At 57.5% G+C, this 57,671-nt stretch carries 48 protein-coding genes and 1 pseudogene (2 of these 49 cut by a window edge); 17 read left to right on the top strand and 32 right to left on the bottom strand.

What is annotated here, in order from left to right:
• The 4 genes from narJ to NLU14_RS05875 form a co-directional block, all read right to left on the bottom strand.
• Positions 1–639, bottom strand: partial view of a nitrate reductase molybdenum cofactor assembly chaperone gene (narJ, locus tag NLU14_RS05890; protein WP_275705250.1) — the 5' portion only. The gene continues 102 nt to the left of window position 1, outside the view; the window shows 639 of its 741 coding nt (coding positions 1–639); it begins with the start codon at positions 637–639; the stop codon falls past the left edge of the window.
• A 10-nt stretch (positions 640–649) separates the two neighbouring features.
• Positions 650–2,224 carry a nitrate reductase subunit beta gene (narH, locus tag NLU14_RS05885; protein ID WP_275705249.1) on the bottom strand — a complete coding sequence of 525 codons (1,575 nt, stop codon included), beginning with the start codon at positions 2,222–2,224 and terminating at the stop codon, positions 650–652.
• The gene (locus NLU14_RS05880) at positions 2,221–5,964 is read right to left on the bottom strand and encodes a nitrate reductase subunit alpha (RefSeq protein WP_275705248.1); all 3,744 of its coding nucleotides are present in this window, start codon (positions 5,962–5,964) and stop codon (positions 2,221–2,223) included. Before NLU14_RS05880 ends, narH begins: the two co-directional genes overlap by 4 nt.
• A gap of 128 nt (positions 5,965–6,092) precedes the next feature.
• A complete protein-coding gene (locus tag NLU14_RS05875) occupies positions 6,093–7,370 on the bottom strand; it encodes an MFS transporter (protein ID WP_275705247.1) in 1,278 nt (425 codons plus the stop codon).
• A 180-nt stretch (positions 7,371–7,550) separates the two neighbouring features.
• Here NLU14_RS05875 and NLU14_RS05870 point away from each other — a divergent pair, with 180 nt between their 5' ends.
• The 3 genes from NLU14_RS05870 (at position 7,551) to ubiT (ending at position 10,684) form a co-directional block, all read left to right on the top strand.
• On the top strand, positions 7,551–9,410 hold the full coding sequence (locus NLU14_RS05870; protein ID WP_275705246.1) for a histidine kinase: 1,860 nt from the start codon (positions 7,551–7,553) through the stop codon (positions 9,408–9,410).
• 35 nt (positions 9,411–9,445) lie between these two features.
• Positions 9,446–10,105 carry a two-component system response regulator NarL gene (gene narL, locus NLU14_RS05865; RefSeq protein ID WP_275705245.1) on the top strand — a complete coding sequence of 220 codons (660 nt, stop codon included), beginning with the start codon at positions 9,446–9,448 and terminating at the stop codon, positions 10,103–10,105.
• 69 nt (positions 10,106–10,174) lie between these two features.
• A complete protein-coding gene (gene ubiT, locus NLU14_RS05860; protein WP_275705244.1) occupies positions 10,175–10,684 on the top strand; it encodes a ubiquinone anaerobic biosynthesis accessory factor UbiT in 510 nt (169 codons plus the stop codon).
• Positions 10,685–10,704: 20 nt separating this feature from the next.
• Here the strand turns inward: ubiT and NLU14_RS05855 are convergent, their stop codons facing one another.
• Positions 10,705–10,929: a hypothetical protein gene (locus NLU14_RS05855; protein WP_275705243.1), complete on the bottom strand. Its 225-nt coding sequence runs from the start codon at positions 10,927–10,929 to the stop codon at positions 10,705–10,707.
• Between the two features lie 190 nt (positions 10,930–11,119).
• Here NLU14_RS05855 and NLU14_RS05850 point away from each other — a divergent pair, with 190 nt between their 5' ends.
• Positions 11,120–12,298, top strand: coding sequence for a cytochrome P450 (locus tag NLU14_RS05850; RefSeq protein WP_275705242.1), 1,179 nt, complete (start codon positions 11,120–11,122; stop codon positions 12,296–12,298).
• Here the strand turns inward: NLU14_RS05850 and NLU14_RS05845 are convergent.
• The 3 genes from NLU14_RS05845 to ubiU form a co-directional block, all read right to left on the bottom strand.
• On the bottom strand, positions 12,276–13,289 hold the full coding sequence (locus tag NLU14_RS05845; protein ID WP_275705241.1) for a sodium:calcium antiporter: 1,014 nt from the start codon (positions 13,287–13,289) through the stop codon (positions 12,276–12,278). The two genes, NLU14_RS05850 and NLU14_RS05845, sit on opposite strands and share 23 nt — an antisense overlap.
• 103 nt (positions 13,290–13,392) lie before the next feature.
• Positions 13,393–14,295, bottom strand: coding sequence for a U32 family peptidase (locus NLU14_RS05840; protein WP_275705240.1), 903 nt, complete (start codon positions 14,293–14,295; stop codon positions 13,393–13,395).
• Between the two features lie 13 nt (positions 14,296–14,308).
• Positions 14,309–15,304: a ubiquinone anaerobic biosynthesis protein UbiU gene (gene ubiU / locus NLU14_RS05835; protein ID WP_275705239.1), complete on the bottom strand. Its 996-nt coding sequence runs from the start codon at positions 15,302–15,304 to the stop codon at positions 14,309–14,311.
• A gap of 434 nt (positions 15,305–15,738) precedes the next feature.
• Here ubiU and NLU14_RS05830 point away from each other — a divergent pair.
• Positions 15,739–15,930 (top strand): annotated as a pseudogene (locus NLU14_RS05830) (methyl-accepting chemotaxis protein); the annotation flags it as partial.
• A 125-nt stretch (positions 15,931–16,055) separates the two neighbouring features.
• Here NLU14_RS05830 and NLU14_RS05825 read toward each other — a convergent pair.
• From NLU14_RS05825 to hemN, 3 genes are all read right to left on the bottom strand, one after another.
• Positions 16,056–16,190 (bottom strand): putative transporter small subunit, encoded by a 135-nt coding sequence (locus NLU14_RS05825; protein ID WP_275705238.1) that lies wholly within the window; start codon positions 16,188–16,190, stop codon positions 16,056–16,058.
• Positions 16,187–17,863: a sodium:solute symporter family protein gene (locus NLU14_RS05820; protein WP_275705237.1), complete on the bottom strand. Its 1,677-nt coding sequence runs from the start codon at positions 17,861–17,863 to the stop codon at positions 16,187–16,189. Before NLU14_RS05820 ends, NLU14_RS05825 begins: the two co-directional genes overlap by 4 nt.
• Positions 17,864–18,214: 351 nt before the next feature.
• Positions 18,215–19,633, bottom strand: coding sequence for an oxygen-independent coproporphyrinogen III oxidase (gene hemN, locus NLU14_RS05815; protein WP_275705236.1), 1,419 nt, complete (start codon positions 19,631–19,633; stop codon positions 18,215–18,217).
• 351 nt (positions 19,634–19,984) lie between these two features.
• Between hemN and NLU14_RS05810 the strand changes: the two genes are divergently transcribed.
• Positions 19,985–21,517: a cryptochrome/photolyase family protein gene (locus NLU14_RS05810; protein WP_275705235.1), complete on the top strand. Its 1,533-nt coding sequence runs from the start codon at positions 19,985–19,987 to the stop codon at positions 21,515–21,517.
• Between the two features lie 24 nt (positions 21,518–21,541).
• Here the strand turns inward: NLU14_RS05810 and NLU14_RS05805 are convergent, their stop codons facing one another.
• From NLU14_RS05805 to NLU14_RS05775, 7 genes are all read right to left on the bottom strand, one after another.
• Positions 21,542–22,657 (bottom strand): ABC transporter ATP-binding protein, encoded by a 1,116-nt coding sequence (locus NLU14_RS05805; RefSeq protein WP_275705234.1) that lies wholly within the window; start codon positions 22,655–22,657, stop codon positions 21,542–21,544.
• A 7-nt stretch (positions 22,658–22,664) separates the two neighbouring features.
• A complete protein-coding gene (locus tag NLU14_RS05800; RefSeq protein WP_275705233.1) occupies positions 22,665–23,534 on the bottom strand; it encodes a carbohydrate ABC transporter permease in 870 nt (289 codons plus the stop codon).
• Positions 23,527–24,453, bottom strand: coding sequence for a carbohydrate ABC transporter permease (locus NLU14_RS05795; protein ID WP_275705232.1), 927 nt, complete (start codon positions 24,451–24,453; stop codon positions 23,527–23,529). Before NLU14_RS05795 ends, NLU14_RS05800 begins: the two co-directional genes overlap by 8 nt.
• Before the next feature lie 54 nt (positions 24,454–24,507).
• Positions 24,508–25,767, bottom strand: a complete 1,260-nt coding sequence (locus tag NLU14_RS05790) for an ABC transporter substrate-binding protein (protein ID WP_275705231.1) — start codon at positions 25,765–25,767, stop codon at positions 24,508–24,510.
• Between the two features lie 39 nt (positions 25,768–25,806).
• Positions 25,807–27,243 carry a carbohydrate porin gene (locus NLU14_RS05785; RefSeq protein WP_275705230.1) on the bottom strand — a complete coding sequence of 479 codons (1,437 nt, stop codon included), beginning with the start codon at positions 27,241–27,243 and terminating at the stop codon, positions 25,807–25,809.
• A 124-nt stretch (positions 27,244–27,367) separates the two neighbouring features.
• On the bottom strand, positions 27,368–28,837 hold the full coding sequence (locus tag NLU14_RS05780; RefSeq protein WP_275705229.1) for an ATP-binding protein: 1,470 nt from the start codon (positions 28,835–28,837) through the stop codon (positions 27,368–27,370).
• On the bottom strand, positions 28,824–29,540 hold the full coding sequence (locus NLU14_RS05775) for a response regulator (RefSeq protein ID WP_275705228.1): 717 nt from the start codon (positions 29,538–29,540) through the stop codon (positions 28,824–28,826). Before NLU14_RS05775 ends, NLU14_RS05780 begins: the two co-directional genes overlap by 14 nt.
• A gap of 130 nt (positions 29,541–29,670) precedes the next feature.
• Here NLU14_RS05775 and NLU14_RS05770 point away from each other — a divergent pair, with 130 nt between their 5' ends.
• On the top strand, positions 29,671–30,918 hold the full coding sequence (locus NLU14_RS05770; protein ID WP_275705227.1) for a type 2 periplasmic-binding domain-containing protein: 1,248 nt from the start codon (positions 29,671–29,673) through the stop codon (positions 30,916–30,918).
• Between the two features lie 2 nt (positions 30,919–30,920).
• Here NLU14_RS05770 and NLU14_RS05765 read toward each other — a convergent pair whose 3' ends face one another.
• Positions 30,921–32,609, bottom strand: a complete 1,689-nt coding sequence (locus NLU14_RS05765; RefSeq protein ID WP_275705226.1) for an HAD family hydrolase — start codon at positions 32,607–32,609, stop codon at positions 30,921–30,923.
• A gap of 124 nt (positions 32,610–32,733) precedes the next feature.
• Between NLU14_RS05765 and NLU14_RS05760 the strand changes: the two genes are divergently transcribed.
• Complete coding sequence (locus tag NLU14_RS05760) at positions 32,734–33,510, top strand: ferredoxin--NADP reductase (RefSeq protein WP_275705225.1); 777 nt, start codon at positions 32,734–32,736, stop codon at positions 33,508–33,510.
• Positions 33,511–33,628: 118 nt separating this feature from the next.
• Here NLU14_RS05760 and NLU14_RS05755 read toward each other — a convergent pair whose 3' ends face one another.
• The 5 genes from NLU14_RS05755 to NLU14_RS05735 form a co-directional block, all read right to left on the bottom strand.
• Positions 33,629–34,216, bottom strand: coding sequence for a DUF2845 domain-containing protein (locus tag NLU14_RS05755; RefSeq protein ID WP_275705224.1), 588 nt, complete (start codon positions 34,214–34,216; stop codon positions 33,629–33,631).
• A gap of 173 nt (positions 34,217–34,389) precedes the next feature.
• The gene (locus tag NLU14_RS05750; protein WP_275705223.1) at positions 34,390–34,950 is read right to left on the bottom strand and encodes a flavin reductase family protein; all 561 of its coding nucleotides are present in this window, start codon (positions 34,948–34,950) and stop codon (positions 34,390–34,392) included.
• Between the two features lie 36 nt (positions 34,951–34,986).
• On the bottom strand, positions 34,987–36,948 hold the full coding sequence (gene ftsH / locus NLU14_RS05745; protein ID WP_275705222.1) for an ATP-dependent zinc metalloprotease FtsH: 1,962 nt from the start codon (positions 36,946–36,948) through the stop codon (positions 34,987–34,989).
• The gene (locus NLU14_RS05740) at positions 36,941–39,061 is read right to left on the bottom strand and encodes a 3-hydroxyacyl-CoA dehydrogenase NAD-binding domain-containing protein (RefSeq protein WP_275705221.1); all 2,121 of its coding nucleotides are present in this window, start codon (positions 39,059–39,061) and stop codon (positions 36,941–36,943) included. Before NLU14_RS05740 ends, ftsH begins: the two co-directional genes overlap by 8 nt.
• 48 nt (positions 39,062–39,109) lie before the next feature.
• Positions 39,110–40,450: an acetyl-CoA C-acetyltransferase gene (locus NLU14_RS05735; protein WP_275705220.1), complete on the bottom strand. Its 1,341-nt coding sequence runs from the start codon at positions 40,448–40,450 to the stop codon at positions 39,110–39,112.
• A 243-nt stretch (positions 40,451–40,693) separates the two neighbouring features.
• On the opposite strand from NLU14_RS05735, the gene thpD reads away from it, so the two are divergent.
• Entirely contained in the window at positions 40,694–41,602 is a 909-nt protein-coding gene (thpD, locus tag NLU14_RS05730) for an ectoine hydroxylase (protein WP_275705219.1), read from the top strand.
• 287 nt (positions 41,603–41,889) lie between these two features.
• Here thpD and NLU14_RS05725 read toward each other — a convergent pair whose 3' ends face one another.
• Genes NLU14_RS05725 through dsbG form a run of 3 tightly spaced genes read right to left on the bottom strand, consistent with a single transcriptional unit; the run spans position 41,890 to position 44,475 of the window.
• Complete coding sequence (locus tag NLU14_RS05725; protein ID WP_275705218.1) at positions 41,890–42,483, bottom strand: protein-disulfide reductase DsbD domain-containing protein; 594 nt, start codon at positions 42,481–42,483, stop codon at positions 41,890–41,892.
• A gap of 16 nt (positions 42,484–42,499) precedes the next feature.
• Positions 42,500–43,690: a protein-disulfide reductase DsbD family protein gene (locus NLU14_RS05720; protein WP_275705217.1), complete on the bottom strand. Its 1,191-nt coding sequence runs from the start codon at positions 43,688–43,690 to the stop codon at positions 42,500–42,502.
• Entirely contained in the window at positions 43,690–44,475 is a 786-nt protein-coding gene (gene dsbG, locus NLU14_RS05715; protein ID WP_275705215.1) for a thiol:disulfide interchange protein DsbG, read from the bottom strand. Before dsbG ends, NLU14_RS05720 begins: the two co-directional genes overlap by 1 nt.
• Before the next feature lie 941 nt (positions 44,476–45,416).
• On the opposite strand from dsbG, the gene NLU14_RS05710 reads away from it, so the two are divergent.
• From NLU14_RS05710 to NLU14_RS05680, 7 genes are all read left to right on the top strand, one after another.
• Positions 45,417–45,638 carry a hypothetical protein gene (locus tag NLU14_RS05710; RefSeq protein WP_275705214.1) on the top strand — a complete coding sequence of 74 codons (222 nt, stop codon included), beginning with the start codon at positions 45,417–45,419 and terminating at the stop codon, positions 45,636–45,638.
• Positions 45,638–47,206, top strand: coding sequence for a multicopper oxidase family protein (locus NLU14_RS05705; RefSeq protein WP_275705213.1), 1,569 nt, complete (start codon positions 45,638–45,640; stop codon positions 47,204–47,206). The genes NLU14_RS05710 and NLU14_RS05705 overlap by 1 nt, the downstream gene beginning before the upstream one ends.
• 176 nt (positions 47,207–47,382) lie before the next feature.
• The gene (locus NLU14_RS05700; RefSeq protein ID WP_275705212.1) at positions 47,383–47,814 is read left to right on the top strand and encodes a hypothetical protein; all 432 of its coding nucleotides are present in this window, start codon (positions 47,383–47,385) and stop codon (positions 47,812–47,814) included.
• 123 nt (positions 47,815–47,937) lie between these two features.
• Positions 47,938–48,216, top strand: coding sequence for a hypothetical protein (locus NLU14_RS05695; RefSeq protein ID WP_275705211.1), 279 nt, complete (start codon positions 47,938–47,940; stop codon positions 48,214–48,216).
• A gap of 99 nt (positions 48,217–48,315) precedes the next feature.
• Positions 48,316–48,828 carry a DUF411 domain-containing protein gene (locus tag NLU14_RS05690; RefSeq protein WP_275705210.1) on the top strand — a complete coding sequence of 171 codons (513 nt, stop codon included), beginning with the start codon at positions 48,316–48,318 and terminating at the stop codon, positions 48,826–48,828.
• 10 nt (positions 48,829–48,838) lie between these two features.
• A complete protein-coding gene (locus tag NLU14_RS05685; protein WP_275705209.1) occupies positions 48,839–49,693 on the top strand; it encodes a WD40/YVTN/BNR-like repeat-containing protein in 855 nt (284 codons plus the stop codon).
• A complete protein-coding gene (locus NLU14_RS05680; RefSeq protein WP_275705208.1) occupies positions 49,686–50,114 on the top strand; it encodes a c-type cytochrome in 429 nt (142 codons plus the stop codon). The genes NLU14_RS05685 and NLU14_RS05680 overlap by 8 nt, the downstream gene beginning before the upstream one ends.
• Positions 50,115–50,167: 53 nt before the next feature.
• Here the strand turns inward: NLU14_RS05680 and NLU14_RS05675 are convergent, their stop codons facing one another.
• Genes NLU14_RS05675 through NLU14_RS05655 form a run of 5 tightly spaced genes read right to left on the bottom strand, consistent with a single transcriptional unit; the run spans position 50,168 to position 56,896 of the window.
• Entirely contained in the window at positions 50,168–52,528 is a 2,361-nt protein-coding gene (locus NLU14_RS05675; RefSeq protein WP_420845035.1) for a heavy metal translocating P-type ATPase, read from the bottom strand.
• Positions 52,521–53,849, bottom strand: coding sequence for an APC family permease (locus tag NLU14_RS05670; RefSeq protein ID WP_420845034.1), 1,329 nt, complete (start codon positions 53,847–53,849; stop codon positions 52,521–52,523). The genes NLU14_RS05675 and NLU14_RS05670 overlap by 8 nt, the downstream gene beginning before the upstream one ends.
• Positions 53,850–53,871: 22 nt before the next feature.
• Positions 53,872–54,615 carry a copper resistance protein B gene (locus NLU14_RS05665; protein WP_275705207.1) on the bottom strand — a complete coding sequence of 248 codons (744 nt, stop codon included), beginning with the start codon at positions 54,613–54,615 and terminating at the stop codon, positions 53,872–53,874.
• A complete protein-coding gene (locus NLU14_RS05660; protein WP_275705206.1) occupies positions 54,612–56,306 on the bottom strand; it encodes a copper resistance system multicopper oxidase in 1,695 nt (564 codons plus the stop codon). Before NLU14_RS05660 ends, NLU14_RS05665 begins: the two co-directional genes overlap by 4 nt.
• Positions 56,303–56,896 carry a cupredoxin domain-containing protein gene (locus tag NLU14_RS05655; RefSeq protein ID WP_275705205.1) on the bottom strand — a complete coding sequence of 198 codons (594 nt, stop codon included), beginning with the start codon at positions 56,894–56,896 and terminating at the stop codon, positions 56,303–56,305. Before NLU14_RS05655 ends, NLU14_RS05660 begins: the two co-directional genes overlap by 4 nt.
• 153 nt (positions 56,897–57,049) lie before the next feature.
• On the opposite strand from NLU14_RS05655, the gene NLU14_RS05650 reads away from it, so the two are divergent.
• A protein-coding gene (locus NLU14_RS05650) for a response regulator transcription factor (RefSeq protein WP_275705204.1) crosses the window boundary here: on the top strand, positions 57,050–57,671 show its 5' portion. 44 nt of this gene lie beyond the right edge of the window; the window shows 622 of its 666 coding nt (coding positions 1–622); it begins with the start codon at positions 57,050–57,052; its stop codon lies beyond the right edge, outside the window.

Below are 57,671 nucleotides of genomic sequence, written 5' to 3'. Positions count from 1 at the left end.
ACCGCCGGTGGCGCAGGAACTGCCCTGATCATCCACAAACTTCACCATTTCTTCCTCCCAGACCTTGTCCAGTGCTTCCGGGGTGTCGTCACGCTCTTCCGATGCCACAATCTGCGCCAGTTCCTGACGATTCGCTTGCCGGCCAGACAAAACCAGCAGCGAATCCATCAACACGTGGTAAAGGCTCTCCCGCTGATACAGCCTTTCACCCAGAAGGCCGAGGATGTGATGGATATCTTCCAGCCAGTTCCGAATTTCTTCCCATGGCCGGGTAGAGAGGTATTCAAGGAACAACGGCAGATAGTCCGGCAGTTCCCTGGCATCAATCTCCAGGCCATTGGTACGGTACTCCTCCATCAGGTCCACCATGGCCTGACCCCGGTCACGGGATTCGCCGTGTACGTGCTCGAACAACAGCAGGGATGTTGCCCTGCCCTTGTCGAAGGTGCCCACGTAGTTTTCCTGGATATCAAGAAGATCTCCGTCACATACCTGGTCAATACACCGCAGCAACTGCTCCTTGTTTTTCCGTGGCAGCCGGCCATCTTCAAGAACAACGGCTATCAACGCATCTTTCGAGGTCTGCAGTTCTTCGGTGGGGTACTCAAGAACCCTTGCGATTACTTTTAAAAGTTTCATCCTGATTTCCTCATTCCTGCAGCTGTTTCGGGTCAACCTGCTTCACGGTGGACAGTTTCTGCACCATGCTGGTGGTCTGCTTACGGCCACCGAACATGTTGAATTTACTGTCACCGTTACAGCCGTCGCCGAAGCTGAAACCGCAACCGCCGCGCTCGCCGTGGGCGGTAGCGTCAGGAAATGCTTCCTTTGCCAGTTCGCGATGGCTGGTGGGGATGACGAAGCGGTCCTCATAGTCCGCGATGGCCAGGTAGCGGTACATCTCATCCGCCTGGGCCTTGGTGAGTCCCGCTTCCTGTAACGCCCGCAGGTCTTCCCTGCCTTCCACGGTTTCGGCGCGCTTGTACAGGCGCATTGCCATGATGCGTTTGAGGGCCCGCACAATCGGCTTCTCATCCCCGGCGGTCAGCAGGTTGGCCAGGTATTTGACCGGAATCCGCAGGCTTTCGATCTTCGGCAGTACACCGTCAAACTCGACCTTGCCGGCTTCCGCCGCGGACTGGATCGGGCTCAGGGGTGGCACGTACCAGACCATGGGCAGGGTGCGGTATTCCGGGTGCAGCGGCAGGGCCAGTTTCCAGTCCACGGCCATTTTGTAGACCGGGCTGCGCTGGGCGGCCTCGATCACGTTCATCGGGATGCCGTCTTTCTTCGCCTGCTCGATAACCTTCGGGTCGTTCGGGTCCAGGAAGATTTCCAGCTGCTTTTCATAAAGCTCATGCTCGCCCGGCGTGCTGGCCACTTCCTCAATGCGGTCTGCGTCGTACAGCAGCACACCCAGGTAGCGGATACGACCGACGCAGGTCTCGGAACACACGGTGGGCATGCCGGCTTCGATCCGCGGGTAGCAGAAGATGCATTTCTCGGACTTGCCGGTCTTCCAGTTGAAGTAGATCTTCTTGTACGGGCAGCCGGAGACACACATCCGCCAGCCGCGGCATTTGTCCTGATCGATCAGCACGATGCCGTCTTCCTCACGCTTGTAGATGGCGCCGCTCGGGCAACTGGCGACACAGGCCGGGTTCAGGCAGTGCTCGCACAGGCGCGGCAGGTACATCATGAAGGTGTTTTCGAACTGGCCGTAGATGTCCGCCTGGACCTGATCGAAGTTCTTGTCCTTGCGTCGTTTGGCAAACTCGGTACCCAGGATTTCTTCCCAGTTGGGGCCCCATTCGATCTTCTGCATGCGCTGGCCGGAGATCAGCGAGCGCGGCCGGGCCACCGGCTGGTGCTTGCTGTCGCCGGCGGTATGCAGGTGCTGGTAATCGAAATCGAACGGCTCGTAGTAGTCGTCGATCTGCGGCAGGTCCGGGTTGGCGAAGATGTTCGCCAGCACCCGGAAACGGCCACCGATTTTCGGACGAATCTTGCCGGAGCTGTCGCGCATCCAGCCGCCCTTCCACTTGTCCTGATTCTCCCACTCTTTGGGGTAGCCGATACCGGGTTTGGTCTCGACGTTGTTGAACCAGGCGTATTCCATACCTTCACGGCTGGTCCATACGTTTTTGCAGGTCACTGAACAGGTGTGGCAACCGATGCACTTGTCCAGGTTCAGTACCATGCCGACTTGGGAACGGATCTTCATTTTACAGCCTCCTGAACAGTGTCATTGCCTTCGCCGTCGAGCCAGTCGACGTTGTGCATCTTGCGAACGACCACGAATTCATCGCGGTTGGAGCCCACGGTGCCGTAGTAGTTGAAACCGTAAGAATACTGCGCATAGCCACCGATCATGTGGGTCGGCTTCGGGCATACGCGGGTAACCGAGTTGTGGATACCGCCCCGGGTGCCGGTGATTTCCGAGCCCGGGATGTTCACAATCCGCTCCTGGGCGTGGTACATCATCACCATGCCGGGCATCACCCGCTGGCTCACCACCGCCCGGGCTGCAATGGCGCCATTGGCGTTGAACAGTTCAATCCAGTCGTTGTCCTCGATTTCCATCTCTTTGGCGTCGTCTTCGCTCAGCCAGACGATGGGGCCACCGCGGGACAGGGTCAGCATCAGCAGGTTGTCGCTGTAGGTGCTGTGGATGCCCCACTTCTGGTGCGGCGTGATCCAGTTCAGCGCTTTTTCGGGGTTGCCGTTACTGCGCTGGTTGATCATGTGGCTTACGGTTTTGGTGTTGATGGGCGGGCGATACACCAGCAGGCTCTCACCGAAGGCGCGCATCCACTCGTGATCCTGATAGAACTGCTGACGGCCCGTCAGGGTGCGCCAGGGGATCAGTTCATGCACGTTGGTATAACCGGCGTTGTAGGACACGTGCTCGTCTTCCAGGCCAGACCAAGTCGGGCTGGATATGATCTTGCGCGGTTGCGCAACGATGTCCCGGAAGCGGATTTTTTCCTCTTCCTTGTTCTTCGCCAAGTGGGTGTGATCAAGGCCGGTGAACTCGGACAGTGCCGCCCAGGCTTTTACCGCCACCTGGCCATTGGTTTCCGGTGCCAGGGAAAGGATGACCTCAGCGGCGTCGATGGCGCTTTCGATCTTCGGACGACCGGCGTTGGCACCCTCAAGATGCTTGTGGTTCAGGTCACCAAGGAACTTCACTTCCTTCTCAGTGTTCCAGTTGATGCCCTTGCCGCCGTTGCCCAGTTTGTCCATTAGCGGGCCCAGGGAGGTGAAGCGGGCGTAGGTGTTCGGGTAGTCCCGCTCCACGGTGATGAAGTTGGGCGCGGTTTTGCCTGGAATCAGGTCACATTCACCGCGCTTCCAGTCCTTCACATCGAACGGCTGGCCCAGCTCGGCTGGCGCGTCGTGCAACAGCGGCAGGGTGACCACATCTTTTTCGACACCCAGGTGGCCCTCGGTCGCCTTGGAGAACGCCTTGGCAATGCCCTTGTAGATCTCCCAGTCACTACGGGCTTCCCAGGCCGGATCGGTGGCCGCTGTCAACGGATGGATGAACGGGTGCATGTCGGAGGTGTTCAGGTCGTTCTTCTCGTACCAGGTCGCAGTCGGCAGAACGATGTCGGAATACAGACAGGTAGTGGACATACGGAAGTCCAGGGTTACCAGCAGATCGAGTTTGCCCTCCGGTGCCTCGTCATGCCACTTCACTTCTTTCGGCTTGGCGCCGCCCTCGTGGCCGAGATCCTTGCCCTGCAGGCCGCTTCTGGTACCGAGCAGGTACTTGAGCATGTACTCGTGGCCCTTACCGGAGGAACCCAGCAGGTTGGACCGCCATATGAACATATTGCGCGGGTGGTTCTGGGGCGCTTCCGGATCCTCACTGGCGAATGCCAGGGAGCCATCCTTCATGGACTGGGCCACATAGGCCGCCACTTCCATGCCGGCTTTTTCGGCCTCGGCCGCAATACCCAGCGGGTTACGGTTCAGTTGTGGCGCAGACGGCAGCCAGCCCATGCGCTCGGCGCGGACGTTGTAGTCGATCAGGCTGCCACTGAATCTGGACTTGTCCGCCAGCGGCGACAGGATCTCATCGACACCCAGTTTCTCGTAGCGCCACTGGCCGGAGTGAGCGTAGAAGAAGGACGTGGAATTCATGTGGCGCGGCGGACGCTGCCAGTCCAGGCCGAAGGCCAGGGGCTGCCAGCCAGTCTGCGGGCGCAGTTTTTCCTGGCCAACGTAGTGGGCCCAGCCGCCACCGCTCTGGCCGATACAGCCACATAGGATCAGCATGTTGATCAGGCCACGGTAGTTCATGTCCATGTGGTACCAGTGGTTCATACCGGCACCGACGATGACCATGGAACGGCCTTTGGTCTTGTCGGCGTTGTCGGCGAACTCACGGGCAATGCGGATCACTTTCTCGGCGGGAACGCCGGTGATCTTTTCCTGCCAGGCGGGAGTGTAGGGCTTCACTTCATCGTAAGACGTGGCGCCGTCATCGCCGCCCAGTCCACGGCTGATACCATAGTTGGCGACCATCAGGTCGAATACAGTAACAACGTGGCCCTCGCTGCCGTCAGCCAGTTGAACTGTGCGGCTGCCCAGTTTGTGGGTCAGGGTGTCGGAGATCTTCACGTGCTTGAAGTGGTCATGCTCGATACCGCCAAAGTACGGAAATGCAACATCCACCACTTCATCGTGCTTCTCGACCATCGACAACTGCAGCTCCACTTCGTTGCTGCTTGCAGTCTGCTTGAGGTTCCACTTGCCCTTTTCCCCCCAGCGGTAGCCGATGGAGCCATTGGGAGCAATCAACTGGTTGGTTTTCTCGTCGATGGCGATGGTTTTCCACTCGGGGTTGTTCTCTTCCCCAAGGCCGTCCACCAGATCACTGGCCCGCAGGAAGCGGCCGGGCACATAGCGGCCGTCCTCACGCTGCTCCAGCATGACCAGGTAGGGCATGTCGGTATAGCGGCGCACGTAGTCGGTGAAGTATTCGCTGGGCTTGTCGACGTGGAATTCTTTCAGGATCACATGGCCCATGGCCATACCCAGGGCAGCATCGGTACCTTGCTTGGGGTTCATCCACTCGTCAGACAGCTTGGAAACTTCGGCGTAATCCGGGGTAATGGCGACTGTTTTGGTGCCCTTGTAACGCACTTCGGTGAAGAAGTGGGCGTCCGGGGTACGGGTCTGGGGCACGTTGGAACCCCAGGCAATGATGTAGCCGGAGTTGTACCAGTCGGCGGATTCCGGCACGTCGGTCTGCTCACCCCAGGTTTGCGGGGAGGCCGGCGGCAGGTCGCAGTACCAGTCGTAGAAGCTCATGCACACGCCACCGATCATGGACAGGTAACGGCTGCCGGCTGCGTAGGACACCATGGACATGGCAGGAATCGGCGAGAAGCCGATGATGCGGTCAGGGCCGTACTGCTTCGCTGTGTAAACGTTCGAGGCGGCAATCAACTCGTTGACTTCGTCCCAGCTGGAACGCACAAAGCCGCCCATACCACGACGGGGCTTGTACTCGGCGGTCTTCTTGGGGTCTTCCACGATGGAAGCCCAGGCGTCCACCGGATCGTTGTGCTGCATCTTGGCGGAGCGCCAGAGCCTCATCAGATGCTTGCGCATCAGCGGGTACTTCAGGCGGTTGGCGCTGTACATGTACCAGGAGTAGCTGGCCCCACGGGGGCAGCCCCGGGGCTCATGGTTGGGCAGGTCCGGACGGGTGCGGGGGTAGTCAGTCTGCTGGGTTTCCCAGGTAACCAGACCGTTCTTGACGTAGATTTTCCAGCTGCAGGAACCGGTGCAGTTGACGCCGTGGGTGGAACGCACGATCTTGTCATGCTGCCAGCGCTGGCGGTAGCTGTCTTCCCATTCGCGACTTACATTGTGGGTTTCGCCGTGGCCGTTCGCAAACGGCTCGCGCTTCTTCCTGAAGTAATTCAGTTTGTCGATCAAATGACTCATGGTCTCTCTCCATCGGCCCGTGTGCCGGATCGTTCGTACGATTTGAGACCATTGTGTGGGAGAAAGACCCTGAAATCTGCGTGGTTACCCCGTCATAACCGGGCTCTACCACCCAGTGGGTAGAACGGTTATACACCCTTGTGTAACAGTGCCTGACGTTCCTGGCGACGATTGTCCAGAGCAAAAAGGAGCAAGCTGCCAGCCAACATCAGGAAAAGAATCATGAACATGGCGGTACCTACACCGACCCAATAGATCACTGCGCCGAAAAGCACCGGTAGCAGGAAGGCGACAAGGCAGGCACTGAACAACAACATACCTGCCGCCAAGCCCGCCGCCTCACGATTTTCCGCAATCACCATGCGTTGAAGGCTGCCCATGGCGCAACCCAGGGCCACGCCAAGCAATACGATGAAGAGCCTTTCCAGAAAAAGAGGCAGGTCAAGTTCCAGGGCGATGACCGACTCTATTCCACGAATCGATAACGTCATGGCGGGGTATGACAGTACAAACAAGGCCACAAGGCACGCAGCGAGCGACCTCGCTACCACACGGCCGGCACCATAGCGGTCCGACATCCCACCCCCTGCAATCTGGGCGAGGGCACCCGGAATCACGAACCACAACGCCAACCTGGCACCAGACCCCATGGTCAGCAAGAAACGGGACGACATGAAATCTGGCAGCCATAAAGCCAGAGAAAAAAAGCTTCCCGCCACCACACCAAAATACAGACACAGGCGCCATACCCGCATGTTTTCCAGGCGATGCAAAAGCTGCCTGGCCCCGGTTTCCACATCGGGATCACCAAGAGAATCGGAATCGTCGGTCAATAACATCAACAGGGTGACCACCAATAAAAGAACGACCAGATAGGCCAGCGGCACCCCCGTCCATGAGAATGCCTGCAGAATCAGGGGAACCAGGTAGTAGTTAAATCCGGCGCCCATTACTCCAGCACCAAATATCCCCAATACGAGCCCCATATGCCGGGGAGCAGCATGACGGGTTACAAACTGAAAGCCGGCACTGTAGAAGCCGCCCGCAAGGCCAAGGCCAACGGCAACCAGCAGGTACCCGGCCCAGGATTCCACAACCAACAATAACGCCATGCAGACGGCAAGCCCGAGCAGGCAGGCGATCATTACCCGTCTTGCCCCCAGCTTTTGTGCGGCGATTCCGGCTGGCACTGCCAGCAACGCCCCGGCCGCCATGGGCATTGCCAATAAAAGGCCAAGCTTCAGGCTGCCGAGCCCCAGGGCGTCCCTCAAATGCACGCCGGCCACGGCAAAGATGGTCCAGCAACCTGCAGCAACAACAAAGCCAGCTACCGCCGGCGGAAGCACTACTGCCAGCGAAGTCAATTTATCGTGATCGTCATCATCACGGGTGGAAAAAGGCTGCATGGCATTACCCTTCAAAAGCTGACTTTCAGTTTCATGTTTTGCCCTGCAAGGGGTCAAAGACTATGATGGGATATCGCCAATGGGGGTAATTAGGGGTAATTGACTATCCTCGAGGAGGTACACTCTGGATGGAAAACAGGCGAGAATTGCGCCGTTGCATGGCCCCAATGAAGAGACCAGATGACACGCAAAAGCCCTCTCGTTAAACGCATCGCCATAGTCGTCGGCGCCGTTGTACTGACAGCCATTGTCAGCATGGCGACGACCCTCGGGGTATCCCGCAGCATTGAGGGCAATGCCACGGCGATCAACCTTGCCGGTTCATTGCGCATGGGCGCCTATGAACTGCTGGCCCGTTCCGCGGCTGACCCGGCTGGCGACCAGTCCACTACGTTTACCAAAAGGCTGGATGCGTACGAAGCGCGCATGGACCACTCAGGATTCAGGCAGGCGATTCCCGATGCCAACGGCCACCCACTGGCAAAGCAGCACCAGGCAATGGAATTGCTATGGCAGGATGAACTCCGCCCGGCACTGATTGCCAATACCCCGAACAGCACCCGGGTGACAGCAGACCTGCTCACTATCACAGAGCGCTACGTGGCGGCAGTGGATGAACTGGTCAGTATGCTTGAGCATCGGACCGAAGCACGCATTGACTTGCTGCACCTGATCCAGGTCATCAGTCTGATCTTCTCCATACTGATTATTGTCGGGTTGTTTCTCGACCTGAAGAACCGTGTTCTGCATCCACTCCGCAAACTGGTGGATATCGCGGTTGCGGTAGGAGAACAGGATTTCTCACGCAAGGCCAACCTGAAAGGCTCGGATGAGCTGTCCAGGCTCGGCAGCGCTTTCGATCAGATGACCACCGAACTGGCCCAGAGCTACCGCGAACTGCGAGAAGAGGCCCGTGGTAAAACCCGCGAGTTGGAAAGAAGTCATGCCGCGCTGGAGTTGCTGCATTCCTCCAGTCGTTCCCTGTTCGCCAATCACGACCTTTGCAATGGCGCTATCCCCATGCTTCAGGACCTGGAGCAGTTGCTTGGCATCGGCCCCATCCGGCTGTTCCTCCATGACAAGAACTCCAGCGAGCCAGTGGAGGCCATTACCACCTCCACAAAGGAACGCCCGTTCTACTGCAAGGACCATCATTGCAATGCCTGCCTGGTAACACCGGAAGTGTTTGACGAACTGCCATCGGAAGACAACGACGGCCGAAGATTGCTGCTGCCAATTCGTACACCGGGGCAACTGCTGGGTACCCTGGAGGTATGGTATCCCGCCAGCAAGGGGCTGTCACAGACCGCGCGGCGCCTGCTGGAAACCCTGAGCGATCAGTTGGCGACCGCTATTTTCCTTGAACGCCAGATTACCGAGGAGCAGCAGCTTACCCTGGCGGAAGAACGCACCGTGATCGCCCGGGAACTCCACGACTCCCTGGCCCAGTCTCTGTCATACCTGAAGATGCAGGTAGCAAGACTGCGCCGTCTCCATATCACCGGGGAGCATGAAAAAATCCACGGTGAAATCCTTGAGGAACTCAGTACTGGGCTGAACAGTGCCTATCGTCAACTGCGGGAGCTGCTGACAACTTTCCGGTTGAAGCTGGATACCCCCGACCTGGCCACGGCCCTGCGCCAGACCGTGGAGGAATTCTCCGAACGGCTGGGCAGCGAGGTACAACTCGAATACCGCCTGCCGCCACAGACCCTTTCGCCCAACGAGGAAATCCATACCCTGCAGATCATCCGCGAAGGGCTGGCCAATGCGGTGAAACACTCCCAGGCGTCGGAAGTCCTGGTACGGGTGCTGTTTGAATCTCCCCGGGTAGTGGTCAAAATACTTGATAATGGTAAAGGATTGCCGGCCGGCGACCAGCCGGCACAGCACTATGGCCTCATCATCATGCAGGACAGGGCTCGCACCCTGGGTGGTAAGGCCAGCGTACACAACCGCGAGAGCGGCGGCGTGGAAGTGGCGCTGAGCTTTGTACCCAAGAGCCGGCACCTGATTACATCCGAAGCCGCCAGCGGCTAAGTATTGCAACACTACTTCATATAATGAGAGGAACCATGTCTGACTCACCAGCAAGCATTCTGTTGATTGACGACCACCCTTTGCTTCGTCAGGGCATAAAACAACTGATCGAGATGGAAGAGGACATGCTGGTGGCCGGCGAGGCCAGTAACGCGGCTGACGGCATCCGCCTGGCACAGGAACTGGAGCCAGACCTGATCCTGATGGACCTCAACATGCCGGAAATGAACGGCATTGAAGCCCTGAAAAAACTGCGCGAGGAGAGTGTGAGTTCCCGCATCGTCATGTTCACGGTTTCTGACCATGAAGACGACGTGGTAGCCGCCCTGAGAGCCGGTGCCGACGGTTACCTGCTCAAGGACATGGAACCCGAAGACATGATCCAGCAGTTACACCAGGCTGCCGTGGGCAAGATGGTCATTGGTGACCGGCTGACCACCCTGCTGGCCCAGGCACTTCGTTCCCAGAAACCGCAACAGGCTTCGCGCCCGGACTTCGACAGCCTGACCCCAAGGGAAAAGGATATCCTCCGCCTGATCGCCGAGGGCCTTTCCAACAAAATGATCGGCCGCAAACTCGATATCAGCGACGGTACGGTAAAAGTACACGTGAAGCACCTGCTGAAAAAGCTGAGTCTACGCTCACGGGTAGAGGTAGCCGTATGGGCGGTAGAGGAAGGCCTGCACAAGGGCTGAGTTATATCAAATTACTGACGCACGGTTTCCGTTACTCTGGACAGGTTTTCTGGCCGCCCGGAGTAACCCATGGTTTTATCAATTCCTGCTTTTTTACCTGCCAACAGCGCCCTGCTCGAACAATCGCTGGCGGTCCTGAAAGAATACCTGCCCTCACCCGTGCCAATGCTGGGTGTTATTGACCAGAACATTCCGATTCCCTTCAAGCAGATGGTCGCCGAAGCACCGCTTAATCACCTGTTTGCCGAAGCGATCGCTGAGGGTGAATTCGATGGTTTTGAGGGCCGCCGTATCCGATTCGAGATCAATGGTGGACAACCCGGCATCACTATCGGGTTCTGGGCTGACCGGCTGCGCGTTATTGATGGCCCGGGGGAGGCCATCATTCGTGGCTCGTTCGCAGCATTCAAAACTCTCGCGGAACGACGACAGGATCCGGATCAGCTTTTCTTCCAGCGGCGGCTGGTGATTGAGGGCAACACCGAACTCGGGCTGGGGCTGAAAAATCTACTAGACAGCCTCGAATGGAGCCTCATGCCTATTCCAAATTCCGGGATGTGTTATTTCCAAGGCACCTGACTATGGAGCCCCCAGATGTTTCAGGGGCTCTCTTTTTGCTCCAGATACTGCCGGTACACCCGGATGGAAGCCAACAGGCTTTCCCGATAGGCGGCACCATATCCATTACCTCCGGAATCAGCCTCACGAATGGCAGATTCATACTGACCGACGCCCTGCTCTGCAAAAGCACGGGCTGCCGGAATGCCGTCCCGGCTGACCACAAAGTCAATCCTGTCCCATTCTCGGCGTTCGGCGGAATTCATGCATTACCTCCTGAATTATCTCAACATTTTTTGCTTTGTTTCCCCGTACACAGCTCAGCGTCAGGAATGTCAGCGGGGAAACAGGCTTGCCGCCGCAATACCAGTTCGACCATCACTTGACTTATCTTCAAGAAGACAAATCAGCGCTCTGTTAACCTCAGGATACATGTTTTCTTCCCGAGGATTAGCAATGGCAGACGATCCCCGCAACCCTGACTGGGCCCCCCGGGCCGATGAGGTTCTGGGCGACCAGATATGGGCCTACGATACCATGCGCATTCAGTGTCCGGTTGCCTGGAGTGATTATCAGCACTGGACGCTATTCAGGCATGGCGATGTCATGCGGGTGCTGGAAGACCACCAGACATTCAGTAGTGCGGCATCCAGCCATCTGTCGGTCCCCAATGGCATGGATCCACCTGAACACACACCCTATCGAGAGGTAATCGAGCCCTATTTCTCGCATCAGTCAATGAGTGAATTCGAGCCAACCTGTCGGAGCATTGCCCGCAACCTCGTCAATAGCCTGCCCGCTGGTCAGCCGTTCGATATCATCGGAAAATTCAGCAGAGCCTTTGCCCTGCAGATACAGTGCGCTTTTATGGGGTGGCCCGACTCCCTTCACGAACCACTCCGTGAATGGGTACTGAAAAACCACCGTGCCACCCTCGCCCGTGACCGGCGAGCCATGGCAGAAGTTGCCCATGAGTTCGACGGCTATATTCACGACTTGCTGGAAGCCCGACGCCAGGCCGAAGCCAACGCCCCGAGAGACGTCACCACCTCGCTGATGGAAGAGACCGTCAATGGCCGCCCCATGACCGATGAAGAGCTCACAAGCCTTCTGCGGAACTGGACTGTCGGTGAGCTGGGCACGATCAGCGCCAGCGTATCGATTCTGCTGAGTTACCTGGCTGAACATCCGGACCTGAGACAGAGCCTTGCCAACGACACCCTTGCGTTGCCGGACGCTATCGATGAAATACTGCGTATGGACGCGCCGCTGATATCCAACCGCCGGATCACAACCCGGGACGTGGAGATTGGTGGAAGAAGGATTCCCGCGGGCGAGAAAATCACCATCCTGTGGGCATCCGCCAACCGTGACGAGAAGGTCTTCGGTGACCCGGATGCGTTTTGCCCACACAAGAACCGTGACCGGAATCTGCTTTATGGTACGGGCGTTCATGTCTGCCCTGGTGCACCGCTGGCCCGAATGGAACTCAGGGTTCTGATGGAAGAGTTTCTTTCCAGTGTCGACACCCTGGAGCCCGCGCCTGATGAATCACCCGAGCGGGCTGTTTTTCCGACCGGGGGCTTCAGTTATTTACCGATGCGTCTCAGCTTCATGAGCCGGGCGGGAAATTGACCAGCAGATTCGTGACATTAAAGGACTCCATGGTGATCCACGCCACAAACGCTCCATAGATCACCAGCAGGCTCCAGGACTCCGCGCGACTTACGATCATGTGCGTACGCATCATCAGGAACAGGATCACCGTTGCGAGGGTGAGGATTGCCATCATCGGCGCGGCCACCGAGTAGTTGATGACGGCCGTGCCTGCGATCAGAACCCCGATCGGAATGCAGCAGAGCAAATCGAAGATGTTACTGCCAAGCACGTTCGCGATGCTGGTAATGGCCTTGCCGTTGCGGGCGGCACGCACAGAGACAAAGGCATCCGGAACCGACGTGCCGGCAGCAACAATGGTGATACCCCAAAGGAAGCTGGGCGTGCCCAGAATATCACCAAAATTGACCGCGGCCCGCACCAGGCCTTCAACCCCCACCAGGATCAATGCCAAACCGGCAGCCAGCTTTCCCCACTCGCGTCCTGGCCGGATGTGGGAGACGTCGGCATCGGACTCGTAGTCCATGGTTTCCTGGTACTGCACAAACACGTAAATCACATAGAGCACCAGGGGCAAAAACGCGAAGCCTCGAGTCAGTTGCCCCTGAAGCTCGCCACCGGTGGATTCAACCGGGTTATAGATGACCGCGAACGAGAAGGTCAGCAACAGGGTTGCCACAGCGATCATGTAGAACTGGGCTTCCTTGTAGACAAGGTCGCGATTGGTGGCCAGTTGCTCCCTCGCCACAAGACCACTGAGGGCAGGAATTACCATGATGTTGAACAGGGCAGAGCCAACTATTGCCGCCACACCCAGTTCGAACTCGCCATGAACAAGGGTGGAGACAACGACGGTAGCCAACTCCGGAAAGCTCGAACCAACCGCAACGACAATGGCACCCTGTACAATCTCCGGCAGCCGATAGTACAGGGACAGCCGTTCACTGGCAGCTTCCAGCAGGCCGCTGCCTATCCAGACCACGGCAGTACCGACAACGGCAACTGCCACCCACACCAAAAGCTGAAGGATATGCCCTCCTTGCGACTTTAAACCCAATGTTCACCTGTCTTGGGGGTGCAGTTCGTCCTTTTCAACCGGGCATCAGAACCAGTCAGCCAACAGATTCCGCAACCTGATCCATCCCTGGCTTACCGTACCAGTAGCCATTGCACGGTGGTGCCTCCACCAACTGCAGCGGATCTGAATCCGGCGTTTCACCCCGGCGCACCTGATCATATCGCCTGACCACTTCATCCATACCCTGGAGCTCCGGGCTCAGGCGAACGGTGGACACCCCCATCCTTTCCATATCCGGCAGTTCCCGCATAAGGTCATAGCGGGAACCGGACAGGGTGGAAATACCGTTCAGGCGGAACAGCTCCCGGGATTCACGGGAACGCAACTCCATACCGTCCGGGTGCTGCAGGCAGCGAAACTCACAGTTGTCTTTTGGCAGGTTGTAATGGCGTGCCGTAAAGCAGCGCGATGACCAGGCGAGGGGCAGGAAACCCCAGGAAAAGACTTCCGAGGGCAGCTCCACCCCCTCCTGCTTCAGGCCGTCAATCAACTGACCAAGCGCCTCCCTGCCCAGCTCCACGGGCAGGTTCCAGCCCTGGAGCCCCTGCTTTGCCAGCACTTTCAATGTGGCAACATTGTAGACGTTCATGGAAGGGCCGGTAATAAACGGAACGTCATTGGAGATAGCCACCTGCAAGGCACTCTGGTCGTTGGCCTCCACCATGAATTCGTTCTGATCACAGATCCGCCACAGGCGGCGCAGGTCCGCTTCCGATTCAATCAGGGCCTGGGTCGAGAGCACCACCTCTTTACCGCAGGCTTTCAGGTCACGGGCCAGATCCAGCCAGTCATCCGGCTTCAGTTCCCGCCGGCGGGCGCACACGGCTTCACCCAGATAGATGGTATCCACCGGCCACTCGGCCGCTTTGCCATAGAAATCGAAAACCGTTTGTTTGGACCAGAACCACAGAATCGGGCCCAGGGATAGCTTCATCATGATCGGAAGAACCTTATTTCCACTTGCGATGGTAAGCGCCCAGGGTGGTCAGCCCACCCTCGGACAGGCCCGACAAGGTATTTTTCCAGGCCGGATCGACGGTGAAGGCCTCCGGCCCAGCGGCCAGGTGATCCAGTGCCTGGCGCCAGGTTCTGGCCACATCGGCAATGTAGGCGGGGCTGCGTTGGCGGCCTTCGATTTTCACCGCGCTGATGCCCAGCGCCTGCAGTTCCGGGAGCAGGTCCAGCGTATTCAGGCTGACCGGCTCTTCAATGGCGTGGTACACATGGCCCTCCACCTCGAAGCGTCCCTTGCACAGGGTTGGGTAGCCGGCGGATTCACCTTCGCCATAGCGGTCGATCAGCACCTCATTCAGTCGCGACTCAAGGCCCTGCGGGGTTTCCTGCCAGCGCACAGCCTTGGCGGGAGAGCAGGCACCACGGGTATTGGGGGATTCGTCCGTGAGATAGGAAGAAAGATAGCAGCGGCCTTCCGCCATGATGCACAGGCTACCAAAGGCAAACACCTCCAGTTCAACCGGGCTGTGTTTTGCCACACCACGCACCTGGTCCAGCGATAGCACCCGGGGTAACACGGCACGCCGAATGTCGAAGATGTCTTTGTAGAAAGCCAGTGCCTCGTAACTGGTGGCAGAGCCCTGAACCGACAGGTGTCGGGGCGTGTCGGGATAACGGTTGGCGGCGTAATCCAGCAGGCCCATATCAGCCAGGATAATGGCATCCACACCCAGACCAGCCGCGCGATCTACTGCCCCTTTCCACTGTTCCCAGCCATCCGGTTGTGGGTAGGTATTGATGGCGCAGAACACTCGGCTGCCACGCAGGTGGGCGTACTCAATACCTTCTGCGGCGCGTTTGTCGTTGAAGTTCAGCCCCGAAAACTGGCGGGCGTTGGTGCTGTCACGGAAGCCGAAGTAAACCGCATCAGCACCATTATCCACGGCAGTTTTCATAGCTGGCAGGCTGCCGGCCGGGCATACGAGTTCCATAGCTACTATCTCCGCTAGAACAAACAGCAGATAGCCTAACGGCAGGCTACCGAAGACACATTGATCATTGTCAGACTGGACTCATCCTAGCGGCCGAAGTGTTGCTGCATACCTCTTTGGACGTACTCTAGGCGGGATTACTTAGCTCCATTTTCACATACTCATATCATATACTTAACAATAGTTTACAAAGACTTAGCAGCCGAAAACTACCCCCATGACTACCTCCTCACGTGAATAGCTACGCGCGCGTGGCATCCGGAAAATGGCCACAAGTTTTAAACGTGAGACTCGACAATGAAGCTGATCAAAAACCTCTCCATGCGGGGCAAGCTCTTGACGCTGGTGGTACCGGCGCTGCCAGGCAATCAGCCTGGGAACTGGAGTTGGAGCGCCGCGGCAGCACCATCAGCGATGTTGTGGATGTGATCCGCCAGGTGGCGGACCAGACCAACCTGCTCGCCCTCAATACGGCCATCGAAGCCGCCCGGGCCGGTGAGCATGGCCGTGGCTTTGCGGTGGTCGCCGATGAAGTGCGAACCCTGGCACGGCAAACCCACGAGTCCACAACCAAAATTGAAGACATCATCAATGGCTTCAAGGACATCACGGACAGCGCCAGCCGCTCCATCATCGCGAGCCACAAACTGGCCAATGAGTTCAAGGTGCCCGCCTGAACAGCTTCCATAAGAAAGCCCGGCAACAGGTGCCGGGCTTTCAGGGTTCAGGCATTATTACTCAGATAGCCCGGTCAGATGAGATCCTCATCCGATTTCCGGGCTCTGCGAACGTCACGGGCTACGGCCCAGCAGATGACACCCAGCACAACAAACGTGATTGCCGGCCAGATCAGTATGTAGGTTCCATAAACCAGTTCGTTTGTCATTTTGCACCCTCCGGAATCATTGTGGCATCGTCTTCAATACCCGCGTCATCGTAGTCACCGACCCGCTTCTTGATCAGGTCGAAATCAAAACGCTCATTGCTGGTCAGCGTCATGGCGGTACAGACCACCGCACTGGCGCCATAGGCTGTCAGAGACGCCACCAGCACCATGTAATCCCGCAGGAAGCCGGTGGCGAAAATCAGCATGACAACAAGAGTGAGCGCCCCGGCCACAAGCCCGGCTGTCCGGCCAAGGAAGCCAAACACCATCATGCCTATGACCACCGCTCCACCAATAGACGCCAATGCTTCAAACGCCAGCACGGTGAATCCGGTCATTTCCAGCAACTCGAAGCGCGCGATGCAGAACAGTGCCATGGCCACCACCACAGACCAGGTAAAGGCCGCGTTGGTGACCCGATCCCAGTAACAACTGACGATTACCGGGAACACAATGGCCCCCCAGAGCGCGCCCACGAACACCAGCATCACCAGAATATCGAGCGAGAAACTGGCGAACACCAGCCCGGCCACCGTGGCGACAATCATGGTAATACGCCCGACCAACATCATCACTTTGGGGTTGGGGTTATTCTTGGCGATGTTCTTGCCATACACATCCGCCATCATGATGGTCGACAGTGCAGACAGGTCCGAGTCGGCTGTGGAAGACAGGGAGCCAATGACCAGAATGAAGAACAGGGCCACGAAGACGGGCGACAGATAAGTAGAAACCATCTGAGGGATCAGGTTGTTCATGTTGCCATCAATCGGTTCCATCCCCACGGACAAGGCCATCAGGCCAATCATGCCAAGGCCGATTACTATGGCGCCATAACCGATGGTGGCTGTTACGAACGTCGATTTAATGTGCTTTTCGCGAACCGCAAACAGCCGTTGGGAAATGGTCTGGTTGCCGATGGCATAAGCCAGAACCGCTACAAAGAAAGGCGCGCCCTGATTCATGATGGCGTCCACCGAGAACAGGCTCGCCTGTTCATTCGTCATAAGGCTCAGGCCGTCGACCATTACTTCCGTACCACCGGCAGAAAACAGCACGGCCGGAATGATAATGATGGCAACGGCCATCAACGCCACCAATTGGGCAAAGTCGGTAAACACCGATGCCCGGAAACCAGACGTCAGGGTATAAGCCAGCACACCGACACCGGCGACAATCACACCCGTTTCAAACGACAAAGGCGAAAGCACCGAGACCAGGGCACCGGCGGCCGTGAAGTTCACCATCAGGCTGATCACACTGCCCAGGATATTGGACCCCGCCAGAATCAACTGACTGGAGGCGCCGTGCCGTGCGTGAATCAGCTCGCCCAGGGTGTGGCCATTGGGTGCCAGTTTGCGGAACCGACGGCCAAACGGGTAGATGAACAGAATCATCAGAGCACCCCAGAGGCCGTAATGAATTGGCCCGGACACGCCGTAGGTATAGCCGGAGGTGGCAGCTGCATAGAAAGAAGCCGCCCAGATCCAGGTCGCGGTCATGCTGGCTGCGCCCATACCAAAACCGACATGGTGCCCTGCAACCATAAAGCCAGACGTGTCTTCCTTGTCTTTCCGGATCAGTAGCGTAAGCAAATAGGTACCGCCGTAAAAGGCGGCCAGTAGTAACAATACAGTGATTGTTGAAAATTCGGTAAAGCCAGTGTCGTTCAAATCATAACCTCTTTTTCAATACAACAAACAGCCGCCATTGGTCCGAATCGTCGGAAATTCGGCCATTAGGAAGCGGGAGTCGGAAAAATATCGCGCTCAGGCGGCAGCGTGGCCGTTCAGGCACGCTTGAAACGGAAGCCTCTGCACGAATTTGAGGTTGCTAAGGGAAGCTGAGGTGAGGCAAAAGCCCACAAAGATCTTTAGATGTCATGCTATTTTTCGTCCTCTGAACCAGAGCCATGGAAGGCCAGATGAGAGAGCGAAAGACAATACGCAACAACCCATCCGGAGTCCAGTTATTAGAGGACGAAATATTAGCATGCAACGCAGGTTGCTTATTTACAGACCGGCTCAGATGATTCGGGAGAACCGCTTGCTGGCGCCCTCCTTCCGGTAAAGATCAAAGATCTGACAGATGGCCCGAATCAGCAGCCGGCCGGCAGGCTGAACCTGGAGTACGTTACCGTCATCCGCGATCAGTTCATCCTGAATCATGGGCTTCAGGCGGTACAGTTCATCGGTAAAGTAACGGTCCAAATCTTCCTGCCATACCTCTGTGAACAGCTGGCGATCCAGCCGGAACTGGCAAATCAACTGGCCGATGACCCAGCGGCGAATGCGGTCGTCCTGGGTCAGGTTTACGCCCTTGGTGATGGCGAGTTGGCCGGCATCAATGGAGGCTTCCCAGGCTGGCAGATCATGGTTGTTCTGAAAGTACGCATCGTTGGCCTGGCCGATGGCGGACACGCCCAGTGACACTAGATCGCAATCAGAATGGGTGGTGTAACCCTGGAAGTTCCGGTGCAGGCGGCCTTCCCGCTGGGCCACTGCAAGACTGTCGTCCGGCTTCGCGAAATGGTCCATGCCGATGTATTCGTAGCCTGCCTCCAGCAACCGGTTGATGGTGTTGTGCAGGATGGTCAGCTTCTGCTGAGGTGTAGGCAACGTGTCCGCGACAATCCGCGTTTGGGGGTAGAATCGTTCCGGCAGGTGGGCGTAACTGAACACGGACAGGCGATCGGGGGACATCTCGATCACCGTCTCCAGTGTTTCGGCGAAGCTCTCAGGTGTCTGATGCGGCAGGCCGTAGATCAGGTCCAGGTTGATGGAGCGAAAGCCGATGTGGCGGGCTTCGTTCAGCACGGCTTCGGTCATGTCACGGGGCTGGATGCGGTTAACCGCTTTCTGCACCTTGGGATTCACATCCTGTACACCGAGGCTGATGCGGTTGAAGCCAAGATCCCAGAGTGTTTGCAGGGTGTCGTGGGCCACTTCACGCGGGTCTATCTCCACGCTGTAATCCCGATCGTCACCGGTCTGGAGATTGAACAGCTCGGCGTAACCGGCCATCAAGTGTTCCATGACGTCCTTTGGCAGGAAGGTGGGTGTGCCGCCACCCCAGTGGAGCTGTTTCACTGGTCTGTCCGCGCCGAACAGGCGGGACTGGATCGCAGCTTCCTTCAGCACCCGTTCCACATAGGGCATGGCTTTGTCGCGTTTCTTGGTGATGACTTTGTTGCAGGCGCAGTAGTAGCAGAGGTGCGCGCAGAACGGCAGGTGGGTGTAGAGCGACAGTGGCCGGCTGCTGGCTTTGCTGCGGGCGGCTGCTTTTACCATGTCTTCCACCGGGTAGTTCTGGTTGAATTCCACTGCGGTCGGGTAGGAGGTGTAGCGCGGGCCGCTGAGGTCGTAGCGGCGGATCAGCGCTTCGTCCCAGATGAATTCCGGGAGAGTGGATTCGGCGGGTGCAAGTGCGGGAATGGAAGCCATAGTCAAAACTCTGAACGTCGAAATGGTGGGCAAGCCAGGGATTGCTGCCAGTTTATAGAAGCTGTTTCCCTCGCATCTTGATGCGGATCAGCTCACCGGTACCTGGATTTTATCAAGCTTCTATCTGAACCACCCTTGGGCTGTTGGCGTACTCTTGATACCCCTTTTGGGGTGTATTTGGTGTTCGGCGCCCGGTAAGCGGAGGATGCCCCCGCCAAAATACGCTGTGGATACATCCCTGTACGCTCGGCCCCGCCATCCATGGCTCCGCACGATTTTGGCAGGGGCATCCTCCGCTTACCTCACTATGCTGCTCGCCTGCAAACCACATAACGGAGCACAACTTCTGCCATGCCCAACCTGATTCTGATTCTCGGCGACCAACTGACCACTGATATCAGCACCCTCGAAAACGCTGACCGGAAACGGGACAGGATCGTGATGGCAGAGGTCCATGACGAAGCCAGCTACACCAATCACCACAAGAAAAAACTGGTTCTGCTGTTCAGTGCCATGCGGCATTTTGCTCAACAACTGGAGGCCGATGGCTGGCAGGTTCACTATCAGTCCTACCACCCGGATAATGAGACGAAGAGTCTGGAGGCTGTTATCGCCACCCAGGTCAGAGAGACCGGGGCAGACAGAGTGATCACCACGGAATGTGGCGAGTGGCGGCTGCATGAGCAGATCAGTCAGTGGCATGAACGGCTTGGGATGCCGGTGGAAATCCGTCCCGATAGCCGCTTTATCGCCAGCAAGCAGGAGTTTGCAAATTGGGCGGAAGGACGAAAGCAGCTTCGAATGGAGTTCTTTTACCGGGAAATGCGACGAAAAACCGGTTTATTGATGACGCCGGATGGCAAGCCCGAGGGTGGGGAGTGGAATTTTGATGCGGATAACCGGCGCAAATGGACGGGCAAGCCGCCGGCACCGGCGCCTTTCCGGGTGGAGCCCGATGGGGTGACGCGGGAGGTGATTGATCTGGTGGAGCAGCATTTCGCGGATCACTTCGGTACCACGGAGGACTTTCACTTTGCGGTGACCCGTCAAGACGCGGAGCAGGCGCTGGATTACTTTATTGATTTCGCCCTGCCCTGTTTCGGCGACTTTCAGGACGCCATGTCCGATGGCGAGGACTGGCTGTTCCACTCCATTCTGTCGCCCTACATCAACTGTGGCCTGCTGGACCCATTGGCCGTCTGCGAGGCCGCTGCCCAGGCCTGGTATGCCGGGCGTGCACCGATCAATGCGGTGGAGGGGTTTGTCCGGCAGATTCTGGGTTGGCGGGAGTTTGTGCGGGGGATCTATTGGCTGAACATGCCGGGCTACGCGAAGGAAAACCGGCTCGGCAACACCCGCGCGCTGCCCTGGTTCTACTGGACGGGGGACACGAAAATGCGCTGCATGCACAAAGCCATTGATGCCACCCACCGCAACGCTTACGCCCACCATATCCAGCGGCTGATGGTGACTGGCAATTTTGCGTTGCTGGCGGGCATCAAGCCGGAAGAGATCTGTGACTGGTACCTGGCGGTATACGCAGATGCCTATGACTGGGTGGAGCTACCCAATGTGCTTGGCATGGTGATGCACGCTGATGGCGGTTACCTGGGTTCGAAGCCCTATGCGGCAAGCGGCAAGTACATCCAGCGGATGTCAGACCACTGCGCCAATTGCCATTACAAGGTGAACAAGGCTACGGAAGACGATGCCTGTCCGTTCAACGCCCTGTACTGGCATTTCATCGATCGCCATAGAGGCGATTTCGCCAACAATCCACGCATGGGCATGATGTACCGGAACTGGGACAAGCAGAAACCTGAAAGGCGGGAGGCTCTGCTCCAGCGTGCCAACGATTTACTGGCACGGCTGGAGCAGCTCTGAGGAAAGTTTCTTACTGAGCTTTTGTTACGGCCGGATGCGTTTCTCGCTTTCCGGGTCGAAGAACACGACCTTTCTCATGTCGAACATCAGGTCGGTCTCTTCGCCCCAGTTAACCGGGTGTTCGGCATCCAGCCGGCACTGGACATCGGTATCATTGAGGCGAATAACCGCGAGAACGTCAGGTCCGGTCGGTTCGGTGACTTCCACCGTGAACCTGCCCTCTGCCACCATCAGGTTATTTCTTTTCTGTTCGTCAGGCTGGCTTACGTGTTCCGGCCGGATGCCGAGTGCCACCCGCTTGCCGGCCCAGCTCTCCAGATAATCCGGCACGGGCAGGGACAGCGTGCGGCCATCGCTCCCTTCAACCGTCACAGTAAGGCCTGTCTCGGATTGCTCGATCGCCACGTCAATAAAGCTCATGGAGGGAGACCCCATAAAACCCGCCACAAACAGGTTTTCCGGGGTGTCGTAGACCTCCTTCGGTGTACCCAACTGCTGCAACTCACCGTCCTTGAGTACGGCAATCCGGTCTGCCAGGGTCATGGCCTCGATCTGGTCATGGGTGACGTACACAATGGTGGTTTTCAGGCGCTGGTGCAGCTTCTTGATCTCGGTACGCATTTCCACCCGCAGCTTGGCGTCCAGGTTAGAGAGCGGTTCATCGAACAGATAGATCTTCGGCCGCCTGGCCAGAGCACGGCCCATGGCCACCCGCTGCTGTTGCCCGCCGGAAAGCCGGGAGGGCTTTTTATCCAGCAAGGCGGATATCTGCAGCAGGTCGGCTACGCGCTCCACTTCCTGGCGGATTTCCTCTTTCGGCATGCCGCGGATCTTCAGCCCGAACGCAATGTTCTCGCGCACGGACATGGTGGGATACAGGGCGTACGACTGGAACACCATGGCGATATCCCGGTCCTTCGGCTCCATGCCCGATATGTCCTTGCCATCCACCACAATCGACCCACCGGTGATGGTTTCCAGGCCGGCAATACTGTTCATCAGCGTGGATTTGCCGCAGCCCGAGGGGCCGACGAGAGTCAGGAACTCACCGGATGCGATGTCAATGTTGATGCCCTTGAGGGTCTCGTCCAGGGCGCCTGCATAGGTTTTGCGGATATCCCGCAGTTCAAGTTGTGACATTGTTGCTCTACCCTTTAACCGAGCCGGCCGTCAGGCCGCGTATAAAGTACTTGCCTGCCACGATGTACACCACCAGTGTTGGCAGTGCGGCGATCATGGCGGCGGCCATATCCACGTTGTATTCCTTCACCCCGGTGGTGGTGTTCACCAGATTGTTCAGGGCTACCGTAATCGGCTGGCTGTCCCCGCTGGCGAAGACCACACCAAACAGAAAGTCGTTCCAGATCTGGGTGAACTGCCAGATCAGCGACACCATGAAAATCGGCGTGGACAAGGGCAGCAGGATGCGGAAGAAGATAGTGAAAAAGCCGGCGCCATCCAGCCGGGCCGCCTTCACCAGGGCATCAGGAATGGCCACGTAATAGTTGCGGAAAAACAGCGTGGTGAAAGCCACACCGTAAATCACGTGGACCAGCACCAGCCCGGCGGTGGTATTGGCCAGCCCCAGCTTGCCGAGAGTGGCCGCCATTGGCAGCAGCACAACCTGGAACGGCACAAAGCAGCCAAACAACAACATGCCGAACATCAGGTCCGACCCTCGGAACTTCCACTTGGACAACACGTAACCGTTGAAGGCACCCAGCAGTGTGGAAATCAGCACCGCCGGCACAGTCATCTTGAACGAATTCCAGAAGAACCCTTTAACGCCCTCACATTGCACACCGGTACAGGCTTCGGACCAGGCCTTGGTCCAGCCCACGGCCGTCCAGTCGGTCGGCAGCGCCAGCAGGTTGCCGGTACGAATATCCATGGGTGTCTTGAAGCTGGTGATCAGCATAATGATCAGTGGAATCAGGTATACCAGGCAAGCCAGGAGCAGCACCCCATAGATGGCAATGCGGCTGGGGCGAAAGCCGGTACGAACCACGTCAGTCATGGCGTTTCTCCCTCAGTTCGGAATACAGGTAAGGCACCAGCAGCGCGAGAATGGCACCCAGCATCAACATGGCGCTGGCAGAGCCCAGGCCCATCTGGCCACGGGTAAAGGTATGGGCGTACATGAATACTGCCGGCAGGTCAGTTGAATAGCCCGGCCCACCAGAGGTCATGGCCATCACCAGGTCAAAACTCTTGATGGCTATGTGGGCCAATACCATCACGGAACTGAAGAAAACCGGCCGCAGGGAGGGCAGGATGATTTTCCAGTAGATGACCGGCAGGCTGGCACCGTCAACCCGTGCAGCGCGAATGATGGATGAATCAACACCCCGCAGGCCGGCCAGAAACAGGGCCATAACAAAGCCGGAGGCCTGCCAGACGGCAGCCATCACAATGGTGTAGATGGCAAAATCGGAATCCACCAGCCAGTCGAAGCTGAACGAAGTCCAGCCCCAGTCATGCATCAGTTTTTCAAGCCCCAGGCTCGGATTCAGAATCCACCGCCAGACCGTGCCCGTTACAATCATCGACAGTGCCATTGGGTAGAGATAGATAGTCCTGATGGCGCCTTCCTGGCGGATGCGCTGGTCCAGAAAAATGGCCAGCACCACACCAATCAGCAAGCAAATGCCTATGAATAGCCCGCCAAAAATCGCAAGATTCCACGACGCGACTAACCAGCGTTCGCTCTCCATCAGCTTGGCGTATTGCTCAAGGCCGACGAATTCGTAACTGGGCAGAAAGCTGGAATTGGTAAACGACAACACGCCTGTCCACAGCATGTAGCCGTAGATACCAATGCCTACGAGAATAAAGGTTGGCGCCACCACCAGTTTGGGCAGCCAGCGCTGCAGGGCATCCATCAGCCCAGACGATGCCCTGGCCACCCCGGCAGGGCGACGTTGAGTGTGTTCCATGAAAAATTCCCCGAAAAAACCCGAAGGCCGCCCGCCGGGCGGCCTGGTGCGGCATTACATGGCGGACTGTATGGCGGCTGCCAGTTGGTCCGTGGTTTTTGCCGGGTCCGGGTTGTTGGAGTTGACGAAGTTGGTGACCACATCGAAGATCTGGCCCTGGATGTAGCTGGTGGTCGCCAGGCCATGGGAGAAGCTCGGCACCAGGCCGCCATCGTCTGCGCTGGACTTGAACGTCTCCATCGACGCCTGGGCACAGCTATCGAACGCGCCCATGTCCATGTCGGTACGAACCGGGATGGAGCCCTTGTTCTGATTGAACAGGGTCTGGAATTCAGGTTCCAGAATGGTGCGCGCCAGATCTTTTTGCGCTTTGACGTCCTCCTCCTCTGACAGCCTGAACATGGCGAAGGAATCCACGTTAAAGGTGAACTGGCCGGCCGTACCCGGAGCTGGGGCGCACAGATAGTCTTCACCTGGCGTCAGTCCCGCAGCGGTAAATTCACCCTTTGCCCAGTCACCCATGATCTGCATGGCAGCCTCACCGCGAATCACCATGCCAGTGGCCGTATTCCAGTCCCGTCCGGCGGCGTCGTCATCGACGTAGCTCATGACCTTGGCGAACTGTGCGAAGACCTCTTCCATCTTGTCGCTGTTAATCACGTCCATGTCATGGTCGACAAAGGCCTTGCGATAATCATCCGGGCCCAGCTCAGCGAGAGCCACGGCATCGAACACAGTGGCGTCCTGCCAGGGCTGGCCACCGTGCGCCAAGGGAATATAGCCCTCGGCCTTGAGCTTGTCGGCCACCTCGAAGAACTCGTCCAGTGTGGTAGGGACTTCAACGCCGGCATCTTCCATGACCTCCGGGTTCACCCACAACCAGTTCACCCGGTGCACGTTCACCGGCACCGCCACGTATTCACCTTCGTACTTCATGATGTCGGCGATCATTGGCGGAATGAGTTGGTCCCAGTTCTCGGATTCGGCAACGCTGTCCAGGCTGGTCAGAAAGCCCAGTTCCGCCCACTCACGAATATCCAGGCCCTTGATCTGGGCCGCAGCCGGCGGGTTACCGGAGACGGCGCGGGTTTTCAGCACGGTCATGGCGGCCTCGCCACCGCCACCGGCCACCGCAAAGTCCTTCCAGGTATGGCCCTGCTCTTCCATCATTTTTTTCAGGGCCGCCGCGGCCCGAGCTTCGCCACCGGCAGTCCACCAGTGCAGAACCTCGACTTCACCTGCCTGAACGGCCGCTGTTGGCATCAAGGCGGCAGAAACCGCCAGGGCTGTAAGATGACGCTTGAACGTTTTCATAAAGACTCCTTGTTTTTGTTGTGAAGACCCGATTCGATATCAGAACCAGATTTCCATCTGGGTTCCAAAGGTCCACTGGCTGCCGCCAAAGTCTTCCTGGCCCAGCGCATCGCCGCCGTCAAAACGGTTAAGCTCGTCGTCCCAGGTGGAGTAGCTGGCAAACACACGGATTTCCGGGCGGTTCCAAAATCCGCCTACTTGCGGCTTGAAGGTCGGTGCAACGGTGAAACGGGCATAGTCCCCATCCACGTCACCACGCCCTTCGTAGCCTTCGGCTTTCAGGTCCATCACCTGCCAGGAGGCCTCGTACTGCATCTCGAAGTTGGCGCCCAGTTCGTTCGCCAGGCGGGTGCTGAAGGTGAGCCACTGGTATTCGTCCCCTTCCACATAACGGTCCTTGCTGGTTTCCGCCAGGATCGCAGGGGCGATACGCCAGCGATCACCCAATCGGGTGGTGCCATAGGCAGCCACACGGGTACTGGCCGCGTCTTCGTGCAGGTTGCCATCGGCGCCGATGTTCTTGACTTCCGCACCCAGGCCTCGACCATGCAGCAGTGCTACCTTGAAACTACCGTCGGATACTCCGAAAAAGCTGTCGCCGTGATAGGCCAGCATAGTGTGCACACCGGTGTCGGCAGCTTCCATAACACCCCCGACCACACGCTCATCGTTATCCGCGGCGGACATGCCGTTGATCAGCCACTCGACATTGCCAAAATAGTTATTGGCAGTAAGGATCAGGTTGTCGGTGTCCGAGGTACCATCCGTGGTGCTGGGGTCGGAGGGAAAGTCCAGGAAGCTGCGTCCATACAGTGAGAAGTTGGATTTCATCGACTCACTGAAGGCCACATCGTAGATACCGGCACCGGTGCCCCCCAGGAAGACGATATCGCTGTCGAGCCAGTGGATATCAAAGTTAAGGTCCCGGTCAAAGCGCTTGCCGGCCCAGATGGAAGAATCCTCGAAAATGCCGGTGAAACTGGCCAGGTTGCTGAATTCCACGTAGGCCTGGCGCACGTTCAGGGCGCCATCCCCGGCGGTCCAGTCGTTGCTGGAAGTGGTGGAATCGGCAATCATCAGGCGGTAGTGGGCCTTGGTGCCGTTATCTGCCACGCTCTTGTAGTTGAGGATGGCTTCCAGGTATGTGTCCGGCTCGTTACCCAGACGCCCCACTGCCCCGCCAACGGAGCCAGCCGGTGTCAGGTAGGGGCCGCCTGGCGCACTTTTGCCATCGCTGTTGAGCAGCAATCCGGAGCGGGCGTAGGTGTTGAAGGAGAAACCCTGCTCGCCCCGCGCATGGGGTTCAACCTCTGCCAGTTGTTGTTCCAGGGCGGACAGGCGCTCTTCAACGCTTTCCTGGCCATGCGCCTGGCCGGCAATCAGTCCCAATGAAACCACACCTACGGCTGCCGTAAGCAGGTTGACAGGCTTGGCGCCCATGGTCAGGGCAGAACGACACGTTTTATTGGTATTCATGATGACTCCTTGTTTTTTTTGTATTAGCAATATCGGAGTCTATGGCAATAGTAGGAACAGGAACGTATCAAACTGAAAGACCGATGTAACACGATTGTTACATCGGTCTTTCAATCCCCAACCATCAATGCCGGGGGAGCGTAAGAGTCACGTCCAGGCCGCCGCCCGGCCAGTTGGCGATATCGAGGTCGCCCCCATGGCTCTGTGCAATATTGCGGGCAATACCGAGACCCAGGCCATGGCCTCGCCTGTGCTCCTGACCAAGTCGGTAGTAAGGCTCGAAAATCCGGTCAAGCTCTGCCTCGGGAATACCCGGGCCATAATCCCTTACATGGATGGTTAACTGTTCATGAGAATCTTCCACGCAGATGGTCGCCGCATTACCGTACTTGATGGCGTTGTCCACCAGATTTCCCAGGCAGCGCTTCAGCGCAAGGGGTTTGCCCCTGTAAGCAGCACATCCCCCCTCTACCACAACACGGGGGCTATCGCCCATATAGGCGTCCGCCATTCTGCGCAACATGCCATCAATATCCACCAGCTCTACGTTCTCATGGATGTCGGTGTCCTTCATGCTCTGCAGGGCCCCTTTCACCAGCAACTCCAACTCCTGAAGGTCGCTCTCGAGCCGCTCCCGCAGGTCTGCATCATCGATGAGATCAGCGCGCAGACGGAGCCTTGTTATCGGGGTTTTCAGATCATGGGAGATTGCGCGAAACAGTTGATCCCGGTCACTGATGTAATTTTGCAAGCGCCGGTGCATGGTATTGAAACCCCGAGTCACCGCCACAATTTCGGCACTGCCCTGCTCACGCAGTGGCGGCCGGTGCTCATCCAGAGGCAGATCCCGTGCCGCCCTGGCGAGCTTATGCAAGGGCCGGGTCTGGCGCCGCACCAGCCATGCCAGCACGGGAAATAAAACACCGATCATTACCAGGATAAAGACAATCTGCTGGCCAGGGATGCTTTCATCATCAAGTGATACATAGGGCGCCGGAAGCAACGAAGCGAGATATAACCATTCACCCGTGGCAACCTCCACCTGGGTTACCAGGACCGGTGGTTTGATGGGCTCCAGCGTCAGGGCATGGTGAGCCCAGGATTTCGGTAACGCATCCAGTGGCAATTGGGTATTCAGGATTCTCAGATCGTCAGGGTGGACAAACTCAACGTGCATGTTGATCGACTTACCCAGTCGGCTTTTGAGCACCGCCACCACTTCGTTTGTCACCAGTTGTTTGCGCTCACTGTCTGGCAGTGCGCGCATTTCGATGCGTTTGTCGTTAAGGGAGACAAAAAAGCGGGAGCCGCCCATATCCCTCAACTGGTCCAGTACGATATGCCGGTATTCCAGCGGCAGGGACTTGAAAAACTGTGCGGTTGCCGCCGCTGAAGAGGCGAGATTGCGGGTGGTATTGACCAGGCCTTCCACCTGCTGGGCCCTGAATGTGCCCACCCAGATCACGCTTGATACCACCTGGGCTACGCCCATTGCCAACAGTGTCAGCAGCAGGATGCGCCCCAGCAGTGACGACGGCACAAGGCGCCAGACCTTGCGCCCGGCCTCAACCGCTCCGACATTATTCCGCTCCATGGGTCACCGTTGCCGCCAGCAGATACCCCGCCCCACGCACTGTCTTGATTAGCCTGGGATTGCGGCCCCGGTCCCCCAGGCGCTGGCGCAGACGACTGACCGCCACATCCACCACTCGGTCCAGAGGCATGGATTCCCGCCCTCTTGTAACGCCGGAAATGGTGTCACGGTCCAGGACTTCATTCGGATGGGTGAGAAAGAGCTGCAGCAGCGCGAAGTCCGCGCCAGATAATGGAGCGGTTTCTCCCTGATCCGAGACTAGCTCATGGGCCAGGGTATCAAGCCGCCAGCGATCAAATCGCACAAACCGGGGATTGTCTGCCCGGGTAAAACTGCAGCGCCGCAATAGTGCCTTGACCCTGGCCTGCAACTCCCGGGCGCTGAACGGCTTGGCCAGGTAATCATCGGCACCGATTTCCAGGCCAACCACCCGGTCTGTTTCATCCGAGCTCGCGGTCAGCATGATGATAGGCACCTGCGAATGCTCTCGGATCTCCCGGCAAAGGGTAAAACCATCATCCCCCGGCAGCATGACGTCGAGAACAATCAGGTCTACCCGCGTCTCCGCCAGCAGGTGTCGCATGCCATCGCCCTCAGCAGCGGTCAGCACATCGTAGCCAACACGGGACAGGTGTTCATGCAGCAACTCGCGGATCGCATGATCGTCGTCCACGACGAGAATCGACGCTCTTACATCAGTCATTCACAGGCCTTTTTTGTTATTCATACTTGCAGGAACAGGTCCGGACTTTGTCAGTCAAAGTAAGGCAAAACTCCCGGGCGAATGCTAGTCTTCAATTGGTATTGTCAACAAAAAGGATGACACGGTCATCATGGATCTTCGGCCCCTGGCGCTGGGCATTTTAGGCACGTTTTCCATTTCCCTGTGCCACGCCCGGCCACCCTCACTCAACCTGTTTACCTTTGAGTCACCGCCTTACCAGGTGGCTGCCCGGACTGACGATGGTGTTGCCTACGTGGCTGGTGAGACCATAGATACTGTCAACTGCGCCGCCAGCCAGGCCGGGTGGTCAACGCGCATCCGGATCGCGCCGCAAAACAGGGCGGCACATTCATTACGCCGCAACCTGATCGACGGTTACTTTGCCATAGATCCTTCCACAGAGCTCGATACAACGGCAAAACAAAGCGACCCGGTGTCCCTTGAAAAATGGTATTTCTTCACCACACAACCCGGTCCAATTCCGGACACTGCTCGTATCGGCGTCGTTGACGGTAGCAACGAGAAAGCCTGGCTGGAAGCCAATGGTTATAACATTTTCATCAGTGTTTCATCACCAAGCCAGTTACCAGCCCTTCTCGAGCGTGGGCGAATCGATGCCGCACTGATGGACGAACGGGCCATGACAGGGCTGCATACCCCCGATGAGCCGGGCTACGGGGAACTGACTGCACATTTTCTACGCTACGCACCCCTGTATCTCTATATGAGTGAGAATTTCACGGCCAACAATCCGGATTTCCTTTCAACCTTTAACCGCTATCTACCCGCCTGCATGGAAGGCCAGGTTACCCTCTCTGCCGAGGAGGAAGTACGTATCAGGGCGCTGGCCGAACAGCTGTTCAGCGAAATTGACAGTATCCTCAACCTGCAGCAGGCCATTGATGCCGGCCCACGCATGGAAACCCTGACCGATGTGCTGACCTTCGACAGCAAATGGCAGGCGTTGGCACCGGATAAGGCAACCGAACTTGCAAACACCATCCTTGCATTGCCCGGTTCAAGAGCCCTGCACGCATGGAAGCTGACACACCGGGAACTGGTTACCGAGGCACTTTTAACGAATAACATGGGGACTCTCGCGGCCATAAGCCAGCTCACATCGGATTACTGGCAGGGCGATGAACCCAAATTCACTCAGGTACTGGAGAATATCCGGGCCGGGTTGGCGGGCCAGAATACAATTTTCATATCAGACATTCGCTACGACGCCTCCACCTCACGTTTCCAGATAACAGTCAGCGCGCCGGTGGGCCCGGTTTCAGACGGTGTTCCAAAAGGTATCCTTGCACTTGGACTGGATATTGAAAACGCACTGGTAAATCGCAAGAGTCACTGACTTCACGGCGGCCCGATCTCACAGGCCAGCACCAGTGCCCAGAACTCGGAAAAGTCATTGACCACCACATCCGGCTTGTCCGGGTGCTTGTGCGTGCCCGGGAAAATCCGGTTCAACCAGGGCAGATCCCATTGTGCCCCATTGAAGAACACCGCTGTCATACCGGCACGCTTGGCGGCAATCACGTCCGTGGTGCTGTCGCCCACGTACCACACGCTCGGGTCTGGCGGGTAATCCAGCTTCTGCACCGCCAGGTAAAGCTGGTCCGGATGAGGCTTTCTCAGGGGTGTGTCATCACCGCACACATCCACATCAAACAGGTGGGTCCAGCCGGTGTCTTCCACCGCAGCCAGTTCGTGCTCGAAAAACTCCCGGTCGCGATTGGTGATCACCCCCACCTGGATGCCAATGCGCCGCAGCCCCTCAAGCACCGCCCTCACCTTCGGTTCAAAGGCTTTCACCGTCCCGTAATGCTCCCGGTAGTGACGGTTGAACACCTTATGGGCGATCTGTTTTGCGTCCTGATCCTCACCAAACAGCACTTCAAAGATATCCGTGCGTGAAATTTTCCGGTCGGCGCGCACCTTGGGATGGAGTTTGGCAAATTCGCGCACGTAAGCCACTAACCGGGCATCTTCCGGTGTCTTGCTGTCTTCTGGTGCCAGCATACGGCTAACCAGACCGAGCTCCTCAAACTCCGGAAACATGTCGTCCACGGCGTGGTACATGGCGTCCAGGGTATCCACCAGCGTGGCGTGCCAGTCGAACAACATCACCGAAGGCCGGATCAGGCTGACGACAGCAGGATGCCAGTCCGGCTCAATCCGTGGCTGCGGTGGCTCGGGGCGCGGATATGGCCTGGGCCGGACTTCCGCCGGCGTTGCCCGAAAGGCGTCCGGCTGCTGCCTCTCCAGCAGTGCCAACAGGTTGATCAGATCCTCAAAGCTGTCGAGGATGGCTGCAGGGGCATCGCGATAACTGAACCAGCTGTCAATCCGCCCGGATTCCCAACAGGCGCCGTTGTAGAACACACCGGACACGCCGGCACGGTTGGCCGTGAGCATGTCCACATAACTGTCGCCCACATACCAGGCCCGTTCGTCGACCGGCAGGCCCAGCTTCTCAAGGACGCGTGTAATCACCTCCGGATCGGGTTTGTACTCCGTCACGTCATCGGCGCAGACGGTGGCATCGAAGAGATTCTGCCAACGCCCCTCGTCGACCATGGCCAGTTCCTTGTCGAGGAACTCCCGGTTGCGGTTGGTGGATACCGCCAGCCGGATGCCCATTTCCTTCAGGGCTGTCAGGTACTCGTAGGCGCCCTGCTGGAAAGGCCGCACCTTACCAAAATATTTCCTGTAGCAATTATTGTAAGCCTTGTGGGCAATCAGTTTTGCGTCTTTGTCATCACCAAAGATCGCGTTGAAGATATCAGTCCGGGAAACCCGCCGCTCAGCCAGGATGCGGGGGTGCAAACGCCGGAATATCCGGATATAACGCACCAGGCGAGCGTCATCGGATGTGCGGCATTTGTCTTCGGGCAGCAGCCTGTCCACCAGGCCCAGATCTTCCAGTTGCGGCAACATCTCTTCCATGGCACTGAACATGGCGTCGTGGGTGTCCACGAGGGTGCCATGCCAGTCAAACATCAGTACGGATGGTGCGGGCAATCCATCACTGAATCGGGCCATCGTCATTCCTCCGGAAACCCTCATGAACCACTTTCACGGCCATTACCGGGGCCTGTCCCCTTGGGCCTTCCTGCGCGAACTGCCCTGATATTTACTACAATTAGCCTATACGGAGGAATACCCCATGGCTACACTTGGAACCGAAAGCGTCATCAGCGTCCGCCACTGGAACGACACCCTGTTCAGTTTCCGGACCACCCGCGATCAGAGCCTGCGTTTTGAGAACGGCCACTTCGTGATGATCGGCCTACCGGTCGACGGCAAGCCGCTGCTCCGTGCCTACAGCATTGTCAGCGCCAACCATGAAGAGTATCTGGAGTTTCTCAGCATCAAGGTACCAAATGGCCCTTTGACCTCCCGTCTGCAGCATATCCAGGAAGGCGACTCGCTGTTTGTCAGCCGCAAGCCGGTGGGCACCCTGGTGATGCACGACCTCAATCCCGGCAAGAACCTCTATCTGTTTGGCACCGGTACGGGCCTGGCCCCGTTCATGAGCATTATTCGCGACCCGGAAACCTACGACCGTTTTGACAAGGTGGTACTGGTGCATTGCGTACGCGAAGTCAGCGAGCTGGCCTACCACGACTATCTGACCAGCGAGCTACCCGGCCACGAGTTCCTGGCGGAGATCATCGGCGACAAGCTGATCTACTACCCCACCGTGACCCGGGAGCCTTTCCGCAACGAAGGCCGCATTACCACCCTGATTGAATCCGGCCAGTTGGCCAAGGATACCGGCCTGCCGCAACTGAACGCAGACACCGACCGGGTCATGCTCTGCGGCAGCCCCGCCATGCTGAAAGACCTGTCCGCCATGCTCGACAGCCTCGGGTTTCAGGCCTCGCCCCAGCAGGGCGAGGCCGGCGACTACGTGATTGAACGCGCGTTCGTGGAACAATAACCGGAGATATGACCATGACCAATCCCGTTTCCTACCTGCCCGCTCATCAGCAGAAGCGCCAGCCTCCGGGCAAGACATGCCAAAAATCATAATGGAATAATCCGAGAGCCCCGATGCATTATTGGGGCTTTTTCGTAGTCTCGACCTGGGTGATACGGCCATTGCGCAAGGTGACAATCCGGCGAAACTGGCTCTTGCCGGTTTCATACAACCACTCTTCCACGGGCACCAGGGTTTTGGGCCGGTAATGGCCTACAGCCATTGATCCACGGCCAACCGTTTCCCAGGTCACCCGCCTGGAGATAGGTTCGCCGCAATAGGCCACCATTTCGAACTCACTGAGCCCATCCTGCAGTCGCACCGGGGAGCAGTCGCCTGCGCTGTCGCCTGCAAACCCATAACCCAGGCTGCTCTCACGCTTAAGCTCGCCATCACGGAACTCAAGACGGCGGATGAAGCCCTGAGGCCCGGGGTTGTAATACCAGTGCTCAACCTCGCCCACTACACCTACACCCGGAACGGTGGCGGTCGGATAGGTAGCCACATAGTCCGGCGCCCCGCACCGTTCTTCGACTTCCACCGGCCAGTCGCCGACATCCACCAGTGACGTTCCGCAGCGAAAGGCGCCGTTGGCGACACCCGGCAAGGCAGCCAGGCCCGGCAGCATCATGAGCATCAGCACTCTTATTGACAACGACACACGCATACCTTCCCTCCCGTTTATACACTCCTGACCTTCCATACTAGAAGGATGTAAACGAAACGGGCACCCGGGAATCGTAAAAAACACGTAAACGTTGACGTTTAGATCCTGAGTAGCGCAAGGAGCCCTGCCAATTGGACCGAGCTGGCAGCTGTCGTCACGGCAAAGCTCCCGGGTTACAGCATCTGGGGCAGAAACTGTTCGCGCCGGTCAATAACCTTACCAGCCACTATAAACACACCGTCACCCGTGTAGTGGAGGGTTTCCGGATACTCTGGTGAGGGCTCCGCTTTGGCATTGACCACTTCCCACACGAAAAAGCCATAGCGGTCCACCAGGCTGTCATCCACCAGCCGGCATTCGAAATTCGCGTAGCACTCGTTGACCAGTGGTGCCGCTACCTCCTCAGAGGTGCCGGCGGACAAGCCGAAATGATCAAACTTATCGATGGTAGCGCCGCTGGTATTGCCAATGCCAATCACCTGGTCGGTCAACTCAAACGTGGGGAGGTTAATCACACATTCACGGCTACGGCGAACCATCTCAAAACTGTGGTTGCCCGCAGAAATCATGCACCCGACCAGAGAAGGCGAAAAGGCCATGACAGTGTGCCATCCCATGGTCATGATGTTCCGCTGGCCCTCCCAGGCAGAGGAAACCAGTACAACGGGGCCTGGCTCAAGGTAACGCCGCACCTTATCCAGCGAAACACGTTTTTTCCGAATTGGTGATGTCATCCTCTGCCTCCTGAGCATGCTGTTCGTTGACCAGGGTCAGGCCTCCTTTTTGTCCATGTCTTCGTGCATGGCCTTGATATCCAGCAGTGAATCAATGTCACTGGCCTCAAGGGTTTCTTCCTCAAGCAGGGTGTTGGCCAACCGTTCCAGTTGCTCCCGGTTATCTTTCAGTCGTTTGTTCACTTCCTGTTCGATACTGGTGATCAGTTTCCTGACTTCGTCGTCAATTTTCTCCGCCGTTGCTTCGCTGAAGTCACGCTCGCGGGAGATTTCATGACCCAGGAATACCTCCTCCTGACTCGAGCTGACCGACATGGGGCCAATGACCTCACTCATACCCCAGCGGGAGACCATCCGGCGAGCCAGTTTGGTGGCCTGTTCGATGTCGTTCTCGGCTCCGCTGCTTACCTCATTGAAAATCAGCCGTTCAGACGCCCGCCCGCCCAGCATGACCGCGATACGGTCCCGGGCATAACTCGCTGTCATGTTCAGGCGCTCTTCATCCGGGGCCTGTTCGGTCAGGCCCAGGGCACGACCGCGGGGGATGATGGTGACCTTCTCCAGAGGGTCCGCCTTGGGAAACAGCAGGGCTGTCAGCGCATGGCCGGATTCGTGGAAGGCAATCACACGCTTCTCTTCATCGCTGAGGCTTTGCTCACGTTCAGCGCCCATCAACACCTTGTCCCGTGCCTGGTCAAAGTGCCGCATCCGCACGACCTTGCTATTGTCCCGGCCAGCGAACAGGGCAGCCTCATTGGCCAGGTTCTCCAGGTCGGCGCCGGCAAACCCGACCGTTCTGCGAGCCACGGCAGAGAGGTCCACATCGTCGTTCAGCGGCATGGTTCGGGTGTGGATATCCAGAATCATTTCACGGGCCCGCTTATGGGGGCGGTCCAGGGTGACCTTGCGGTCAAAACGACCAGGGCGCAGCAGGGCCGGGTCCAGCACATCGGGCCGGTTGGTGGCGGCAATCACCACCACGGCTTCATGGGCTGAAAAACCGTCCATTTCGGACAGGATCTGGTTCAGCGTCTGTTCACGTTCATCATGACCACCGCCAACACCCGCCCCGCGCGAGCGGCCGATGGCATCCAGTTCGTCAATGAAGATGATGGCAGGCGATTCCTTGCGGGCTTCCTCAAACATGTTGCGCACCCGGGATGCGCCCACCCCCACAAACATCTCAATGAATTCGGAACCGGAAATGGAGAAGAAGGGAACATTGGCCTCGCCGGCCACCGCCCTTGCCATCAGGGTTTTCCCGGTACCGGGTGCCCCTACCATCAGCAGGCCCCGGGGTAACTTGGCGCCCAGGCGCTGGTAGAAGGATGGGTTTTTCAGGTAATCCACAATCTCGGCCAGGTCTTTCTTGGCGCTGTCCGCACCGGCAATATCATGAAAGGTTTTGCGCGGCTCATCAACGCGGAACCGCCTGGCTTTGGATTTGCCCATGCTGAACAGCCCCCCGGCCTGCTGGCCGCCCATCTGACGCTGCATCCGTTGCCAGAAGAAAATAATCAGACCAATAATAATCAGCCAGGGCAGAAAGCTGACCAGCAGACGGGACAATATATCGGGACCCGACTCCTTGGCGGTGATGGGGACGCCGTTCTGCTCAAGCAGGTTGACTATTCCAGTGTCACCAACCTCGGGGATGTGGGTACGGAACACCTGTTGGCCCGTAGGGCTCTCTGAATCCCCGGCAGATTTCATCATCCCGGTTACCTTGTGGCCTTCAATGGTCACTTCCGCCACGTCCCCTGCCGTAACCCTATCCTTGAATTCGTTGTAGGTGATCTCCGAAGAGCCGGATTGCGATACCAACTGGATGACATAGAAAATCAGGAAAGCCAGCAACAGGAACTGCAACACCCGGCTCCACTGAGGTGGCTCATTCTGCTGCCCCGACTCGGACAACGGGTCAAGGGGCCTGCGCTGGTGTTGATCGTCCTGCGACTGGTGATCTCGACGCTCGGATCGCTGCTCGCCATTAGCCATGGGAAGCTCCTCGATTACGGATACTCTCATCCGGCCTGAACCGGTCTCCATGGTTATTCGCCAGGGTTTCCAGTGACTTCCGGACGTCATCCATGCCCCGCTCATGGGCATAGTTCATGGGGCCGCCACGGAAGGGGGCAAAGCCGGTACCGAAGATCATTGCCCCGTCCACCAGGGATTCATCCTCGATTACGCCCTCCCGCAGGCAGGCCATGCAGGCATTCAGCATGGGCAACAGTAGCCGGTCGAGGGTGTCGTCCGGGGCTGCCTTCGTTTTGTCCCGCTTGTCGGCCTTGCCTTTCTTCCACTGGTACAGGCCTTCTCCGGTTTTCTTGCCCAACTGGCCATCCTCAACCTTCTGTTTGAGCCAGTCCGGCGCCGGCGGCAACTCGGTATCCAGCCGGTCGCGCAACATGTTGGCCACGCTGAGGCAAATGTCCAGGCCAACCTGGTCGGCCAGCTCTATCGGCCCCATGGGCATGCCAAACTCTTCCGCCACCCGGTCGATGCTCTCGGCGGCAACGCCTTCATCCAGCATGACCATGGCTTCCACCAGGTAGGGAGTCAGTGCCCGATTCACCAGGAAGCCAGGCGCGGTATCGACCGGTGCCGGTAAGCGGTCAATCTGGCCAACAAAGGCCCGGGCACGGTTCAGCACGGTTTCATCGGCCTTGTCGTGCCTGACGACCTCAACCAGCGGCATCAGGGCTACCGGATTGAAGAAATGCAAACCAACCAGGCGCTGCGGGTCCTTGAGCTTCTCGCCCAGACTTTCGAGCGGAATACTGGAGGTATTGGTGGCCAGGATAGCGCCCTGTTTCAGTCGGGGTTCCACCTCTTCATAGATTTTCTGCTTGAGCTCAACCTTCTCGGGCACCGCCTCAATCACCAGGTCGGCGCGTTCAACGCCCTGGTTGGCGAAATCCGGTGTCAAGCGATCCAGGATATCCCGGCGCTGGGCTTCCGAGCGGTGTTTCTTCTCACACAGGCCGGACAGTTTTTTCACCGCTTCCGCCAACTTTTCCGTCTCCATATCAAAGAGGGTGACGCTCAAGCCCTGGAAGGCACACCAACCGGCGATATCAGCCCCCATCTCACCAGCACCGACGACGTGCACATGCTTGACCGGTTCCGCCCCGGTGCGGGTCAGGCCTTTCATTTTTTCACGCAGGAAGAACACCTTCACCAGGTTACGTGAGGTGTCGGTCATCATCAGCCTTGCGAATGAGTCGATTTCAGCCTTACGCATGGCAGGGCCGGAATCCCCGCCGTGGTCTTCCCACAACTCAATCAGTGCCTCAGGGGCGGGGTAATGCTGAGGGGGCGCCTTTTTGGCACTCTGCGAGCGCATCTGGCGGGTTTCCAGCTGCCTGGCCGGCTTGGTGGAAAGCACGCGGCCACGTATGCCATTGCTGCTCTGTTCAATATCGCCGGCAATCACCGCAGCAACAGCTGCTTCAACATGGCGCTCTTCCAATACCTGGTCCACCAGCCCCAGCTTTTTGGCCTTGCCATGGGGAGCTGTCTTGCCGGTCAGCATCATGGTCATGGCTTCAATGGGGTCCACCAGTTTGGTGAAACGGGCGGTACCGCCCAGGCCCGGATGCAGGCCCAGTTGCACTTCGGGGAATCCCAGTTTGGCGCCCGGAATGGCAAACCGGTAATCACACGCCAGGGCCAGTTCCAGGCCACCACCCAGGCAGGAGCCGTGGACAACCGCGATAGTGGGACACGACAATGCCTCAAACCGGTCAACCACTTCATGAGCCCGGGTCAGCTTTTCAGCCACCTCGGATTCTGACTTGAGCTCGGTGAATTCCGAGATATCCGCCCCGAGGCAAAAGCCTGTGGGCTTGGTGGAGCGCAATACCAGTCCCTTTGGTGGTTTGCTCTCAAGCTCTCCGACAATTTCGCCGAGCTCTTCAAGGACCCTGGCAGAAAGAACATTCGCTCCGGCATCCTTCTTGTCAAAGATCAGCCAGGCAACGTCATCGCTGCTCCGGTCAAGGTGCCAGTGCTGCCAGTTTCCAGTATTTTCTGCCTTCTCGGAGTTCTCGAATGGACCCCGGGCCATCTCACGGATGCTTAGTGCTTTCAGAATATGACCAGTCATAGCTTTCTCCTGAATCCTGTGGCTAGAGCGTTGGCGCTGTGACAGTCGTTACACGGCCTCAATCAGCATGGCTCCGGATTGACCACCACCAATACATTCGGTGGCAATGCCGCGCTTGACGCCCTTGCGGTGCAGGGCGTTCATCAGGTGCAGCACTATCCGGTTGCCGCTGGTGCCGACCGGATGGCCTATCGCCACGGCACCGCCATCGATGTTCAGGCGCTCGGGATCAAGTTTCCCCATGGGCTTGTCCAGCCCCAGGGCCACCTCGCAAAACTCCGGGTCGTCCCAGGCTTTGGTACAGGCCAGCACTTGTGCGGCAAACGCTTCGTTGATCTCCCACAAGTCGATATCATTCAAGTTGGCTTTGTGCCGTTTCAGCAGGGCGGTTGAACTGAGCACCGGGCCAAGTCCCATAATTTCTGGATCCAGGGCTGCCCATTCACTGTCCACGAGAACTGCTCTGGGCTTGAGGTTATGTTTTTTGACGGCCTCTTCGGATGCCAGCACCATCCAGGAAGCGCCGTCTGTCACCTGGGAGCTATTGCCAGGAGTAACCTGCCCGAACGGCGGCTCGAAGGCAGCCTTGAGCTTGGCCAGAGCTTCGGTGGATGTATCCGCCCGCACGCCATCATCGTGCCTGTACAGTTCGCCATCCTCAGATATCGCCGGCACGACCTCATCGTCGAGCCAACCTTCCTCCTGGGCCCGGGAAAGGCGCTGGTGACTTGTTACGGCATACTCATCGGCCTCTTGCCGGGTAATATTGAATTGCTGGGCCAATACCTCCGCCGTCTGCCCCATACTCAATCCGACAATCGGGTCCGTCAGCCCTTTGGCCAGGCTGATTTCAGGCTTGAACTCCTTCGGGCTGAACTGGGCCAACTGGCGGGCATAATCCCGGGGCGAAGACGCCGCATTCAGCCCCGCCAGCCACTCCACTGCCTCAGTTTGCAGAACCATAGGGGCATGGCTGAGAGCCTCAGTGCCACCAGCAAGAATCAGGTCACTGTCACCATCCCGAATGTACTTGTAGGCGGTATCAATGGACTGCATGCCGGAACCACAATTGATCTGCACCGTAAACGCGGGCATGGCTTCACCCATTCCCAGGCGCAGGGCAGCGATTCGTGCCGGGTTCATCTCTGAGGGCACCACATTGACACAGCCAAGAATCACCTGGTCGTAGGCATCGACCGGTATTGGCTGGCGCAGTAACAGCGGGCGCCCACACTGAACCGCGAGGTCGACCGGCGAAAATGGGCCGGGGCGCCCCCTGGCCTTCAGGAACGGGGTGCGCGCGCCATCCACCAGATAGACCCGGCGCGGCCCAGAATCCCGTTCTGGACTTGCGTTGTCGGTTGCAGTTTTCGAAGTGCTTCGCGTCATTGGAGCCTCTCCGTATGCTGATCCTGAAGTTCGGCAAACCTGGGTTTGCTCTCTCTCTCTGATCCGACTGGAAAGAACGGCTCGAAAGCTTTCCAAAACTGACGCCAACCTATACCAGCGTCCTACTACTACCGTGGCCTCATTGTTGAATGTTTCAAGGGCAGCGTCGTCAAGGGGGGGCGGTTGAAAAACATCCTATGGCCTCAAGGTCTAATGGCGTCAATGCAAAAAAGGAGGCATCCCATGACTCGTCCACAAGACCTGTTCCCCACTCGTCTTGAACGCAAGTTGGGCATGTTTGAGAGACTGGACCCCGTTGTACATACCCCTGAAGACCGACTCTCCGACGGCCCATTGTCCACAGGGCAGGTACGCGAATTTGATGAAAGAGGATTCCTGTTCTTTGACTCCTTCTTCTCCAAAGATGAAATGGACAAATTTATAAAGGAGTTAAAGGACTACGAGGAAGATGAAGACCTCAAGCTGTCCGAAGGGACGATTCTAGAACCCGGAAAAGAAGAAATACGGTCCATTTTCGGCATCCATGAAATATCCGAGCGCTTTGACCGGCTGACCCGGGACCCACAGTTGTTGGATATTGTGCGCCAACTGCTGGACAGCGAGGTTTACATCCACCAGTCGCGGATAAACTACAAACCCGGCTTCAAGGGCAAGGGATTCAACTGGCACTCCGATTTCGAAACCTGGCACAGTGAGGACGGCATGCCGCGTATGCGCAGCCTGAGCTGTTCCATCGTGATGACTGACAACAACGAGTTCAACGGCCCACTGATGCTGATCCCGGGTTCCCAGAAATACTTTATTCCCTGTGTTGGCCGTACACCGGAAGACAATTACAAGGAATCCCTCAAAACCCAGAATTTGGGCGTTCCGGACGCTGCCAGCCTGACCAGGCTGATGAACGAAAACTCAATAGAGGCGCCCAAGGGCCCGCCGGGTTCTCTGATCATATTCGAATGCAACACCCTGCATGGCTCCAACGTGAACATGTCGTGCTGGCCACGAAGCAACCTGTTTTTCGTGTACAACAGCGTTCACAATACGCTGGAGGAGCCGTATTGCGGTAACAAGCCCCGGCCCGAGTTCCTGGCTAACCGGAAACATCTGGATCCGTTGAAGCCGGCCCTGTGAGTCCAAGGTGCCAGCAAATACCCGAAAATAGCTCATTGGCGAGATAGGTCCGACCGCAGGCCGGTGGTAGCACTCCAGGTGAGAAACTGCTGGCCTCGTTCCGTTTCTGGATCGCCGTTTGGTGGGCTACCAATACAATATTTCCAGCCCTCTGACCGCGATTCGTGCCTGTTCACAACAGAGCCCGCATCTGCCCTTCCGGGGCAACCACGGAAATCAGCAATACTCTGAATAAGTTGTTCACGGTTGTTCTCCGTTTGATTCCTTTGCTGAAGGGAATCCTGGGGTCATTGTGAGTTGGTATCGTCCAGATTCAGGGTAAGGGGCAGATCAGCCGGTGCCAGGCAAACGCCTTCATCACTGCAGGCCTGTACCCGCACCGTCATGTCGAGCTTGCCGGCTTCCTTCAACATGGCTGTATGCTTTTCGTCGGGCAGTAGTCGAATGCTCGCGTCGTCGTCATAAACCTCAAGGGCGGTATCACCAAGCGTAATGTCGCTGACCCGGCCACGCGGATACTGCGTCGGAATGTCAAGCGACTGGCCGTTAACCGAAGAACTGGCGACGGTGGGAATCAGGAACTCCATGGACGCCGGGTTGGCATTCACGTGCCAGCCCGGTTCAATGTCCAGTGTCAGAACGATTTCACCGGTATCCCCTGCCAGTGCCTTGTTGCCTCCGGCAACGTTCAGGCGCACCTTGTCGGAAGAATCCGCCAACCCCGTTCGGGCACTGGGTGCTGGGGCTTCAGAACTGGCTCGCTCCGCCTGGGCGGAGTTGGTGGTATTTGCGGGATAGTTATTGATCAAAACGAATGCAGCCGCTCCCGCGATCAGTAAAATCGCTACGCTGGTCAGCAATACTTTGTGTCGAATCACCATGATTCGCCTCCAATGTCTAACGTTGTGAGTTTTCGGTGCGGTTGATAGCTTTGACCAGGCTGTCGGTGTCAAAGAGTCCCGTGAAACGGGCGATAACGGTGCCGTCACCGTCAATGACCGCTGCGAAAGGTAAAGCCAGCCCACCCGTCGCGGTTAACAATGCGTCCTTTTGGGGGTCACTCGCTGTCACATCGACCTGTATGGGCACCATGTTGGCCCGCCGCACGGCTTCAGCCACAGCGGGCTCCTGATACACCGTGCGCTCCAGCACTTTGCAGTTAATGCACCAGTCCGCCGTGAACTCCAGTAAATGGGGCGTGCCCCGGGCTCTTGTTTCCGCCAGAAGTTCCGGCGAGTAAGTACGCCAGGCAAGGTCGCCTTCGCTGGCGCCCGGTGGGGATGCAAATACCACCGCCACCGCAAGGGCAAGGCCTGCCGCCGTTGCGGCGATCACACGCACGGCGTTATTGCCCTGGATGAAGCGGCGGATGCCCCACCCCACAACCAGTGCCAGCCAGGCCCACCATAACCAGGGGTAAACCGCTTGTGGCACCAGGCTTGCGCTGAAAAAGACGGCTGCGGCCAGCAAAACCAGCGCGAGCACTTCACGAATGGCCAGTGTCCAGGGGCCTGCCTTGGGCAATCGACTCAGCCACTCGGGCTTGAGCATCAGTACCGCGTAGGGTAATGACAGCCCCAGCCCGATACTGCCAAATATCCCCATAATCACCGACGCCGGCTGGGTTACGGCAAAAGCCAGAACTCCCCCCAGGAAAGGCCCGGCGCAGGGTGCGGCCAAAACCGCGCTCAACAGCCCCGATACGAATGCCTCAAAGTAACGGCGGCCATGCGCCGAGGCGGCAAATGCCGGGACCGGGATGGGCAGATCCAGCCAGGTGACCACCGCAAACCCGACCATCAATGCAACAAGGACGCCGACGAATACCGTCGACTGGAACAACGTGCCCCAGTTCCACTGCAGCAGCGCGGTCAGGCCGCCCAGCGTCAGGAAAAAGGTGAGTGTTCCGGCCGTAAACGCCAGTGCCGCCAACACACGATGTGATCGCTGGCTGCCGGCCTCCCGCAGGATAGTCCGTACCTTGATGGGAATCGCAGGCAGAACGCAGGGCGTCAGGTTCAACAGCAATCCTGCCACAACCGCCATCATGATCTGGCCGGCGATAAGCAAAGAAGGAAGCGGATCCATTACTCAGTGATTCCCAGCATTCTACCCAGCGCTTCTTGCTCGGGCACGCCGGTCTGGCCTCGCCATTGGCCGCTCGAGTCTCTGAACAGTAGTCCAGGCGTTCCACTGAAACCCAATTCGGCCATCCACTGGCGGTGTTGTTCGAGCGACGCCTCAAGGTTCGCCGGTATGGGGGTGAGTTCGGAAATTCCGCGCCCGTTACCATTATTTCCGAAGTTCTCCTCGAACGCCTGAAGTGCTCCGGCCGGGTCCTCGGCATTCATGATTGCGGCGGAGAAGCCCAGGCTGGAGGGCTTGAGAAAACCAACCATGACCCAGTGCAACCTGACTTTCCCCTCTGATACCCAGCTCCGGGTCTGCTGCCAGAATTTGTGGCAGAAAATGCAATTGGGATCCGCGAATACGTAGACCTCGGGGGCCTCTTTACCACCCTCGCTCACCAGATGGGTATCCCGGGAAAGCTGCTCGGCAACCGAGGCATACGTCGGCTTCGGTATATAACGTGCAGTATATTCGCGGGTCAGATCGTTGCCGTCGCTCCCCAGGAGCGCGCCGGAAAAAGTGTAGTCACCGAGGCCATAGACTATTCCGGCTTTTCCGTCTCCGGTCTTTACAACATAACCGGTCACGCCCTCGGCTGGCGTGGAGAAGCGTTCAATCACCGTAAAACCGACTTTCTCCTGGAGCGCCTTGATTCCCGGATCCATCGTTGGTGACGCAGACGCGAGAACCGCAACCAAACTCAAAAAAAGTGCTATCGAAAGCTTACGGCAGAGCACGGCCATACCCCGCGCCGGGTGTTCCAAACAGAATGACATCACAGGTTCGCTCCCATCTTTATGTATTCATCAGACAATAAAAAACCGCCAGGAGTGGCTGACTACGTGGTGGCATACCGCTCAGGATCGAACGACAGGCGCTCGAAGCGGGAACCCCAGGCAATCAAAGGCTCAGGAAATTGCAGAATACTTGGGAGGAAAGGGGTCCGGCCCTGAAAGTAGACGGCCGGAATGTGAAAGATAGTCCCTGGGACAGAGGGAGGACGATAATATCGGCAAATCCGGAATTGCAGGTTTGCAGACATGGGAAGAAATACACGTGCTGCTACAACCACCCTGGGCCTGGAGCCCGGAGCAGTCAGATATCACCTGGGCATCCGGCAAAAGGACACAAGCCTCAGCCATGGGCTCCTCCCCAAAAGAGGTCGCAGCAAATCCCTGTGAAACAAGGAGGTGAGCTACGAGCAGCATGGCTGCCATTCCCAGAAACCGCTTCGTCATCGCATCAATATCCAGATTACAGAACAGCTAGTGTCTTTCACGTGTGGAGAAGCAAGGTGCACCATAACCCACATTAGTGGGGGTGCCAAGCAGGCAGTAACGACTCATCCTCGCATCACCACTCTTAATATTCCGTTAAGAAACTGGGACTGGAACTACACTCATAAGTTCCTACGAATTTCACTGCAGACACGCGTTCTTTCGACCCCGGCGGCGTCGGGCCAAAAGCAGCTTCGCGACAATCGGCAAAAGGGTAATACCACTGACGAGAACCAGGATTATCGTCAGCATCCCGGACTCGGTTGCCATGAGCAATTGACCATAACCTTAAAGTAAACTTTAAGATCAAGGATTTTTTCACTCATTGCCAGATATCGGCAGGCGCACCACACTCATTCAACATGTCCTGTATTCAATTATATGGGCAAGAATATGGAGACACCGCGATGAAGGTTTTCGAGAGGCTAACTATCCTGATGGCGGGACTTTTCCTGCCCCTCTTCGCTCTTGCCGACGAACCCGGGCGCATCGGAGAGGGCATGATGGGTGGCAACATGATGCAGGGCATGGGCGGTATGGGGATATTCATGATGATTATCATGATTCTTCTGGTTGTGCTCCTGATACTTGCGATTCTGGCACTGATCAAATATCTGAAGAACAAGTAATGAGCCGGAAAAGTGTCCATCGGCGCACAGTTCTTCAGGCCATGGCGGGCACCGGTATTCTTCTCACGCTGTCGCCTGGTTTTCTGCTTACCGGCTGTGACGGCGGGGTGAAAGCGACTGAATCGGGGGCGCTCGGCCTTGATTCAGAAGAATACGATGTTGAACTGAATCTTCGTGCCACATCCGACTCGGTGCCCATACTTCCTGGCGCACCCAGTGAGGTGTGGCGATACAGGGTGGAATTGCTGAAAGGCCCGGAAAGCACACTCTCCGAAAACCCGGACAGCTACCTGGGCCCAACAATCCGGCTACGCCGCGGCCAGACAGTGAAAATCCATATTCACAATGAGCTCCCGGAAGACACCACCGTGCACTGGCACGGACTTCATGTGCCGTCCGACGTAGACGGGCAACCAAGGCTGCCGATCCGCCCTGGCGAGACAATGACCGTTGGCTTCGAGGTGTTGGACCGGGCCGGACTGTTCTGGTACCACTCCCATGCTCACGGCGAGCAGGGCGGTCGCGTGGGATTTCAGAGTTACGCGGGGCTTGCCGGGCTCCTGATCGTGGAAGACGACGAAGAGTTGGGCCTCAAACTGCCAATTGGTGAGAATGAACTGTTACTGGTGCTCCAGGATCGGACCTTTACCGGCACCAACGAACTGGTATACCTCGACGGCGGCATGGGCGCCATGATGGATCGAATGCGTGGTTTTCTGGGAGATCAGATTCTGGTTAACGGAGCGCCCCCGGCGACGCGCAAGGTCGCCACGCGCCCATACAGAGTTCGAGTCCTCAACGGCTCCAATGCCCGCATCTACAAGCTGGCCTGGAGCGACGGGCGCCCGGTCACGATTATCGGAGCCGACGGCGGTCTTTTTGAGAACCCCGAAGACAAGCCCTATGCCACTCTGGCTCCGGCCCAAAGGCTTGATATCTGGGTGGATCTTTCCGATTCCCGGCTCGGCAGCACATTGGAGCTCATCAGTGGAAGTTATGAAGCTGGAATGATGGGCGGAATGGGAATGATGGGTAACTCCGGCCTGCCCGCCGGCAGCCAATTCAACCTGATGGCACTGAAGGTAACCGAATCGGTCGATACCGCCGAAACCCTCCCGGTGCAACTCGCTCTGGAGCGCAAAAGAATTCCGATAACCGACGCCACGCGAATCAGGCAGTTTGAACTAAGCCATGTGATGATGCAGGGGTTCGCAATTAACGGCCGGCGTTTTGACAGAACCAATGTGGCGGATGACGAAAGAGTCCGCCTGGGTGATACGGAAATCTGGGAATTCCGGAACCGCACACCAATGCCTCACCCCATGCATGTTCACGGTTTGCAGTTCAACGTTATCGGGCGCGATGCCAACGGCAATAGACGTGGCTGGAGTGGCCTGACCCAAGGCCTGGTGGACAGTGGCTGGCATGATACGGTTCTTGTAATGCCGGGTGAAACTGTTCAGTTCGCGATGAAGTTCGAGCGTTTCGATGGTCTCTACATCTACCACTGTCACAACATGGAACATGAAGACACCGGGATGATGCGTTATTTTCAGGTACAAGGCTAAGCGCTGGCACTAAAAAGCCACCAACGCCTTGGCCCTGTCAGTAAACCCACCAGCCCGCCCGGGCGGGCATCCAAATTCATTTTGTCCTTGTCCCCACAGCCCGTTTTAGTGAATTTGCCTTGCGGCTTCGGATATCGAGATAGTCGTGTCATCGAAATAAAAAACTGCTAGGATTTGTGGAACTGAAAGACGGGCTGTATGTCATAGCCACGTATCGTCACAGCTTGGTGTTTGAAATCAGGATGACTGCAACGAACCGCCAAATCATCTCCGTGCTGCTGTCACTACTTCTGGTGATAAGTGGGCCGGCGTTGGCCATCTCCAAAATGGCGGACGCTGCGGTAGCGGATTGTGGTTCCATGATGATGGATCAGGCTGAAAGCACCAGTTCCTCATCGGACACTGGAAGCCATTGTGTCTCAGCTCCTGATATGGCCTGCCCGAGTGCCAGTGGGCTGAGCCAATGTGGTATTAGCTTCGCTCTGTTGCTGGCAGATCACACCGGTTTTACTGATACCGGCTCCCAACCGGTCTTAAGCGCCCGCGCGGCTATCTACCAGGACCCTTTCCTGGCTTCTGTTACGCCCCCTCCAGAACATCACTCCTGAGTTTTAACCCGGATTTTCGCCCTTCGCGGCGAATTCATTAACGTCGATTCTTGCAACGTTAGTTATTAAAAAAGCCCCGTGCCTTCTTTCATTCGTCACGGGCCTTTCACTGGAGTGAATCAAATGCGCAATTCAAAGATCAAGCTCGCAATCACAGCGATTTTTCTGGCCGGTACCATTGGTACCTTCTCTGTATTTGCCCATGAGGGCGAAGGAAAAGGCATGATGTCCTCAGAAGGCATGGAAGAAATGGGCGGCATGATGGGGATGATGAACATGATGTCGGACATGTCTCCGGAGGATCGTAAAGCCATGACCGGTGCCTGCATGAAGATGATGCAGAGCCACGGCCGCGACCACATGGACGGCGCCACGAAAAATGAAGGCGCCGAAGCCAGTTAAGAGTTGGGGCAACGTCCCGAACTGACATCCATTGCCCGGGGGAGCCAAGGCGACCCCGGGCCTTGTGTTGCCTATTACCGAATCAAATCGAGGATTACCATGAAGCCCAACAAACTTGCCCTGTATACGGGTGTAGCCGCCATCGTTCTCTCCGCCGGCGCCACCACATTGGCAATCCAGGCCAGCGAGCCCACCCAGTCATCAGCCCCCCTGGCCTCCACTGGCGCGGCTGGCCCAGCTATCACAATCTACAAGAGCCCCAATTGCGGCTGCTGCCAGTCCTGGGCTGAGCACCTCGATGCCAATGGCTTTGAGACCACCATTGTAGAAACCGACAACCTTAACGAGATCAAGCAGCAGTATGACGTGCCGCGTGAAATGGCCTCTTGCCACACCGCACTGATCGGTGATCTGGTGATTGAGGGACATGTGCCAGCCGATGACATTGTGGCTTACCTGGAAAATCCCCAGTTCAATACAGTAGGGCTTTCAGTGCCCGGCATGGTTCAGGGCAGCCCCGGTATGGAAACCGGCAAGAAGGAGGATTATCAGGTTATCGCCTTCAGTGCCAACGGCCAGCAAAGTGTGTTCCGCGAACACAAAGATTATTGAGGGCGGTCCCATGAGAGCGATTGTTCATTCTCTGACCAGGGCAGCCTGGCACTTTTGCGCACTCACGATGGCAATTGTTCTGCCAGCGCTGGTTCACGCCCAACCTGCAGACGACGCCCAACCAGTTAAGGCCCTGACGACCAGCTCGTCAGGCGCCCTCCTGATGCTGCGGGACAGCAGCCTGTTTGCCGTAGAAGGCGGATCCTCCACCGAGATCACGCTACCGGCAACCGACCAGGGGGCTAAACCCACCTCCCTGACCAGAGGTGCGGATGGAAGCGTCTACCTCGCCGGTCCGGGCCTGGGCATGTGGCGTTATGACAGTGCCAGTGAGATCTGGCAGTCTCTCAACGACACCCTACCGAACCTCGGAGTTACTGCCTTGGCCGCTCACGCCACCCAGCCCGGAACTCTCTACGCATACCTTGGGAAGGACGGCATGTTCCGGTCCAGGGACGGCGGCACCGAGTGGGTAAAAGTGGACAGCGGTCCCCGGGAGCCGGTGCAGGCATTCCTGCATTCTGATATGCCCGGCAGCATGGAAAGTGGCTGGCTGTATGCGGGTACCACCCGCGGTGTCGCCCGCTCCATGGACTGTTTCTGCTTCTGGGGCGATGCGGGTGATCTGCGCGGCACGGTGTCTGCCATCAGCTATGATCCTGCGGCTCCGGAAAACGTTTATGCCGTGATCGAGGGGCAGCTTCATCACAGTGCCGACGGCGGCGAAACCTGGACAAGCCTTGAGATCCCCCAACCCGTGACTGCCCTTGCCTTCTCGCCGGCACAAGGACTTGTGGTGGGCACGGTAAACGGGAACCTGTTTGCCCGTGGCGCCGCTGGCGAATGGACGCCTGTCCATGATTAAGTGGATCAGCGCGCTGGCCTTGCTCATTGTGCCGGTCCTTGCTGGCGCCTCAGACGGGCCGGTGAGTGCGGACAATGCGCCGCCGGAAGTCCACCAGGGCCGCCAGGTTTATGAGCAGTACTGCGCCGCCTGCCATGGATGGCAGGGGGAAGGCGCGGATGACTGGAAAAAACCAAATGAAAAAGGCGAAATGCCCGCCCCGCCCCATGACGATACCGGTCACACCTGGCGTCACAGCGATGCCATGTTGTTCAAAATGATTGCCGAAGGATGGCGACACCCCTTCAATAAATCCGACCGGCTGACCATGCCGGCGTTCGGTGAAAGTCTGACGAACCAGGAAATAGGCGCAGTAATCGAGTACCTCAAGAGCCTCTGGACGGATGAACAACGGGAGTATCAAGCAAAAGAAAGCCAGTAACTCGGCTCGGCCGCTATCGACATTTCCAGTGCTGGGTGAGATTGACCACGAGTTCAGTGTTTCTGCCCAAGTTTAATCACCCTCAACCGCAGCGCATTCACAATCACGCTGACCGAAGACAGCGACATGGCGGCTGCCGCAAAAATCGGCGACAGCAGTATGCCGAAAAACGGATATAGAATACCCGCGGCAATGGGAACGCCGGCGGAATTGTAGATGAAGGCAAAAAACAGGTTCTGCCGGATATTGCGCATGGTCGCCAGGGACAGCCGACGCGCTTCCACAATACCCATCAGATCGCCTCGCAACAGGGTGATACCGGCGCTTTCGATAGCGACATCGGTACCGGTACCCATAGCCACACCCACATCGGCTGTTGCCAGGGCGGGCGCATCGTTAACGCCATCGCCAGCCATCACCACGATACGGCCCTCGTCTTTCAGGCGCTGGACGATCTTGCCCTTGTCTTCCGGCAGGACTTCTGCCTCCACTTCATCAATATGCAGTTTTCGGGCAACCGCCTCAGCCGACGTGCGGTTATCACCGGTCAGCATTACTACCCGGATGCCATCTTTCTGCAGGGCTGAAATGGCAGCTTCGGTGGTTTCCTTCACCGGGTCGGCGATGGCCAGCAGGCCGGCCACTTTGCCGTCGACGGCTGCAAAAATAACGGTGGCGCCATCCTTTCGAAGCTGATCTGCCTCAGATTCAAAGTTCGAGGCATCGACGCCTTCGGCTTCCATCAGCAGACGATTGCCAATCAGTACCTGCTGCCCCTCAATCTTGCCCGTCACGCCTTTGCCGTTCGGGGAATCGAAGCCTTCAGCGTCCGGCAGTTGCAAGTCCATCGCTTTGGCTTTGTCGAGAATGGCGTGGGCCAGCGGGTGTTCACTCCCCTTCTCCAGGCCGCCAGCAAACCGCATCAGCTCCTCCTCACTGACCCCCTCGGCCGTAACCAGCTTTGTTACTTGGGGTTTGCCTTCAGTCAGTGTGCCGGTTTTGTCCACCACCACCGTATCCACCTTCTCCATCCGCTCCAGAGCTTCCGCATCGCGGATCAGCACACCACTTTGGGCGCCCCGCCCGACCCCCACCATGATGGACATGGGGGTTGCCAGGCCCAGGGCACAGGGACAGGCAATGATCAATACGCTCACTGCGGCAATCAGGCCGAATGCCATAGGCGGTGTCGGTCCGAAGAATGACCAGGCAATAAAGGCGATAATGGCAATCACGATCACGGCCGGCACAAAATAACCCGCCACCTTGTCTGCCAGGCCCTGAATCGGTGCGCGGCTACGCTGGGCGCTGGCCACCATCTGCACGATCTGGGACAGCATGGTATCCCGGCCAACCTTGTCGGCGCGCATGATAAAGCTGCCCTGCTGGTTGATGCTGCCGCCGATTACCTGGTCGCCAGCCTTCTTGCTCACCGCCAGGGGCTCACCGGTCACCATGGACTCATCCACATTGGAGCTGCCCTCAAGCACCTCACCGTCCAGCGGCACCTTGTCCCCAGGGCGAACTCGTAGGCGGTCGCCAACCTTGACCTGGTCCAGCGACACATCGGACTCGCTGCCGTCGTCGTCCAGCTTCCTGGCCGTCGCGGGAGCCAGGTCCAGCAGAGCTTTTATGGCACCCGATGTTTTCTCCCGGGCTCGCAATTCCAGAACCTGCCCCAGTAACACCAGTACCACGATGACCGCTGCTGCTTCGAAATACACGGCAACCGAACCATCGTCCTGACGGAAGGCATCCGGGAAGACCTGGGGTGCCAGTGTCGCCACCAGGCTGTAGAGCAGCGCAACACCGGTACCAATGGCAATCAGTGTAAACATGTTCAGGTTGCGACTAACCACGGATTTCCAGCCACGAACAAAGAAAGGCCAGCCACACCAGAGAACCACAGGCGTTGCCAACACCAGCTGAATCCAGTTCGACGTCTGAGGGGCCACGATGTGATCGAGCCCAATGAGGTGCCCACCCATTTCAAGCATCAGTACTGGCAAGGTCAGAACCAGGCCGATCCAGAATCGGCGGGTCATGTCCGTAAGCTCTGCAGAGGGCCCGTCATCCAGGCTCACTTGCTCCGGTTCCAGAGCCATACCACAGATGGGGCAGTCTCCCGGTCCCTGCTGTCGAATTTCCGGATGCATGGGGCATGTGTACATAGTGCCCGGAGCTACCGGCTTTTGCTGCTTATGGTCTTCGCCCAGGTATTGTTCGGGGTTCTCATCGAAGCGGGATTTGCAACGTGACGAACAGAAGTACCAGGTTTTGCCGCCGTGCTGGCTTCGATGTTCCGCGGTATGCGGATCCACCGACATGCCGCAGACCGGATCCCTGGCGGTATGCTCGCCAGATCCCTCGTGGTCGTGATGGCCGTGGTGATGGGCGGGTTGGTGTTCAGACATTGCGGTCTCCCGTTTCCTGGAATTTTTTCAGAAAAATCTGCTCTGCAACCGAGATGGCAATCATCGCTACAACCGCTACGCCTATAACAAACGGATCGGTGTTCAGCTTAACCCAGACAAAGCCTCCAAGGACGAGCAAATCCAGCAGGATGGCCATAGCTGGCACCCACGCCTTGGCCTGCACGTCTTCACGCAAATAGCGAAGCACGCCCCAGTGGATGGCAATGTCCATAATCAGGTAGAACACAATGCCCAGTGCCGCGATGCGGGAGAGGTCGAAGAACGCCGTCAGGATAAGCCCCAGAACTACAGTGTAGACCAGCGTGTGCTTCTGGATGCTGCCCGGCATGCCAAAGTGACTGTGGGGCACCAACTTCATTTCGGTCAGCATGGCCAGCATGCGAGAAACCGCAAAAATACTGGCCAGAATACCGCCAGCAGTGGCCATCATGGCAATGGCTACCGTGAACCACACGGCGTATTCTCCAAGCGCCGGGCGCGCAGCGGCGGCAAGAGAGTAGTCCTGTGTCTCGATAATCTCAGCCAGTGACAGGTTGCTGGCAACGGCAAAACCGACCAACGTATAGATCACCACGCAAGCCGCAATAGAAATAATGATCGCCCGCCCTACGTTCCGCTTGGGGTCTATTACTTCGGAGCCGCTGTTGGTAATGGTGGTGAAGCCCTTGAAGGCCAGAATTCCAAGCGCGGTTGCGCCCAGGAAATTGCCCATTGTTCCGGCTTCTCCAGGGGCCGAGAAGTCAACTGATATGGAGTCGGCAACCCAGACACCCACCAGCCCGAAGATCAGTATGCCTCCGATTTTCAGGACGCCGATAAAAGAGGCCACACCCTGAATCATCCGGTTACCCAGCAGATTTATGAAAAACGCTGCCAGGATCAGTGACACACCGAGAATGGGCACCATGCGTCCACTTTCGTCACCACCGAAAAGCTGTATGGTGTAAGAGCCAAAGGTGCGGGCCAGAAAACTCTGGGCGATCACCATGGAGAAGTACATCAGCAAGGCATTAAATGCCGTTGGCAGCCGGTTTCCATAGGCCTTGTGCAGGTACATGCCGATGCCGCCGGCGGAAGGCCAGGCATTGGAGATCTTGATGTAGGAGTAAGCGCCGAAGCTGACAATCACGGCGGCGGCCAGAAAGGCCAGCGGGAAAAGAACGCCTGTCATCTGCGCCATCTGCCCGGTCAACGCAAAGATACCGGCGCCAATCATCACGCCGGTCCCTAGCATAACCGTCCCAGGAAGAGTCAGGCTGCCTTCCTGGTAGCGGGTGGTTCTGTCCTGATCCCTGGTCATTCAACCTCCCGTTATTGCAATATCAGAAAGAGAGCCTGGCGCCTACGACCGCAAACCAGTCTTCGGTACTGCCGCCTGAATCCCAGGCGAGATCGGCAGTATCTCCGTACTTACGCTCGTAAACCATGCCAACATAGGGGGAAAAGGAACGGGCGATCAGGTCGTAACTCAGCCTCAGCCCCACTTCGGTGGAATTAAGTCCCTTGCCGACGCCAATTTCCTGATCTTCAGAGAACGCCACGAGGCTTTCAAACGTTGCCGACGCAATCCAATAGTTGGTGATCAGCAATTCGTATTCCGCCTCAAAGTCCACCGACGCGTCGCCTTCATCGCTGACATAAAGATTGGTGTCCACCTCAAACCAGTAAGGTGCCAACCCGGTGAGGCCAAGCACGCTGTAAACCCGGTCCGGGCCTTCGGGGGTATCAATGCGAATCCCGGCCTTGGCGTCCCAGAAGTCATCCACCGGAACCTGTCCAACAAACTGGTTTTCCAGGGTTTCCCAGGCATTGTGGGCTTCCTCCCACTCGCCCTCGAACAACCAGCGGAACTTGAGTTCATCGGTGCCGTAGTATGCATCACCTTCAATAACCGCCAGCTCCTCGTCTGAATCACTGTAACGGTACTCGAATTTTTCCGCAGACACGCCCCAGAAGGTCCTGGCTGTCTGGGTTTTCTTGGCAGGATCTTCCTGAGCGACAGCGGGGGTTGCCAGTGCAGCCACCGCCAGGGACAGGCCACACATGGACACAGCCAAATGATTCATGATTCACCTCCCTGGTTCCCGCTTTGCTTGCCGTCAGCCACGGGACTGTCCGGACCACCCTCAACCACGATCTTGCGGAACATGCCGGAAGCCGCGTGATAAGACAGGTGACAGTGGAAAGCCCACTGACCCGGCGCATCCACTTCGGTTTCCATATACACGGTGGTGGCCGGGGCCACGCTGACCACGTGCTTCAAGGGGTTCCACTTGCCCTCACCCACCTCGAGAATCGACCACATGCCATGTAGGTGCATGGGGTGAGTCATCATGGTTTCATTGACGAATTTGAAGCGAACCCGTTCGCCGTATTGCAGCACGATGGGATCAGCATCCTCGTATTTGATGCCGTTGATACTCCACTCGTAACGCTCCATGTTGCCGGTCAGGCGCAGTTCGATTTCGCGGGTGGGCTCGCGATCTTCGTACAGCGGTTTTTGGGCTTTCAGGTCCTGGTATGACAGGAACTTGCCCCCGTTGGCAGCAGTAGGAATCAGGCCGCTGCCGTTGGCGTAAAAGGGATCTTCCGGCAGGCTGTCGCCGCCGTGGTCCATACCCTCCATATCACTGTGATCCATGCCCTTCATGTCTCCATGGTTCATATCTGTCATTTCGCCATGGTCCATGCCGTCCATATCACCGTGGTCCATCACGTGCCCGGCCATATCCGCCATGGTCAGCAGCGGGGCATCCCGCCGGTCCGGCACTTCCGCGGTCATGCCCTCTTCCGGCGCCAGGGTGCCCCGGGCGAAGCCGGAGCGGCCCATGGATTCCGCGAAAATGGTGTAGGCCTTCTCATCATTAATATGAACAATCACGTCGTAGGTTTCGGCCACACCTATGCGGAATTCGTCCACGTTCACCGGCTGCACGTTGTTACCGTCAGCCTGCACCACCGTCATTTCCAGCCCGGGAATCCGCACGTCGAAATAGGTCATGGCAGAAGAGTTGATAAAGCGAAGGCGCACCCGCTCACCCGGCTTGAACAGTCCGGTCCAGTTCTGATCCGGGCCCTTGCCGTTAATCAGCCCGGTGAAGCCCTGCACATCTTCAATATCCATCTTCATCATGCGCATATCGCCCCACATCATCCGGTCCCTGAGGGTGGCCATAAAGCCTTTCTCTCCGGATTCGTCAATAAAGTCACCCACCGTCTGCTGCTGGCGGTTGTAGTAATCCGCAGACATTTTCAGGTTACGCATGATGCGGTCACCGGAATGGGGGTGCTTGTCGGTGAGCTGTACCACGTATTCCCGATCGTAACGGTAGGGTTCACGGCCCTCAGGCTCGATCACGATCGCGCCATAGGCGCCGTTGGGTTCCTGAAAACCGGAATGGCTGTGGAACCAGTATGTGCCTGCCTGAACAATCGGGAATTGATAGGTGAAGGTTTCTCCAGGCTTGATGCCTGGGAAGCTGATGCCCGGCACGCCATCCTGCTCAAAGGGCAGAATCAGGCCGTGCCAGTGAATGGAGGTCATCTCGTCCAGGTTATTGGTGACATTGATCGTCACCTCCTCCCCTTCCCTGAACCGTAATACCGGCCCCGGGGAAGCACCGTTGTAACCGATGCCTTCCTTGACGAAATCGCCGGTGTCGATCTGGACCCGATCAACAGAAATATCGTACTCGCTGGCAAATACCTGGAACGGCATCAAGCCGGCAAGGACAACAGCCAGAATACATTTGTTCATTGCACAGACTCGCTTTCAGACTCACCTCGGACGCGCTCTTTAGCGGCAACCGTAGCCTCAAACTCAATGTCGCCATACATGCCCGCCTGATAGTGTCCGGGTACGTTGCAGGCAAACTCCAGATCAGCGGCTTTGGTAAAGGTCCAGACAATCTCCCTGGCTTCACCCGGCTCCAGCAGTACGCTGTTGGGATCGTCGTGCTTCATGGAATGGCCGTTGCCCATGTCCATTTCCATCATTTCGTGGTCGATGCGATCCCCTTTGAGCACGCCATGCTCTACCATCATCTGCATTTCTTCCTGGTGCGCCTCGTGCATGTCCGCAGTGCCGATGTTGAATTCGTGCACCAGGGCCCCCTCGTTCTTCACACGGAAGCGAATGGTTTCACCGGGTTTCACGGAGATGGACTCGGGCTCGTAATAGTTATCCAGCATGGTCACATCTATCGTGCGGGAAACGTCCTCTTCCTTGCCGGGTTCGCCTATGGCGTTGCCGCCGTGATGGCCATCGTGTTTGCCAGCAGCGTAGGCGCCGGAGGAAATTGCCAATACCATGGCAGGCAACAGTGCATTCTTGAGGAACTGATTCATCGATTTCTCCCGGAACTGATTTGACTATTGGATTCTGGCCCATACTCTGCCCCAGCAACCTGAATCCTTGCTGAATTTTCCGGTTAACACTTTTTCAGGTTACATTCAGCAAATGGCCGTACACTCAAGCAACTTCACGACGCAGGAACCTTCATGCGATTGCTTCTAGTGGAAGACGACGCCCTTATTGCCGATAGCCTGAACCGTCAACTGACCGCCGCCGGCTTCACCGTTGATGAAGCCGGCACCGCAAAACAGGCAGAACAGCTCGGTAAACAGGAAAACTACCGGGCGGTGGTGCTGGACTTGGGATTGCCTGACGGCAGCGGGCTGAACGTGCTCAAAAGCTGGCGTGCCGACAAACTGGCCATGCCGGTGCTGATCCTGACCGCCCGGGGCGACTGGCAGGACAAGGTGAATGGCCTCAAGGCGGGGGCGGATGATTACCTGGCTAAACCCTTCCAGACCGAGGAACTGCTGGCACGGTTGAACGCGCTGATTCGCCGCAGCGAAGGCCGGATAGAGTCAAAACTGACCGCCAGCGGTTTCGAACTGGATGAACACCGCCAGTGTTTGCAAACCCCCGATGGCCAGGAACATTCCCTGACGGGCACTGAGTTCCGCCTGCTGCGCTGCCTGATGAGCCGCCCGGGGCAGCTGTTCTCGAAAGAGCAATTGCTGGAGCAGCTTTACAACCTGAACGACAGCCCCAGCGACAATACCATTGAAGCGTATGTGCGCCGGTTACGGAAAATTGCCGGAGCCGATGCCATAA

It is taken from the genome of Marinobacter iranensis (assembly GCF_029207565.1).
GTDB lineage: Bacteria > Pseudomonadota > Gammaproteobacteria > Pseudomonadales > Oleiphilaceae > Marinobacter > Marinobacter iranensis.
Note: the sequence above shows the minus strand (reverse complement) of the source record. Positions and strands in the feature narration are given on the sequence as shown.

Excerpts from the sequence above, each read along its gene's own strand:
- narH (WP_275705249.1), bottom strand. The coding sequence starts at position 2,224 with ATGAAGATCCGTTCCCAAGTCGGCATGGTACTGAACCTGGACAAGTGC.
- NLU14_RS05880 (WP_275705248.1), bottom strand. The coding sequence starts at position 5,964 with ATGAGTCATTTGATCGACAAACTGAATTACTTCAGGAAGAAGCGCGAG.
- NLU14_RS05875 (WP_275705247.1), bottom strand. The coding sequence starts at position 7,370 with ATGCAGCCTTTTTCCACCCGTGATGATGACGATCACGATAAATTGACT.
- NLU14_RS05870 (WP_275705246.1), top strand. The coding sequence starts at position 7,551 with ATGACACGCAAAAGCCCTCTCGTTAAACGCATCGCCATAGTCGTCGGC.
- narL (WP_275705245.1), top strand. The coding sequence starts at position 9,446 with ATGTCTGACTCACCAGCAAGCATTCTGTTGATTGACGACCACCCTTTG.
- ubiT (WP_275705244.1), top strand. The coding sequence starts at position 10,175 with ATGGTTTTATCAATTCCTGCTTTTTTACCTGCCAACAGCGCCCTGCTC.
- NLU14_RS05855 (WP_275705243.1), bottom strand. The coding sequence starts at position 10,929 with ATGAATTCCGCCGAACGCCGAGAATGGGACAGGATTGACTTTGTGGTC.
- NLU14_RS05850 (WP_275705242.1), top strand. The coding sequence starts at position 11,120 with ATGGCAGACGATCCCCGCAACCCTGACTGGGCCCCCCGGGCCGATGAG.
- NLU14_RS05840 (WP_275705240.1), bottom strand. The coding sequence starts at position 14,295 with ATGATGAAGCTATCCCTGGGCCCGATTCTGTGGTTCTGGTCCAAACAA.
- ubiU (WP_275705239.1), bottom strand. The coding sequence starts at position 15,304 with ATGGAACTCGTATGCCCGGCCGGCAGCCTGCCAGCTATGAAAACTGCC.
- NLU14_RS05825 (WP_275705238.1), bottom strand. The coding sequence starts at position 16,190 with ATGACAAACGAACTGGTTTATGGAACCTACATACTGATCTGGCCGGCA.
- hemN (WP_275705236.1), bottom strand. The coding sequence starts at position 19,633 with ATGGCTTCCATTCCCGCACTTGCACCCGCCGAATCCACTCTCCCGGAA.
- NLU14_RS05810 (WP_275705235.1), top strand. The coding sequence starts at position 19,985 with ATGCCCAACCTGATTCTGATTCTCGGCGACCAACTGACCACTGATATC.
- NLU14_RS05805 (WP_275705234.1), bottom strand. The coding sequence starts at position 22,657 with ATGTCACAACTTGAACTGCGGGATATCCGCAAAACCTATGCAGGCGCC.
- NLU14_RS05800 (WP_275705233.1), bottom strand. The coding sequence starts at position 23,534 with ATGACTGACGTGGTTCGTACCGGCTTTCGCCCCAGCCGCATTGCCATC.
- NLU14_RS05795 (WP_275705232.1), bottom strand. The coding sequence starts at position 24,453 with ATGGAACACACTCAACGTCGCCCTGCCGGGGTGGCCAGGGCATCGTCT.
- NLU14_RS05790 (WP_275705231.1), bottom strand. The coding sequence starts at position 25,767 with ATGAAAACGTTCAAGCGTCATCTTACAGCCCTGGCGGTTTCTGCCGCC.
- NLU14_RS05785 (WP_275705230.1), bottom strand. The coding sequence starts at position 27,243 with ATGAATACCAATAAAACGTGTCGTTCTGCCCTGACCATGGGCGCCAAG.
- NLU14_RS05780 (WP_275705229.1), bottom strand. The coding sequence starts at position 28,837 with ATGGAGCGGAATAATGTCGGAGCGGTTGAGGCCGGGCGCAAGGTCTGG.
- NLU14_RS05775 (WP_275705228.1), bottom strand. The coding sequence starts at position 29,540 with ATGACTGATGTAAGAGCGTCGATTCTCGTCGTGGACGACGATCATGCG.
- NLU14_RS05770 (WP_275705227.1), top strand. The coding sequence starts at position 29,671 with ATGGATCTTCGGCCCCTGGCGCTGGGCATTTTAGGCACGTTTTCCATT.
- NLU14_RS05765 (WP_275705226.1), bottom strand. The coding sequence starts at position 32,609 with ATGGCCCGATTCAGTGATGGATTGCCCGCACCATCCGTACTGATGTTT.
- NLU14_RS05760 (WP_275705225.1), top strand. The coding sequence starts at position 32,734 with ATGGCTACACTTGGAACCGAAAGCGTCATCAGCGTCCGCCACTGGAAC.
- NLU14_RS05755 (WP_275705224.1), bottom strand. The coding sequence starts at position 34,216 with ATGCGTGTGTCGTTGTCAATAAGAGTGCTGATGCTCATGATGCTGCCG.
- NLU14_RS05750 (WP_275705223.1), bottom strand. The coding sequence starts at position 34,950 with ATGACATCACCAATTCGGAAAAAACGTGTTTCGCTGGATAAGGTGCGG.
- ftsH (WP_275705222.1), bottom strand. The coding sequence starts at position 36,948 with ATGGCTAATGGCGAGCAGCGATCCGAGCGTCGAGATCACCAGTCGCAG.
- NLU14_RS05740 (WP_275705221.1), bottom strand. The coding sequence starts at position 39,061 with ATGACTGGTCATATTCTGAAAGCACTAAGCATCCGTGAGATGGCCCGG.
- NLU14_RS05735 (WP_275705220.1), bottom strand. The coding sequence starts at position 40,450 with ATGACGCGAAGCACTTCGAAAACTGCAACCGACAACGCAAGTCCAGAA.
- thpD (WP_275705219.1), top strand. The coding sequence starts at position 40,694 with ATGACTCGTCCACAAGACCTGTTCCCCACTCGTCTTGAACGCAAGTTG.
- NLU14_RS05725 (WP_275705218.1), bottom strand. The coding sequence starts at position 42,483 with ATGGTGATTCGACACAAAGTATTGCTGACCAGCGTAGCGATTTTACTG.
- NLU14_RS05720 (WP_275705217.1), bottom strand. The coding sequence starts at position 43,690 with ATGGATCCGCTTCCTTCTTTGCTTATCGCCGGCCAGATCATGATGGCG.
- dsbG (WP_275705215.1), bottom strand. The coding sequence starts at position 44,475 with ATGGCCGTGCTCTGCCGTAAGCTTTCGATAGCACTTTTTTTGAGTTTG.
- NLU14_RS05710 (WP_275705214.1), top strand. The coding sequence starts at position 45,417 with ATGAAGGTTTTCGAGAGGCTAACTATCCTGATGGCGGGACTTTTCCTG.
- NLU14_RS05705 (WP_275705213.1), top strand. The coding sequence starts at position 45,638 with ATGAGCCGGAAAAGTGTCCATCGGCGCACAGTTCTTCAGGCCATGGCG.
- NLU14_RS05695 (WP_275705211.1), top strand. The coding sequence starts at position 47,938 with ATGCGCAATTCAAAGATCAAGCTCGCAATCACAGCGATTTTTCTGGCC.
- NLU14_RS05690 (WP_275705210.1), top strand. The coding sequence starts at position 48,316 with ATGAAGCCCAACAAACTTGCCCTGTATACGGGTGTAGCCGCCATCGTT.
- NLU14_RS05685 (WP_275705209.1), top strand. The coding sequence starts at position 48,839 with ATGAGAGCGATTGTTCATTCTCTGACCAGGGCAGCCTGGCACTTTTGC.
- NLU14_RS05680 (WP_275705208.1), top strand. The coding sequence starts at position 49,686 with ATGATTAAGTGGATCAGCGCGCTGGCCTTGCTCATTGTGCCGGTCCTT.
- NLU14_RS05675 (WP_420845035.1), bottom strand. The coding sequence starts at position 52,528 with ATGTCTGAACACCAACCCGCCCATCACCACGGCCATCACGACCACGAG.
- NLU14_RS05670 (WP_420845034.1), bottom strand. The coding sequence starts at position 53,849 with ATGACCAGGGATCAGGACAGAACCACCCGCTACCAGGAAGGCAGCCTG.
- NLU14_RS05665 (WP_275705207.1), bottom strand. The coding sequence starts at position 54,615 with ATGAATCATTTGGCTGTGTCCATGTGTGGCCTGTCCCTGGCGGTGGCT.
- NLU14_RS05660 (WP_275705206.1), bottom strand. The coding sequence starts at position 56,306 with ATGAACAAATGTATTCTGGCTGTTGTCCTTGCCGGCTTGATGCCGTTC.
- NLU14_RS05655 (WP_275705205.1), bottom strand. The coding sequence starts at position 56,896 with ATGAATCAGTTCCTCAAGAATGCACTGTTGCCTGCCATGGTATTGGCA.